This is a genomic window from Bacillus ndiopicus (assembly GCF_000612805.1).
Classification (GTDB): Bacteria; Bacillota; Bacilli; order Bacillales_A; family Planococcaceae; genus Metasolibacillus; species Metasolibacillus ndiopicus.
In genome coordinates, this window is record NZ_HG964404.1 from 499,448 (window position 1) to 557,118 (window position 57,671).

Annotated in this window: 55 protein-coding genes (2 of these 55 running past the window's edge); 8 read left to right on the top strand and 47 right to left on the bottom strand. The window is 36.9% G+C overall.

Translation table 11 applies throughout. The features are described 5' to 3' along the window. The 12 genes from TY13_RS07300 to TY13_RS07360 all read right to left on the bottom strand — a co-directional run. A protein-coding gene (locus TY13_RS07300) for a YndJ family protein (protein ID WP_042473657.1) crosses the window boundary here: on the bottom strand, positions 1-260 show its 5' portion. Its footprint begins 1,309 nt before the window's first position; 260 of the gene's 1,569 nt are visible here — the first part of the coding sequence; its start codon is at positions 258-260; its stop codon lies beyond the left edge, outside the window. Beyond that, on the bottom strand, positions 232-837 hold the full coding sequence (locus tag TY13_RS07305) for a DUF4166 domain-containing protein (RefSeq protein ID WP_042473659.1): 606 nt from the start codon (positions 835-837) through the stop codon (positions 232-234). The genes TY13_RS07300 and TY13_RS07305 overlap by 29 nt, the downstream gene beginning before the upstream one ends. After that, complete coding sequence (locus TY13_RS07310; protein WP_042473661.1) at positions 834-1,742, bottom strand: DoxX-like family protein; 909 nt, start codon at positions 1,740-1,742, stop codon at positions 834-836. Before TY13_RS07310 ends, TY13_RS07305 begins: the two co-directional genes overlap by 4 nt. Before the next feature lie 14 nt (positions 1,743-1,756). After that, the gene (locus TY13_RS07315) at positions 1,757-2,893 is read right to left on the bottom strand and encodes an NAD(P)/FAD-dependent oxidoreductase (protein WP_042473664.1); all 1,137 of its coding nucleotides are present in this window, start codon (positions 2,891-2,893) and stop codon (positions 1,757-1,759) included. A 100-nt stretch (positions 2,894-2,993) separates the two neighbouring features. Beyond that, complete coding sequence (locus TY13_RS07320) at positions 2,994-5,465, bottom strand: ABC transporter permease (protein ID WP_042473666.1); 2,472 nt, start codon at positions 5,463-5,465, stop codon at positions 2,994-2,996. Then, the gene (locus TY13_RS07325; RefSeq protein WP_042474260.1) at positions 5,465-6,190 is read right to left on the bottom strand and encodes an ABC transporter ATP-binding protein; all 726 of its coding nucleotides are present in this window, start codon (positions 6,188-6,190) and stop codon (positions 5,465-5,467) included. Before TY13_RS07325 ends, TY13_RS07320 begins: the two co-directional genes overlap by 1 nt. A 52-nt stretch (positions 6,191-6,242) precedes the next feature. Beyond that, positions 6,243-6,809 carry a sigma-70 family RNA polymerase sigma factor gene (locus tag TY13_RS07330; RefSeq protein WP_052344257.1) on the bottom strand — a complete coding sequence of 189 codons (567 nt, stop codon included), beginning with the start codon at positions 6,807-6,809 and terminating at the stop codon, positions 6,243-6,245. Between the two features lie 114 nt (positions 6,810-6,923). Next, a complete protein-coding gene (locus tag TY13_RS20400) occupies positions 6,924-8,372 on the bottom strand; it encodes a copper amine oxidase N-terminal domain-containing protein (protein WP_052344258.1) in 1,449 nt (482 codons plus the stop codon). 209 nt (positions 8,373-8,581) lie between these two features. Continuing rightward, on the bottom strand, positions 8,582-10,012 hold the full coding sequence (locus TY13_RS07340) for a copper amine oxidase N-terminal domain-containing protein (RefSeq protein ID WP_230199396.1): 1,431 nt from the start codon (positions 10,010-10,012) through the stop codon (positions 8,582-8,584). 74 nt (positions 10,013-10,086) lie between these two features. Next, complete coding sequence (locus TY13_RS07350) at positions 10,087-10,896, bottom strand: MBL fold metallo-hydrolase (protein WP_042473668.1); 810 nt, start codon at positions 10,894-10,896, stop codon at positions 10,087-10,089. 89 nt (positions 10,897-10,985) lie between these two features. After that, entirely contained in the window at positions 10,986-11,792 is an 807-nt protein-coding gene (locus TY13_RS07355) for a sulfurtransferase (RefSeq protein WP_042473670.1), read from the bottom strand. Positions 11,793-11,863: 71 nt separating this feature from the next. After that, positions 11,864-15,472 carry a dynamin family protein gene (locus TY13_RS07360; RefSeq protein ID WP_042473673.1) on the bottom strand — a complete coding sequence of 1,203 codons (3,609 nt, stop codon included), beginning with the start codon at positions 15,470-15,472 and terminating at the stop codon, positions 11,864-11,866. 353 nt (positions 15,473-15,825) lie between these two features. Between TY13_RS07360 and TY13_RS07365 the strand changes: the two genes are divergently transcribed. The 4 genes from TY13_RS07365 to TY13_RS07375 all read left to right on the top strand — a co-directional run bounded on the left by TY13_RS07365 (position 15,826) and on the right by TY13_RS07375 (position 19,447). Next, a complete protein-coding gene (locus TY13_RS07365) occupies positions 15,826-16,284 on the top strand; it encodes a chemotaxis protein CheX (protein ID WP_042473675.1) in 459 nt (152 codons plus the stop codon). Between the two features lie 861 nt (positions 16,285-17,145). Then, positions 17,146-17,271, top strand: coding sequence for a hypothetical protein (locus tag TY13_RS21125; protein ID WP_268258007.1), 126 nt, complete (start codon positions 17,146-17,148; stop codon positions 17,269-17,271). A gap of 30 nt (positions 17,272-17,301) precedes the next feature. Continuing rightward, on the top strand, positions 17,302-17,802 hold the full coding sequence (locus tag TY13_RS07370) for a cytochrome c oxidase subunit II (RefSeq protein ID WP_042473678.1): 501 nt from the start codon (positions 17,302-17,304) through the stop codon (positions 17,800-17,802). Then, complete coding sequence (locus tag TY13_RS07375) at positions 17,780-19,447, top strand: b(o/a)3-type cytochrome-c oxidase subunit 1 (protein ID WP_042473681.1); 1,668 nt, start codon at positions 17,780-17,782, stop codon at positions 19,445-19,447. The genes TY13_RS07370 and TY13_RS07375 overlap by 23 nt, the downstream gene beginning before the upstream one ends. Before the next feature lie 692 nt (positions 19,448-20,139). On the opposite strand, the gene TY13_RS07380 is transcribed toward TY13_RS07375, so the two are convergent. Further along, positions 20,140-20,697: a TetR/AcrR family transcriptional regulator gene (locus TY13_RS07380; RefSeq protein ID WP_042473686.1), complete on the bottom strand. Its 558-nt coding sequence runs from the start codon at positions 20,695-20,697 to the stop codon at positions 20,140-20,142. A 210-nt stretch (positions 20,698-20,907) separates the two neighbouring features. On the opposite strand from TY13_RS07380, the gene qac reads away from it, so the two are divergent. Then, on the top strand, positions 20,908-22,458 hold the full coding sequence (gene qac / locus TY13_RS07385) for a QacA/B family quaternary ammonium compound efflux MFS transporter (RefSeq protein WP_042473688.1): 1,551 nt from the start codon (positions 20,908-20,910) through the stop codon (positions 22,456-22,458). Positions 22,459-23,210: 752 nt separating this feature from the next. Here qac and TY13_RS07390 read toward each other — a convergent pair. From TY13_RS07390 to TY13_RS07405, 4 genes are read right to left on the bottom strand one after another with little or no spacing between them, the layout of a single operon-like run. Further along, on the bottom strand, positions 23,211-24,710 hold the full coding sequence (locus TY13_RS07390; RefSeq protein ID WP_042473691.1) for a carboxypeptidase M32: 1,500 nt from the start codon (positions 24,708-24,710) through the stop codon (positions 23,211-23,213). Between the two features lie 55 nt (positions 24,711-24,765). After that, complete coding sequence (locus TY13_RS07395; protein ID WP_154661555.1) at positions 24,766-25,713, bottom strand: hypothetical protein; 948 nt, start codon at positions 25,711-25,713, stop codon at positions 24,766-24,768. Then, entirely contained in the window at positions 25,697-26,203 is a 507-nt protein-coding gene (locus TY13_RS07400) for an RNA polymerase sigma factor (protein ID WP_052344259.1), read from the bottom strand. Before TY13_RS07400 ends, TY13_RS07395 begins: the two co-directional genes overlap by 17 nt. Positions 26,204-26,248: 45 nt before the next feature. After that, a complete protein-coding gene (locus tag TY13_RS07405; protein WP_042473699.1) occupies positions 26,249-26,809 on the bottom strand; it encodes a TetR/AcrR family transcriptional regulator in 561 nt (186 codons plus the stop codon). A gap of 175 nt (positions 26,810-26,984) precedes the next feature. Between TY13_RS07405 and TY13_RS07410 the strand changes: the two genes are divergently transcribed. Then, positions 26,985-27,743: an SDR family oxidoreductase gene (locus TY13_RS07410; RefSeq protein WP_042473700.1), complete on the top strand. Its 759-nt coding sequence runs from the start codon at positions 26,985-26,987 to the stop codon at positions 27,741-27,743. 72 nt (positions 27,744-27,815) lie between these two features. Here the strand turns inward: TY13_RS07410 and TY13_RS07415 are convergent, their stop codons facing one another. The 3 genes from TY13_RS07415 to TY13_RS07425 all read right to left on the bottom strand — a co-directional run bounded on the left by TY13_RS07415 (position 27,816) and on the right by TY13_RS07425 (position 30,265). After that, positions 27,816-28,223 carry an Asp23/Gls24 family envelope stress response protein gene (locus TY13_RS07415; RefSeq protein WP_042473703.1) on the bottom strand — a complete coding sequence of 136 codons (408 nt, stop codon included), beginning with the start codon at positions 28,221-28,223 and terminating at the stop codon, positions 27,816-27,818. Positions 28,224-28,546: 323 nt separating this feature from the next. Beyond that, a complete protein-coding gene (locus TY13_RS07420) occupies positions 28,547-29,236 on the bottom strand; it encodes an SH3 domain-containing protein (RefSeq protein WP_042473706.1) in 690 nt (229 codons plus the stop codon). 420 nt (positions 29,237-29,656) lie between these two features. Next, positions 29,657-30,265 (bottom strand): hypothetical protein, encoded by a 609-nt coding sequence (locus TY13_RS07425; RefSeq protein WP_042473708.1) that lies wholly within the window; start codon positions 30,263-30,265, stop codon positions 29,657-29,659. A 286-nt stretch (positions 30,266-30,551) separates the two neighbouring features. Between TY13_RS07425 and TY13_RS07430 the strand changes: the two genes are divergently transcribed. Then, complete coding sequence (locus TY13_RS07430) at positions 30,552-31,007, top strand: hypothetical protein (protein ID WP_042473710.1); 456 nt, start codon at positions 30,552-30,554, stop codon at positions 31,005-31,007. Positions 31,008-31,798: 791 nt separating this feature from the next. On the opposite strand, the gene TY13_RS20630 is transcribed toward TY13_RS07430, so the two are convergent. From TY13_RS20630 to TY13_RS07500, 15 genes are all read right to left on the bottom strand, one after another. Next, entirely contained in the window at positions 31,799-32,107 is a 309-nt protein-coding gene (locus tag TY13_RS20630) for a hypothetical protein (RefSeq protein ID WP_195891675.1), read from the bottom strand. 652 nt (positions 32,108-32,759) lie between these two features. After that, a complete protein-coding gene (locus TY13_RS07440; protein ID WP_042473716.1) occupies positions 32,760-34,268 on the bottom strand; it encodes an SH3 domain-containing protein in 1,509 nt (502 codons plus the stop codon). 525 nt (positions 34,269-34,793) lie between these two features. After that, positions 34,794-36,155, bottom strand: a complete 1,362-nt coding sequence (accC, locus tag TY13_RS07445; protein ID WP_042473717.1) for an acetyl-CoA carboxylase biotin carboxylase subunit — start codon at positions 36,153-36,155, stop codon at positions 34,794-34,796. A gap of 14 nt (positions 36,156-36,169) precedes the next feature. Then, positions 36,170-36,670: an acetyl-CoA carboxylase biotin carboxyl carrier protein gene (gene accB, locus TY13_RS07450; RefSeq protein WP_042473719.1), complete on the bottom strand. Its 501-nt coding sequence runs from the start codon at positions 36,668-36,670 to the stop codon at positions 36,170-36,172. Positions 36,671-36,957: 287 nt separating this feature from the next. Next, positions 36,958-37,494, bottom strand: a complete 537-nt coding sequence (locus TY13_RS07455; RefSeq protein WP_042473721.1) for a SpoIIIAH-like family protein — start codon at positions 37,492-37,494, stop codon at positions 36,958-36,960. Further along, positions 37,491-37,859, bottom strand: a complete 369-nt coding sequence (locus tag TY13_RS07460; RefSeq protein ID WP_154661557.1) for a hypothetical protein — start codon at positions 37,857-37,859, stop codon at positions 37,491-37,493. Before TY13_RS07460 ends, TY13_RS07455 begins: the two co-directional genes overlap by 4 nt. A gap of 83 nt (positions 37,860-37,942) precedes the next feature. Then, complete coding sequence (locus TY13_RS20635) at positions 37,943-38,080, bottom strand: hypothetical protein (RefSeq protein WP_154661558.1); 138 nt, start codon at positions 38,078-38,080, stop codon at positions 37,943-37,945. Continuing rightward, entirely contained in the window at positions 38,077-38,988 is a 912-nt protein-coding gene (locus tag TY13_RS07465; RefSeq protein ID WP_042473726.1) for a stage III sporulation protein AE, read from the bottom strand. The genes TY13_RS20635 and TY13_RS07465 overlap by 4 nt, the downstream gene beginning before the upstream one ends. 3 nt (positions 38,989-38,991) lie before the next feature. Beyond that, on the bottom strand, positions 38,992-39,366 hold the full coding sequence (locus tag TY13_RS07470; RefSeq protein WP_042473729.1) for a hypothetical protein: 375 nt from the start codon (positions 39,364-39,366) through the stop codon (positions 38,992-38,994). A gap of 2 nt (positions 39,367-39,368) precedes the next feature. After that, positions 39,369-39,578, bottom strand: a complete 210-nt coding sequence (locus TY13_RS07475; RefSeq protein ID WP_042473732.1) for a stage III sporulation protein AC — start codon at positions 39,576-39,578, stop codon at positions 39,369-39,371. A 130-nt stretch (positions 39,579-39,708) separates the two neighbouring features. Beyond that, positions 39,709-40,719 carry an NAD(P)H-dependent flavin oxidoreductase gene (locus tag TY13_RS07480; RefSeq protein ID WP_042473734.1) on the bottom strand — a complete coding sequence of 337 codons (1,011 nt, stop codon included), beginning with the start codon at positions 40,717-40,719 and terminating at the stop codon, positions 39,709-39,711. Between the two features lie 108 nt (positions 40,720-40,827). Beyond that, positions 40,828-41,385, bottom strand: a complete 558-nt coding sequence (gene efp / locus TY13_RS07485; RefSeq protein ID WP_042473736.1) for an elongation factor P — start codon at positions 41,383-41,385, stop codon at positions 40,828-40,830. Between the two features lie 18 nt (positions 41,386-41,403). Continuing rightward, positions 41,404-42,462 carry a M24 family metallopeptidase gene (locus TY13_RS07490; protein WP_042473738.1) on the bottom strand — a complete coding sequence of 353 codons (1,059 nt, stop codon included), beginning with the start codon at positions 42,460-42,462 and terminating at the stop codon, positions 41,404-41,406. A 17-nt stretch (positions 42,463-42,479) separates the two neighbouring features. Then, entirely contained in the window at positions 42,480-42,908 is a 429-nt protein-coding gene (gene aroQ, locus TY13_RS07495; protein ID WP_042473741.1) for a type II 3-dehydroquinate dehydratase, read from the bottom strand. 32 nt (positions 42,909-42,940) lie between these two features. Beyond that, complete coding sequence (locus tag TY13_RS07500; RefSeq protein ID WP_042473743.1) at positions 42,941-43,390, bottom strand: hypothetical protein; 450 nt, start codon at positions 43,388-43,390, stop codon at positions 42,941-42,943. A 173-nt stretch (positions 43,391-43,563) separates the two neighbouring features. On the opposite strand from TY13_RS07500, the gene TY13_RS07505 reads away from it, so the two are divergent. Continuing rightward, entirely contained in the window at positions 43,564-44,448 is an 885-nt protein-coding gene (locus TY13_RS07505; protein WP_195891679.1) for a DUF1385 domain-containing protein, read from the top strand. Between the two features lie 44 nt (positions 44,449-44,492). On the opposite strand, the gene TY13_RS07510 is transcribed toward TY13_RS07505, so the two are convergent. The 12 genes from TY13_RS07510 to TY13_RS07570 form a co-directional block, all read right to left on the bottom strand. Further along, positions 44,493-45,383 (bottom strand): DMT family transporter, encoded by an 891-nt coding sequence (locus TY13_RS07510; RefSeq protein ID WP_042473747.1) that lies wholly within the window; start codon positions 45,381-45,383, stop codon positions 44,493-44,495. Positions 45,384-45,790: 407 nt separating this feature from the next. Then, positions 45,791-46,162, bottom strand: a complete 372-nt coding sequence (locus tag TY13_RS07515) for a DUF4181 domain-containing protein (RefSeq protein ID WP_042473749.1) — start codon at positions 46,160-46,162, stop codon at positions 45,791-45,793. A gap of 21 nt (positions 46,163-46,183) precedes the next feature. Next, entirely contained in the window at positions 46,184-46,963 is a 780-nt protein-coding gene (locus TY13_RS07520; RefSeq protein WP_081796950.1) for a lipoate--protein ligase family protein, read from the bottom strand. A gap of 244 nt (positions 46,964-47,207) precedes the next feature. Then, positions 47,208-48,077 (bottom strand): metal ABC transporter permease, encoded by an 870-nt coding sequence (locus TY13_RS07525; protein ID WP_042473754.1) that lies wholly within the window; start codon positions 48,075-48,077, stop codon positions 47,208-47,210. Beyond that, on the bottom strand, positions 48,077-48,949 hold the full coding sequence (locus TY13_RS07530; RefSeq protein ID WP_230199398.1) for a metal ABC transporter permease: 873 nt from the start codon (positions 48,947-48,949) through the stop codon (positions 48,077-48,079). Before TY13_RS07530 ends, TY13_RS07525 begins: the two co-directional genes overlap by 1 nt. Further along, positions 48,946-49,686: a metal ABC transporter ATP-binding protein gene (locus tag TY13_RS07535; protein WP_042473758.1), complete on the bottom strand. Its 741-nt coding sequence runs from the start codon at positions 49,684-49,686 to the stop codon at positions 48,946-48,948. The genes TY13_RS07530 and TY13_RS07535 overlap by 4 nt, the downstream gene beginning before the upstream one ends. Before the next feature lie 9 nt (positions 49,687-49,695). Continuing rightward, positions 49,696-50,607: a metal ABC transporter solute-binding protein, Zn/Mn family gene (locus tag TY13_RS07540; RefSeq protein ID WP_042473760.1), complete on the bottom strand. Its 912-nt coding sequence runs from the start codon at positions 50,605-50,607 to the stop codon at positions 49,696-49,698. A 419-nt stretch (positions 50,608-51,026) separates the two neighbouring features. Beyond that, positions 51,027-52,130, bottom strand: a complete 1,104-nt coding sequence (locus tag TY13_RS07550; RefSeq protein ID WP_042473764.1) for a glycerol dehydrogenase — start codon at positions 52,128-52,130, stop codon at positions 51,027-51,029. 367 nt (positions 52,131-52,497) lie between these two features. After that, positions 52,498-53,547, bottom strand: coding sequence for a 2,3-butanediol dehydrogenase (locus TY13_RS07555; RefSeq protein ID WP_042473768.1), 1,050 nt, complete (start codon positions 53,545-53,547; stop codon positions 52,498-52,500). Between the two features lie 845 nt (positions 53,548-54,392). Further along, positions 54,393-55,037 (bottom strand): hypothetical protein, encoded by a 645-nt coding sequence (locus tag TY13_RS07560; protein ID WP_042473771.1) that lies wholly within the window; start codon positions 55,035-55,037, stop codon positions 54,393-54,395. Positions 55,038-55,107: 70 nt separating this feature from the next. Next, positions 55,108-55,614 (bottom strand): PadR family transcriptional regulator, encoded by a 507-nt coding sequence (locus TY13_RS07565; protein ID WP_042473774.1) that lies wholly within the window; start codon positions 55,612-55,614, stop codon positions 55,108-55,110. A gap of 6 nt (positions 55,615-55,620) precedes the next feature. Beyond that, positions 55,621-57,671, bottom strand: the 3' portion of a protein-coding gene (locus TY13_RS07570) for an ABC transporter permease (protein ID WP_042473776.1). Its footprint extends 415 nt past the window's final position; 2,051 of the gene's 2,466 nt are visible here — the last part of the coding sequence; the start codon falls outside the window, past its right edge; the stop codon is at positions 55,621-55,623.

Genomic DNA, 57,671 nt, shown 5'->3' on the forward strand with positions numbered 1-57,671 from the left:
AGTGTAGCAGTAACTATAATTATAACTTGATGTGTAGTGAAAGCTAGTATCGCTACACTAAGTAGACCTATACCTAAAATACCTTGCTCCACCTTCGTTAATCTGACAATGCATTGCACAATAATCGGGACAAATACTAATTGCGCAAGCGTTAAATAGAAGAAAAAATCCGCCATATCCGCTAACATTGCAACGATAACTAAAAGGAAAATTCCAAGTAATGATAATGGGTTAATCGACCTTCGTAAATTGCCCAGCATACATCATTAGCCTCCCCATTATCGGATTCATAATGGACACATGAATCGTGTACACTTGCAATGCATCATCATAGCCCTCTTCGACAATCACTCTTCCCTCCATCAATGCAGGCAGTGAAATCTCCAAACTTTTCATAACAAAGCGCTGTATCCCTGAACGAATAAGAAGACGGCCCTCATTGGTGACGGAAAAATGCAAATCAGAATAAAACAAGGCAGGTGATCCTAAATAATCTTTGACGATTTTACGTTCTGTATCAATGGTCATTAGCGCATCAAATCTACGCTTCTTATTCTCAAAATAAAAGGTTCGCTCCCACTGTACTTCATAGTCGCCGTTGTCCATTTGCCTACAATTATTGCGAATTTTAAATGGAATATTGCGTCCTGATTCAGGAAATAGAAAATTGAATTTTGTAGCCAGTTGATAAAAAGGCAGTAATAATTTTGAGCCAGCTTCAATCGTATGCATAACACCTGTCGCTTCAAAAGGCTCATTTAAAGGAAGTGAATAACGCTCTTGCAATTTAGGATGCAATCTGTCAAAATCTTCACCTAATAATGTTTGGTAAATCATCCTTCCCTCCTCCTTTTACAACTTTTTGCTGTCGGGCAATTTTGCTGGCATACATAGCCTACAATTGATAGTACAATTAATGCCAAGTTGAACGTTAGAACATTAAAGGGCCCAATAAATACTTCACTACTCGCAAAGCCCGCCCCGATTGTTAATAACGGAAACAGTACAATCTGAGCTAAATAGAGGCGGCTTTTATTAATTGGCAAAAGCCAAATAATACCGAATAACATTTCAATGACACCGATAATCCGCACAGCCGATTGTGCGCTCATCCCATCTACTCCACTTAATGCTGTAAAAAGCGCAACCTCCTCTGGATGTAGTCCAATCAGCTTTGGTATAAGTCCTTGATAAAACCAAATAAAGAAAAATGTAAAGGCAATAAGTATGGATAAAAAGAATCGGCGGTATTGCATTTTCGGTACTTCACCCGTTTTTAACCACCTTCTTAGCACATCAAAGCTAAGTGCAGTTGCCCAACCCATAACTGGTCGGAATACAAAATCAAGTGCTTGCCCTAATTTGCCATAGCGCACCTTATAATCATATTGAGTTAGAAAAGTTAGGGCCTCCCCATTCGGCACGTATTGCCAGAAGCCCTTCCCCTCCATAATTGGCGAAATCTTTTGCTCCGTTCCAAAATGTAATGAGGATGTTCTTGTGCCGTCCTTTTTATGATGTGTCCCTTTACTTTCACCCCAGCCCTCTACCGTTAAAAATGGAGCTACTTTCGTTTTATATGTAAAAAGCTGCGGCGCATCTTCTGATTCTTTCGGTCTATATTGTATATCGGAAAATCGCAAATCCCACTGTGCATGCAATGCTGGGTTTTGCGTATATTCCCATAGCCGCTCCATCGACGTATCCATTACAATTTCAACATAGATAGGCTTGTGCTTCATTTACTATCCTCCTATTAGTTAGCTTTATCACTTTCTTTAATAACGTTGGCTAAGCAATAATTTTCTACATCAATTTCAGTTTGTAGTCCTTGTGCAAGTGCCGCCAATTCCTTTCCTAAGTAAGGGCCTGCTGTTAGACCACTTGACCCTAATCCATTGGCAACAAGCACATTCGGCGTACTTGGTAATCTACCTATCACTGGCAAGGCATTCGGGACAACCGGACGAAAGCCTACTTTAATGGCACTCAGCATCTCATCCTGTAAGGTCGGTGCTAGCTGAAAGGCCTTTTCTAAAATTTCATAAGCTGCCCCTACAGTTGGGCGCGCATCGAAGCCTTTATCATCCTCATGTGTCGTACCAACCATCATACGTCCGGCTTCAAATGCTAGCATATACAAAGTGGAAGGTGCCATCACAACAGGCCAATGCTCTGTCTTTTTGTCCTTTAGCTGTAGCTCTAAAATTTGCGCCTTCTGTGGCTTTACTTGCATATCAATTTGCAGTGGCCGCAATGTTTCATTGCCCCATGCCCCTGTGGTAACAATTATTTCATTAGCATCAATGACCGTATCATTAACAGCTACACCAATTACTCTCCCATTCGCTACTTGTAAAGAAGCATCTCCCTCTATATATACCGCACCCAGTTTGATTGCTGCATTTTTCATCGCTTCCGTTAGCTTGCGCCCATCCACTCGTGCTCCACCACTGGCATACGCTGCATACATCGGCTCTGTTATATACGGAAACAATTGTTCAATTTCTTGTGCAGTTAATTTTTTCGTTTCACCAATTTCAGGTGCCTCAATTTTGCGTTTTTCTGCCAATTTTAAAATTTGCTCAATACGTTGTTCCTCTTGATGAATATGTAATGCCCCAACTTGCTCATAACCAACATCTGATTCACCTAACTCAGCTAATTTTTCAACAAGCTGCGGATAATACGCTGCACCATGCTGCGCTAAAAAATACCACGCTTTATTGCGGCGCTGTGACAACCACGGACTAATAATACCCGCTGCTACATTTGTCGCCTTACCAGCATCATTACGGTCAATAAATGTCACCTTCGCCTTGTTTTGAGCTAAATGAAAAGCAGTTGAGGCTCCTAAAATTCCAGCCCCTATTACTACATAATGCTTAGTCATGTGAACCATCCTTTCTTCTATAGCTATTATACCATTACGCAAGAAAGCTGTTTAGAAGGGTGTTCCTTACTAAACAGCTTTCATTCTTATAACGCTTTCTTTATTCCACTAGCTCCTGTGATAATACTTTCCGACTTATCCAAAAGCCTTGTACAGTAAATGTCAGCACAACGAGTAAAACAAATAACAGGCTCGCCTTGACTAACAATGAATAATTAAACACTACTCCGCCACTATCTACCAAGCCAAGCAATCTCGTAAATGTAACACCTAAAATGATGCCTACTGCAAGCCCATATAAAATAAAGGCAAGCACTTGCGATAAAATTAATTTGACCAAGCCATTCGGTGACAGCCCAATAAGACGTTGAATAGCATAATCCATACGCTTATGATGAATCATATGCATTAACACTTGAATAACACCTAGGCATGTACCAACAAAAATCACAATTAATACACCAATAAATAAGCTCCAGCGCTGATAATACATATCCTCATTTTCTTGCACAAAAGAATCATAATCCAATGTAACAAGCGCCGGCCAACGTTCATATAAAAAACTGATTTCTTGTAATGTTTGCGGAGTATTGTCTGTTTCAATCATAATATCTTTCACAATCATTTCAGGATCATGTGCAACCACTTCAGATGACCAATCAAAATAAACCTCTATTCCCCTTCCTTTTCCAGGAATAATTCCAACTATTTCGACTGGCTTTACATTTAATTTTTCGATGCTCTGGTAATCATCGCTCCAAATACCAACAGGCAGCCTATCCCCTATTTTTAGAGCTTTTTCCTTCGCGAATTCTTCCGTTACAACAGCCCTGTTACTTACATCATCCTCTACGATAGTTATCCCTTCTGATGTCATTAAAACTTGAAGGTTAGTAGCCTCGATAATACTCAAATACCAACTTTTATTATGGAAAAAATAGATGCTTGCAGTTACGCTACGTGCATAGGCATTCTGGACAGAAGACAATGCCTTGATTTCGTCAACAATTTGATAGCTAAAGGTCGGGTCTTGTAAATCATTTTTCACGACAACCGGTGCTTCAAACATAAAATTGAAATACTTCTCATTATTTGCTTGATTGCTCATAAATAAAGTCGTGCCAAAAATTAAAATCATCATCATCCCAATCATGCTTAAAATAATCGGCATGTTTTTACGAATTTGTGGCATAAGCTGCTGGCAAGCTAAATAAGCTTCTTTTCCAAATACCATTCTGATTGGCTGTAACGCTAATTTCAGTAACGAGCTAAATACATAAGGTACTAATAATAAAACAAGCATGGTCGAGAGTATCGTACCCATCAAAATAGCAGAAGCATGCTGTGCCTCACTGCTTTTATTTGCGTAAGCTCCCAAGAAGGAAAGCAATGCAAAAAAAGCGATAGCAACGATAATAAATAACTTCACTTTCGTCATGCGGAAGGATGTTTCTTCATTTTCTACTGCAATTTGCAATGGTAATAACTTCATGCTCCTCTTCATTTGCCATTGAATTGCAATAAAAATAATAGCAGAAAAAACGACCATGATAATAAATGCTAATAAAATAGGAAACTCTGTTTTTGCGGGTGGTAGATGCATTTTCTCAACAAGGGTTGGCAATGCAAATTTAATAATCGCTAAGCTAAATAAACTGCCACTGACAACACCTGCAGCTAATATCGTTAATAATTGCATTTGTACAATTTTTCCCACTTGCTTTTTCGATGCTCCAAGCGCTCGTAATACCATCAATTGCTCCTTTAGTTTCACGAGTACAAGCTGGAAGGCTGATATTAATAAAACAATCGTAATTAATAAAACGAAAAAGGAAAGCACAATGATAAATACCATTAATGCTTGAAAATTCGCTTTGACATAATCGTATTCATTAACAATATCGACACGCAGCTCCTCATCCAACTGAAATAATTGCGCCGTTACTTCTTTTACGGGTATCTTTTTATCAATATCAAGGAGTGCATACAGGCCCTCGCCTTCTACACGGGAGGTTGAAATCGCCTTTGCTGTCGCATGTGCAAGTATCACTAATTCCACATCGGATGCACCAGGTAATGGAGTTATAACTTCAACAATTGTATATGGTTGAAATTCAATTAACAGCGTATCGCCAACCTCTTTGTCAAATAGCTTCGCGATTTTTTGAGAAATGACAACCTCATCTGACCCAATATTTTGCTCGTAGTGATAGCGACTTTTCGCAAGTGCATCATTGTGTGCCCCAACCGTATAGACAAAAGTTCTCTTTCCCTCAACATTCGTGTGCGTCAAATGAATCGGCGATACCGTTGTAATTCCATCGATTGCTTTCATGCTTGCAATTTGTTCTGAACTTAGCCATTTTGATTGCTCTGGGTCATAGCCTACGTATATTTCTGCCTCGCCGAACAATGCATTTATATCTTCCTGTAGTTTTGTTTTTCCATTCCAAATATACATCGTCATTGTCATGATTAAGCAAATCGATAATGTAATAATCATCACACTCATAATGATTTGCTTAGAGGCTGCTCGATAAAGCTTTAATGCAATCGCTCGTAAATTAAACATTATCGCTCACCTCTGGAAATCAGCTTAAACTTCGCTAAAATCGCATCTAAATCTTGCTCAGTTTGTTCATTTTGATAGGAATCGACAATCGCTCCATCATGGAAAAATAGCACACGATTTGCAAACGTTGCAACGTATGGATCATGCGTTACAAGTAAAATTGTTTGCCCAGCGCGCTGAATATCGACTAATAATTTCAAAATATCGTCTGTTGTATTTACATCAAGCGCACCAGTTGGTTCATCCGCAAGTAAAATCGGTGGTTTGGCAATCATTGCTCTTGCAATTGCTACTCGCTGCTTTTGCCCACCTGATAACTCATTTGGTCGGTGCTTGCGCCAATCAAAAATGCCCAATTGCTGCATCATTTCATTTACACGAATTTTTATTTCCTTGCTTGGCACATCATTTAAAATCAAGGGCAGTGCTATATTATCCTCCACATTTAAATCCTTTAATAAATGGAATGACTGAAAAATAAAGCCGATATTCTCTTTGCGGAAATTGGATGCTTTCGGCTCCTTATAAATTTCATTGGCCTCTTGCCCGAATAAAAAAATCGTGCCGCTCGTTGGTTCATCAATTGCGCTAATCATATTTAATAATGTGCTTTTACCCGAGCCACTGGTCCCCATAATTGCGACCATCTCACCTTGATAAATCGTACAATGTATATTTTTTAACGCGTTTACTTCATGCGTTTTTTGCTTAAAAACCTTGGACATATCGTCAATACGCAATACCTCTGTTAGCTTTGTTTGAGGTACTGGAATTTTATCAATTATTTTTTTCAACGGATTTAACCCACTCATCTATGTACGCCCCTTTTAATTGTTGTCGCAGTCGCTGTAGCCCTCTACGAATATTTGTTTTTACCGTACCTTCAGGACAAGCTAATATTTCAGCAATCTCCCGAACTGTATAATCTTGATAAAAACGCAAGAGCAACACTGTTTTATATTTTTCCTCAAGGCTAGCTAACGCCTGCCAAAGATCAAATTCCTCTTCCAGCCTTTCATGCGGTGTGGCTTCCAGTAAATCAAATGTTTGTGGCTCTGTTAATTCGGTATGTTGGTATTTCGTTATGTATGTTTTGCTGCAATTAATTACGATTCTCGTCATCCAAGTTGTAAAATACTGTGGCTCCTTCAGCTTCGGTAGCCCTTCATAAGCACGAATGATAGCCTGTTGAAAGATATCAACAGCATCATTTTCATTTTGCACATATACATATGCCATGCGATAAAGTTGTTTTTGTAGCGGCTTTATTAAATCGTAAAAGGCTTGTTCATCCCCATTTTGCGCTTTTTCTACTAAGCTATTTTGTAAATTAGTAATGCTCAACGCCTCCTTCCACCTATTAGACTCTCAAATTATGTATTTCGATTCAAATTTTTCGTATTAAAAAAGACATTTTACAGTATTAATAACTGTAAAATGCCATTTCTTTTGGTAAGCTTATTGCGCGTTACGTAAAATGTAGATTAAATCTTGTTGTACGTATGTTTTGTCTTTCTCTAATAATGCTGGTGCCTCATCAAATGTTTTCTTTACACCGTTATCTGTATACTCTTTTTGACCACGTGTAATCTCATATGAAAGGTCGCCTTTTGTAATGATTGCACCTTTACCATTTGATTTTACTGTGAAGCCAAAGTACTCTGCTAAATCACGTAGTGGCACCATATTTACGCCATTTACTTCATAGCTATCTTGTGCGATTAATCCTGGTAGCACATCTAAAATTTGAATAGCTGGTTCTGGCGCAACTACCGGTGCTCCTTCACCTAATACAATTATTTTTGATGGATATGTTTGGGAAGGAATGCTTGCTGTTGCGATTGTATAAAATACAAGCGATTGCTTGTCAACGATAGCATCCTTCGTTAATTTCTCACCAAGTAAGTTTGTGATCTCTGTCTTATCTGTAATGTTTAATTTTAAAGTAATCTCGTGATTTAAGAAGTCTGCATCATATGTGCCTACTTCCGCGATTCCTGCACCCTCCGTTTGTACAATAATCGCTTCTGGCGTATATTGTGGTGGGTAAATGTAGATAACAGGCTTATTCATATTAACAAAAGCTTCAAACTTCATACCTTTTTTCAATTCTATTTTTTTACCTGTATTATCAAGTATTACTGTCTCTTTATCTACTGTTAAGCTGAATGGCTGTTCTTTATCTTCAATTACTAGTAATTGCGTGCCGTTTTCACGTGCTACAATATCAGTAATTTCGCCCGCGAATTTTTCAAAGTTCGGCACTTCCTCTGCTGGCACAACTTCTTCAGCATCTGTCGCTTTATTTTCTAACACGATTACGCTAAATGGATTTGTTTGTGCTGGAATGCTGAATGTTGCTGGTCCATAAAAGACAAGTGCTTCTTTACCAACGATATCTTCTTTCTTTAATTGCTCACCAGCTAAGTTTGTAATTTGTGATTCCTCTGATAAATTAAGCTTTAATGTATTTTCTTTGTTGACGAAATCTTTATCGAATGTCCCAACTTCTGCAATGCCCATATCGCTTGTTTCCACTACTACTACATCTGGATTGTATTGTGGTGGGTAGATCATTAACATCGGTTTATTTTTGCTAACGAATGCAGTAAATTGTAAGCCTTCTTTTAGCTCTGCTTTTTTGCCTGTATTATCTAAAACAAGTGTACCTTCTTCAAGCGCCAATGAGAATGTTTCGTCACCTTGCTCGATTGTTGTGAATAAAGTGCCGTTGTCACGCTTTTCAATTTTTCCTAATTTACCTGTTAGCTTTGTGAAGTTTGTTGCCACTTCCTCTTTTACTTCCTTTGAAGTTGGCTCTGCTTTATCTTGTGCGAATGCTAACGGTGCTGCGATTGCACTCGTTGCTAAAGTTGCTGTTAATGCCATTGTCATTGCTTTTTTCATAAAATATCTCTCCTTTAAAATCGTTTCACAGTATTAGTCGTGCCATATTCAAAAAGGTTACAAAAAAAATAAAAATTATTATGTTAAAAAAATAAAAGGTATTCTACAATTGCTTGTAGAATACCTTTCCCTTTCATATTGGTTGGTAGCCTGCAAATGAAAGGTTTATAGCATTAAGTAGCGATTTCTCTACGTAATGTGTAAATTATTTACTCACCACGTAAGCTATAAATAAACTCTTGTGGCACATAAGTTTTATTATTTTCCAATAATGTTGGTGCTACTTCAAAATTTTTAATTGCACGGTTGTGAGAATATTCTTTTTGATCACGTGTAATTTCGTATGAAAGATTATCCTTTGTTAAAATTGCGCCTTTACCAGTTGATTTCACTGTAAAGCCTAAGCTCTCAGCTAAAACTCGTAACGGTACCATTTTTACACCATCGATTTCATAATGATCGCCTTCTATCACTTCCGTTAAAATATCTGTAACTTCAATAGTAGGTGTTGTTTCTTCCTTATTTCCTAGTACGATTACTTTTGATGGTGTTGTTTGTGCTGGAATGCTCCTTGTTGAAATTGTATAAAATACTACGGCAACGTTTTCGGCGATATCCTCTTTTGTTAACTTCCCACCAGATGTGTTTGTAATAACCGTATCTTCAGCAATGTTTAACTTTAAAGTGTTTTCTTTATTGACGAAGTTTTTATCAAAAGTACTTACATTTACAAAGCCGATTTCTTCCGTTTCAACAATGATTGCTTCTGGCGCATATTGTGGTGGATAAATTAAAATAGCTGGCTTTTTGCTATCTACAAATGCTGTAAATTTCATGCCTTTTTTCAATTCAACTTTTTTACCTGTATTGTCTAATATAACTGTGTCTTGATTGATAGCTAAATTGAATGGATTTTCTTTATCCCCGTTTGTTACTAATTGCGTACCATTCTCACGTGTCACGATATCGCTAATTTCACCTGTTCGTTCAATAAAATCAGTTGTTACTTCTTCTATCTCTTTTTCAATTTTAGCCGTTTCTAAAACAACTACATGAAATGGACTTGTTTGTGCTGGAATGCTGAATGTTGCTGGTCCATAAAAGACAAGCGCTTCCTTGCCAACGATATCCACTTTCTTTAATTGCTCACCAGCTAAGTTTGTAATTTGTGATTCCTCTGATAAATTAAGCTTTAATGTGTTTTCTTTGTTAACGAAATCTTTATCGAATGTCCCAACTTCTACAATGCCCATATCGCTTGTTTCCACTACTACTACATCTGGATTGTATTGTGGTGGGTAAATTGCTAGCATTGGCTTATTTTTGCTGACGAATGCAGTAAATTGTAAGCCTTCTTTTAGTTCTGCTTTTTTGCCTGTATTATCTAAAACAAGTGTACCTTCTTCCAACACTAATGAGAATGTTTCGTCACCTTGCTCGATTGTTGTGAATAAAGTACCGTTTTCACGCTTTTCGATTTTTCCTAATTTACCTGTTAGCTTTGTGAAGTTTGTTGCCACTTCCTCTTTCACTTCCTTTGAAGTTGGCTCTGCTTTATCTTGTGCGAATGCTAACGGTGCTGTGATTGCACTCGTTGCTAAAGTTGCTGTTAATGCCATTGTCATTGCTTTTTTCATCATTTATTACTCTCCTTTGAGAACGTTTCACAGTATTAGTCGTAGCACATTCAAAAAGGTTACAAAAAAACTTCATTTTATTTTGCATCTTTTAAAATAGACGTTACGATATGTTGTGAATCCCACTCACCGCGCGAAAAACGAGTGATTGGATATTTTTTCGAAAACAGCGTTTGATTAATTTCCGCAGGTGTTAGACCTTGCTTATGAAGAGTAAGTGTTTTCTCTTGTAATGTTAGTAAATAATCTTCCTTTGCCTGCAACGCTTTTCGACCATTTTTCAATAAGCCACCATGACAACAAAAAACATCCGCAAAATCATATGTTAAAACTTTTTGCAATGACTGAATGATTGTTGGAATGCTTTCATTTCTTAAAATAAGTCTCGTTTTGGTCATCACATATAAATCGCCTGTAAATAATTGACCTGTTTCTTTATTCAGTAGTGCTACATGGTCAATCGCATGCCCCGGTGTTTGAATAATATCCCAATCGGCTGTTTTCGATGAAAAAGTGCTGGCAAGTGGCTGTGCATCAAAGGCTTTACGCGCACCCCAAAACACTTTACGATAAAATGGATATGCTGCTTTTTCTGCACATTCCTTTAATAGTGTTTTTTCAATATAAATAGGTATACCCTGCTGTTGCAAAAAGGCCGCATTGCCCGAATGGTCTTCATGATGATGCGTTAATACGACTTGCTCAATGGGCTGCGCTTGTAAAAATGGCTGAAATTGCTTACGCAAAGAATGCGCACCTGTATCAATACATAGACCATCCACGACATAGCTATAAACATTTAGCTGAACGCCTTGAAAAGCGACTGTACCATTACCATAAATGACGCCATTTAATTCTCCTTGCTCGAAGTGTTTTTTTAATAGCATTTTATCTCCCCTTTGCAATGAACCGCCATTCATTTAATTTGTGAAAAGAAGCTGCTCAGAACATTTTCATTTCTGAACAGCTTGATTGACTATTGATTGTCCCCTGTTTCTACATCATACGCAGTAATCCAATCACTATAGCTTCCTACATACAAGCGCAATTGCTCATAGCCTGCCTCTGTAAGTACCGCAAATAGTGGTGATGCCGTTACACCAGAGCCACAATAGACAACCGTTTCCTCATCCTTTGATACTTTAGCTAATAGTTCCTCTGTTGGTGCAAGTGAAGCCCCTTTCTTCACCTGCTCCCAATCAAAGTTTTTCGCCGTCGGAATATGACCTGCAATTGGATCGAGTGGCTCATGCTCCCCGCGGTAACGATTTGCTGCACGCGCATCAAGCAATATAGCTTGTTCTTTTCCATCTACAATATTTTTAACATTTTCACGGCTAGCATACATTTGCTCCTGCCATTGTAATTCGAGAGCTGTCTCCGCAAATTCCTCCTGCGCTGTCGTCACTTCAAATTTTTCTGCCAATGCAGCAAAACCGCCATTCACAATGTAGACATGTGGAAAACCAGCAAGCTTTAACATATACCAAGCACGGGCTGCAAAGGGCATCCCACCTTGATCGTAAACATAAATTACATCCTCATACTGCAAGCCGCTACGCTCAAATAACGATTGTAGCTGCTCCTTTGTCGGCATAGGATGGCGCCCTTCCTTGCTCGACATATTCGATAAGTCACGATTTAAATCCCAATAAATTGCTCCTGCGATATGACCTTCTGTAAATAATTGCTGACCTTCATCAGCATTTGTTAGTGAAAAACGCGTATCAATAAAACGAGCATTTTCTTGTACTTCATCCACCGTTACAAACACCTTTGCCATAAACAATTCTCCCCTTTTCGCGTATTCGTATATCGAACTAAAATGCTGCCCCCAGTGCGCCAAAAACTTGCTTATTTAAGCGCTGCGTAAATCTCTTTCCATTCGCCTAATGCACTTTCTTCTTGTAATAAGCGGCGCTCTGTGGCAATTTGCTCTAGCGCCTGTGCACGCATATAGTCGGATAGCGCAGTTGCTTCATCCACTACATAGCCTGCTGCCCATTCTCGTAATCGTGCCTTTTCTGCATCTAAATATCCTTGTGCATCGGGCTTTGTTAGTTGCTCTAACGCATCCTTTAAATGCTCTTTTTCATTTTTCTCGAAAAATGCTTTAACATTTTTAAAATGCGATTTAACCGAAGCATATTTGCTATGCTCTGTAAATGGACCAGTAAACTCTAAAATTGTCGGCTTCGCTGGCTCATATGCAATAAATGCAAAACTATTGTTTATTTCCTTCAAGCTACGCGCTTCCTCTTTAAAACGTCCTGCAATGCGCTTTTCAACAAATTGCGCGAGACGGAAGTTCGTTACGCGCAACTCCTGTGCAAAATCGAAGCTTAATGCTTGTAGCACTTCTTTTAATGATGTTTCTAACGCTGTTGCTACAGGCATCGCCGCAAATTGCGATGGGTTATAGCTTTCACGGAAGAAATCTGGATAACGATAATATACACGCTGCATTACATAATATAATAGCTCATCTAGCTCTTGATTTGCATCTGATTGTAACATAGCTGTTTGCACATTCGCGTATGCATTTTCAATATGCTGCTCTAGCTGCGTAAGCTCCTCTAAGCGCTCATCCTTACGTAAAAGGTTTGCCTCCGTTTGCGCGATTAAATCATGTAAACGTGCATGTGCCTTCTCAACTTCCTCCTGTAATGCTTGAACCGCCAGTGCTTGCAGCTCATCATTTAAGAAATGATGGAACGCCTCTTCAAATGGTGGCATTCCAGATGCCAAATCTTGTCCCTGCTCTTTTTCACGCAATGCTTGTAAGCTTGATACACCGTATAAGCGTGGGAAGCGGATGCCGAAGCGCTGTAATTCACTACGCACATAATTTTTTACATCCTCTTCTTCCTCTTTAGTGTTGGCTAAATCAATCGCATTGACAACGAAGAACATTTTATCAAGCTCAAATGCATCCTTAACACGACCAAGCTGAATTAAAAACTCACGATCAGCTTTCGCGAAGGCATGATTATAATACGTAATAAATAAAATCGCATCAGCATTGCGAATATATTCGAATGCTACGCCTGTATGACGCGCGTTAATTGAGTCTGCCCCTGGTGTATCAACAAGTGTTACACCCATTCTCGTTATAGGTGAATCATAGTAGAAATCAATATTATCAACGAAGCATGATTTATTTTCCTGTGCAACAAATTGCTCAAATTGCTCACGGTTAACACGTAGCACTTGACCAAGCTGGTCTTTAAACCCATTATAGCCTTCCGCATATGCGCGAATAAATGACTTATGAATATTTAAACGCTCATCCACCAGCTTCACTGCTAAGCCTTCCTCAGCACGCGAATAAGCCTCCTCTAAAGACGAAACAGTTAAGCCAATCGCAGCATATGAGCCTTGAATATCCTCAAGTAGCTGCTCCGCTGTTTTTAATTGTACATCCGCTGTTTCATGTGGATGCTCTGCAGTTACTGGACGAATTTTATTAATTGCCGCTGTTGTTGGATTCGGTGATACAGGTAATACCCTTGAACCCATTAATGCATTTGAGAAACTCGATTTTCCCGCACTAAATGCACCGAAAAGTGCAATGGTGAAATCTTTCTTTTGCAAACGCTCCACTTTTTTCTTTAAGAAGCTTGCAACTTCCGCAAAGCCTTGTACATTGCCGATAGCATTTGCTGTTTTTAGCGCATTATTAATAACTTCTTCTGTTTGATAGTTCGCGCCTGTTACTTGCTGCTGTTCGAACTGCTCCTCGATTTGCTGCTGTTCGTTTTTAGCTAGCATTTCCTCACTAAATGGGCGAATTTCCGCAAGTGCTCGCTCAAAATCTGCTTGCCATTTTGTCGTTTGTGTTTTCGCTAATGCACGAGTTTCATTTTTCGCCTGCTTCATTTCTTTATCGCTATATATTTTGCGCTCATCGAATTGCTGAATTTGAAGAATCGCATCTACTTTTGGCTGAAGTGCGGCTGTTTTTAATTTTACTGGCGTACTCGCTTCTGTTGCGACTTGTGATAATAGCGGCTTTTGCTCCTCTAACCATGTATCTGTTGCACGTACGAAAAATCGTTTTGTCGCTTCTGCTACGCGGTTGGCAAAATTCAGTAATGCATCCCCTGTTACTAATGCACCAGATTGCACCTGCTCTTCAATAAGTGAGAATGGCAAGGCAAAGCTGTGTTGATCAATAGCCGTTGCACGTTCCTCATTTAAAGCCCCAACATTTTTTAGCGCTTCCTTCATTAATGCCTTCAAATGACCAATAATTTGCGACTGCACAATCGTTTGAAATGCATTATTTGCATCCTCAATGCGACGTTCACGCTCTTCAGCCGTCTTTTTCTTCGCACTAAATAAGCCGCCTACTTTAAAGTTTTCCTGCTTACTTTCTAAATAGCTGCGTAGCTTTTCTCGGAAATCTGCTGGCATAATAGCTGCATTCGCTAACAAATCTTTACGCTTTTCATCAAAGGTTTGCTGCCATTCCTCAAACGAGAATAATGTCGTTTGGCGCGTTAAATATTCGTATTGCTCTAATATATCTGCACGTGCCTCCCAGTCTTCTGCTGGTAACACTTCTGCAAACCCCTCAAAGCTTTCCTCTTTTTGCTGTGCTAAAAATGCATCATGCTCATGATGTAGCTTTTGCAGCGTGTTTTTTGCTGTTAATACAAGCTGCTCCTGCCAATCATTCATCGAATCCATCACAATTTTTTTCACTTTTGCAAAGTCATTATGCGGATGCTCTTTATCTTTTAAAGAAGTAAAGAAAATATCCTTTGGCTCTACACCCCACGCCGCAAATGATTGATGCACCGATTTTCGGAAATCCTCAAAAGATAATTCTGACTCGCGGTGCTTATCGATTTGATTCACGATTAAATAAACATTTGGATTATATTTCATTAATTGCTTTGTAAATTGAAAATTCAACTCTGATTGTACATGATTGTAATCCATTGTATAAAATACAATATCCGCGATATGTAACGCCGACTCTGTGCTCATCGCATGTGCATCATCTGTCGAATCTACCCCTGGTGTGTCCATCACCGTTACACCGAATGGTAAATTAGAGCCACTATGACCAATTTCAATTTGCGATACAAGCTCACCGTTTTTGCTCAGCTCTTTTACTGTTTTAAAATCATAGCCTGCCTCAAATTTGACTGGCTTATCGTGATGCATATAAACAATCGCATAATCCTCTTCTGCTTTATGCACCTTAACAATATTGGCGCTTGTCGGGATTGGGCTTGCTGCTAAAATATCTTCACCTGATAAAGCATTAATCATGCTTGATTTTCCCGCAGAGAAATGTCCAGCAAAACCGATTACATATTCTTTCTGTAATATTTTTCGTGCAAATAAATTCAGCTTTTCTACACGCTCTGTATCTTCATTATTTTTATAAATTATGTATTGAATTGCGGATTGCTGAAGCAGCTCCTGCAATTGTTTTTCAAAAACTTCCATTATACAGTAATACCCCTTTATTAATAGTTTCACTCTATATAGTACCACGCTTTGTTCGTAAATTTCGCTATATAATTGAAAAAAACTATTTTACACGTAAGCGTAAAATAGTTCATATCGATTTAATTGTATTTTTCAACACGTATGAGCCTATTGCTGTGTAAACAGCAACTACGATGCCAACCACCGCAAAAATCATACGAGACACCTCACTTAATAGGATATTTGAGAATCATTATCATCTCTATTATACTAATATTTTCTGTTTATCGTCAATCTGCAACGGAATTCTATATTTTTTGACACTTTTATGGTACTATTGAAGAAAATAGAGTAAAAGGATGTGGTATATTATGAGCACTTCGAAGCATGTACAAACGATTTTAAATGGGACAATCCACTCATTAAAAACCATTTTGCCAATGGACATAGATGTTAAAACACCATCCCTCACTACAGAACCATACATACAACAAGAAATGGGTGTGCTTATTGGCTTAGTTGGAGACTTAAAAGGGCGCGTTATTATCGACAGCACACCAGAAACATTCGGAGCAATCGGAGCTGCTATGTTTGGTATGCCACTAGAAGGTGCAATGCTTGAATCATTTACAGGTGAGCTTGGCAATATGATTGCTGGCAACCTTTGTACACATGCAGGCACTGAAAATTTAGAGTTAGATATCACACCCCCTACAGTAATGGTTGGACATACGAAGCTTTACGGATTTCAACACGCATTCAGCCTTCCAGCCACACTTACTGGCGTCGGTGAAATTACAATTTTATTAACAATTGATGATGAAGAATAAAGTGAACCTTCAATCAGTGGGGGTTTTCCGCATCCCCCACTGATTGGTAGTTTCACCAATCGGGTTTTTACAGGCTGTTTAATCCCCCACTTAAACATCTTGACTTAATAAAGTTGGGGTCTGGTGCTCCTGCGGTTACTCGTCGCAAAAAACATCTGCTTCTGCGGTTACTCGTCGCAAAAGTACAGCCTGTTAATACGGGATAATTATTTATAATAGAAATAGCTGTTGGAAATCAGGTTTGCCCCTGCTTTTCCAGCAGCCTTTTTTATTGAAAGGTTTAAGTAAATAGGTTTTTAAAAACTTGAAAACATTGATTTTGAAGCCTAGTACAAAATTTCAAGAATAGGTTCTATTAAAGCTTATAGTTTACTCAATTGTATACCATTACATGTAAGCAGGTAGTTAGCCAGAAATGCTAATTTAAAGTACATCTACACGCTCACTTAAACCTAATGACCAAGGTAAAAGCATAAATAATACTTCACTAGCAACCCTTAATGTAGCAATAACCCGAAGTAAATTGTTTACTGTTACTATAAAGGTTAACAGGGGAGAAGTTTTACCTTTGTGGCAAGCCAAATAACGCATAAATTGCGGTGCGATTAATGTCCATTAACCCACCACAACTAAAGTTAAGCCTCGTTAGAAAATCCTATGTGCTTTTATCCAAATAAATTTCCATAGCACCTCTTTACAACGAAATCCCCTACTTCATTTAATGAAAAAACAGCTCATTTCATACTTCACATTTTTTTCACAAAATTTAGCAACAAGTGTGATTTTTATCACATCGTTCATTATCAGTTTCTTTTATGATGAAAACAAGTACGAAATATACATCTAATAATAGGAGGGACAATGATGGCGAAAAAGAAAAAGGCGGAAGAAAACTTAAAAGGCACACTTCTTATGACCTTTACCCTAGGCGGAATTATTATTTTATTATGGGCCTATTGCTTCAGCCTATTTATGGATCGTTTTTAAGGACACTAAACGTTTAAGGAGTTGGAAAAAATGCACCTACATAAGTATGAAAAATGGTGGCTTGTGTTTGGTACTGGTACTTTAATAGCTTTCCTAATTATTTTAGGTATCGGTGCTTTCCATAGCGGCTCACATCCCAATAATTCTAGAAAAACTATCGATTATGAGAGAGTCGAAGATTTTGAGCCGTTTAACAATCCTGGTGTCCATAAAGTAGAGGGCAAGGATTGGGATTATGAAGTCGTATTAATTGCTTCTGCATTTAATTATAATCCCGCTGAAATTGAATTACCATTAAATGCGAAAGTAAAGTTTATCGCAACTACGAAAGATGTTATTCATGGCTTCCAAGCAACAGGGACAAATATTAATATGATGCTTGAGCCAGGTTATATTTCCGAATATACAACTGTCGTGAATAAAACTGGAGAATACTTAATCGTATGTAATGAATATTGCGGTACAGGTCATGCGTACATGTATTCTAAATTAAAGGTGGTGGACCCAAATGCAGCAAACGATAGTGAATAAAATTATGAAGGTTGATCCTCGCGATGGAAAGCTAGCAATGGCTAATATTTATGTTGCCTTTATCGCATTGCTTGTTGGCGGTTTAGCAGGTTTATTACAGGTGTTAGTCCGTTCAGGTCAATTTACATTACCTTGGGGCATTGGTTATTATCAAGTTTTAACAGTTCATGGTATCTTACTCGGTCTTATATTAACAACATATTTTATTATGGGCTTCCAAGTTGCTGCGATTAGTCGCACTGTTGGTCCTCTTACAAATACACAACGTAAAATCGGTTGGATTGGCTTTTGGTGCATGACAATCGGAACAGTTGCAGCGGCAACAATGGTGTTATTAAATGAAGCAACAGTACTCTATACATTCTATGCACCACTAAAAGCACACTGGATTTTCTATTTAGGTTTAACATTAGTTGTAGTAGGCTCATGGTTATTAATCGTACCACAATTTATGCGCTATATCGCATGGCGCAAAGAGCATAAAGGTGAAACTTCTCCCCTACTAGCGTTCATGGTTACAGTAAATAATCTTTTATGGTTTGTTGCAACATTAGGTGTTGCTACTGAAGTTTTATTCATCCTTTTACCTTGGTCACTTGGTTTAGTTGAACGTGTAGATGTACTATTAACACGTACTTTATTCTGGTATTTCGGGCATGCTTTAGTATACTTCTGGTTACTACCAGCTTACATGGCATGGTATACAATTGTACCAAAGATTCTTGGTGCAAAAATTTTCTCTGATGCATTAGCTCGTCTATCGTTCATGTTATTCTTAATTTTCTCTGTTCCTGTAGGTATTCACCATCAGTTAACAGAGCCAGGTATCAGTGGATTGTGGAAATTTATCCAAGTTGTTTTAACATTCTTTGTAATCGTACCATCATTAATAACAGCATTTTCAATGTTTGCGACTTTCGAATTACGAGGTCGTCAATTAGGTAGCAAGGGGCTTCTAGGCTGGTTTAAAGCGTTACCTTGGAAAGATAGCCGCTTTTTATTACCTTTCATGGGGATGGTAGCATTCATTCCTGGTGGAGCTGGCGGTATTGTCAACGCATCCTACCAAATGAACCAACTTGTTCATAATACAATTTGGATTACAGGTCACTTCCACTTAACTGTGGCAACAACTGTTGCATTAACATTCTTTGGTGTTGCATTCTGGTTAATTCCACATTTAACAGGTCGTGTATTAACACCAAAGCTAAATTTCTTAGGTGTCATCACAGGTATTCTATGGGCTACAGGTATGTTCATTATGTCAAGTGCAATGCATATCGTTGGTTTACTTAGCGGTGCACCTCGACGTTCTGAATACTCTGAGTATGGTGGTGCAACGCAAGCAATCGAATGGATTCCATACCAAATTGCACAGGCTGTAGGTGGAACAATCCTATTTATCGCGATTCTTCTTATTACGTATGTAGTCATTCAATTAGCATTTTTCGCTCCAAAAGGCGAGCAAGATTTCCCATTAGCGGAATTATCACCTGGTGCTGAAAAAACACCTGCTATACTTGAAAACTTCAAAGTATGGGGCGTAATCCTAGTAGCGCTTATTATTTTTGCTTACACGATTCCAATCTTTGATATTATACAAAATGCACCTCCTGGCTCAAAGGGCTTTAATAATTTATGGTAATGTAAGAGCTGTAGGGAAAGTAGGCTAAATGCCTAGGTTTCCCTACAGCTTTTTTTGTTTGGATTTAGGTATTTCGTGAGTATTATTTAACCTATTAATTGATAATATTTTGCGACTTTTTTAAGGAACGCTCGGATTTCTAAACGTCCAGTATCTGTTAGTAACTACATTTCTAACTTCTCATTTTCTGTCACTAGTTGTTGCATCCAACTTTTAACTCTTTTAAAAATTGCCGCCAAATAACCGCTTTGCCTGAGCATTTTATCAAGAGTAAACTACTAAAAATCCATTAACATTAATACTTTTACTTTAAGAACATATATTTAACGCATTAAATCAAACGGAAAAATACAATGTAATTGTTGTATGCCAATTGATTACAGTTAATAAGAATGTACCACTAATAAAAACCTAACTCCTCTTTATATTTTATCGAGGATTTAGGATTTTGATATTCACCAAGCTCTATTAGCTTGTTTAGCTTTACAAAATAATACAGTACCTAATTATCCAGCTTCATTAGCACGTTCACGACAGTTCAAGCTAATCTATTTCAATAAAATATTTTGACCAAAAGTAATGAAAAGTCAAAAAATGATTCTTACGTAAACCCTCTCTGCCAAAAAGAACGCCACATTAGAGAGAAATGCTGACTATCCCTTTATAATAAAGATAAAACTAGATACATTGTTTTATTCTACGCCTTTTAAAAATATTTGAGAAAAACGCTCCATAAGCTCCATTCTCTTTTTGATATCTATTTTATTAGTAAAGGTAATAATTCCATTAATCGTTGTCGCAGCAATTTGACTAACAGATTCCACATCTTCAATATCCCATTCTTTTTCTCTATTTCCCGCGCTGAATATCTCATAGTAAGTATTTAAATATCGTTGCTCAAGCTCGTTTATTTTTTCTTCAATATGTTTTGATTCGTATTCTCCAGTGTAAAATTCTATTATTGCCGTTTGCAACGGATAATAGAACTCCGTTTTTAAGGATAATTCGTTATATAGATAAAACTTTTCCCTATTGCTCTGACATTTTTTCTCTTCCTCGCGCCATTGTGCATACCATTCTGCATCTTCAATATTTAGAATTTCCAAAAAGAGATTTTCTTTTGTTTTAAAATGATAATATAAATTCCCTTTACTGCTGCCAGAATATTTCACAATATCCCCAGTTGTAGTAGCATTATATCCATTTTTAATAAATAGTTCTTTTGCTGCCTTTAATATCTTTTCTCTCAACTTTTTCACTCCTACTATGAAGAAATTATCATTCATTATAACATATACAATTAAGAATTCATTTTATGGCTTATCATCCTTCCAATTTTCCATTTATCCCAAAAAAACTTCGTAAGATTCACTTGAAAAGATAAATATTATAAGTTACACTCTTTTATAGACCGACCAGTCGGTCTATAATATAAATGTATCTAAGGAGGAAAAATTAAGATGGCTTCATTTTTTTCGAAAACGTCAAATATGATGACAACAAAGCAGCGATGGACTGCTTTGATTGTTCTTGCAGCTAGTTTATTCGTTGTGACGATGGATATGACCATTCTAATTATGGCTTTACCTGATCTTGTAAGAGAATTAAAGCCTACCGCTACTCAACAGTTATGGATTGTTGATATATATTCACTCATTTTAGCTGGTTTTATTATTCCTATGAGTACTCTAGCTGATAGATGGGGGCGTAAAAAGGCTTTACTAACTGGATTTACTCTATTCGGCTTAGTATCTTTACTAATATTCTTTGCCGAAAGTGCATCCTTTGTAATCGCTATTCGATTTCTTCTCGGAATTGCTGGCGCTCTAATCATGCCAACGACACTTTCAATGATTCGTGTAATCTTTGAAAATCCTAAAGAAAGAGCAACAGCACTGGCTGTATGGTCGATTGTTTCTTCATTGGGTGCTGTATTTGGCCCAATTATTGGAGGAGCTTTACTTGAACAGTTTTCATGGCATTCAGCCTTTTTAATTAATGTTCCATTCGCTATACTGGCTGTCGTTGCTGGTCTATTCTTATTACCTGAATCACGGGTATCAAAGTCACAAGCTCACAGCTGGGATATACCGTCTACTTTTTTATCAGTCGCAGGTATGATTGCATTTATTTGGAGTATTAAAGAATTTTCAAAGGAAGGGCTTTCTGAATTAACACCGTGGATTGTTATTGTAGTTGCCTTCGTTATGCTCATATTGTTTGTAAGACGTAATTTATCAAGCTCTGAGCCGATGCTTGATGTAAGGCTATTTAATAGTCGATCTTTCTCGGCTGGTACGATTGCGGCATTCATGACCATGTTTGCAATGGCTTCTGTCCTCTTATTAGTCGCCCAATGGTTACAGGTAGTTGAAGGACTTTCACCATTTAAAGCAGGATTCTATCTGTTACCAATGGCATTAGGAGCAATGGTTTTCGCCCCAATAGCTCCAGGATTAGCCGCACGTCTAGGTGCAAAAATTGTACTACCAATTGGAATTGGGATTGCAGCTATTGGCATGTTCGTTATGTATTTCTTCGGAAATCCGTTAACATATCCAACTTTAGCTGTAGCATTAATATTAGTCGGAGCTGGTACTGCTTCGTTAGCTGTTGCTTCTGCTCTCATAATGTTGGAAACGCCAACATCAAAAGCAGGAAACGCTGCTGCAATTGAAGAATCCATGTATGATCTTGGCAACGTGTTTGGTGTAGCTGTTCTTGGGAGTCTTGCATCATTGCTTTATCGCTCCTATTTAGATATTACGGCATTTTCATCCGATGGAATTGTTGGTGAATTAGCTCATATAGCTAACGAATCCGTTGTAGGTGCTGTTGAGGTAGCTAATATAACGGGCTTTACTCAGCTTGCTACAGAAGCTGTAGCTGCGTTTAACGACTCTTTTGTAGCAACAGCCCTAATAGGTGGAATTATAATGATGATCGTAGCAGTAATTGTCTTCATTTTAATTCCTAAATCGCTGGATATTACGAAGCAAGGACATCAGTAACAAACAGCTATATGTAACTAATGGGTTTAAATAATTCGCTCTGTTAAGCTTAAATATTGGAAATAATTCCAAAATAGAACCTCCATAAAAATGGAAGTTCTATTTTTTTATTTACTTATTCAACTAAAACATCCGTTAATTCAAAAAAGAATAGTCAACAAATCGTTCCTCTTCCTATATTCCAAAGAGAGTAACAACTTTTTTGAATCAACTAAACCTTTTGAGTATACGAATACATTTCGTAAATCTCTTTTAAACACTCTTTCAATTTCATTGGCTTTCTACCTAAAATCAATTCAAAGTGATCTGTTAACATTGTATATCGGCCTTCTCACATATCTGTCACAAAACCTGTAATTGAAGCTACTAAATAATTACTTTTAATTGGAGTGTAAATTCAATTTGCATATTTGGACTAAGCATAATTTTGAAAAGATCGATATTTGCTTCGATATTGTTGAAAATGGATTAGATTGTTTTGTTCGTCGAATATGCCAATTTCGTGGATGGTGAAGCCCTCAGCAGAAGTTGGAATGATTTCATTTCCGATGGTTTCGTCAACTGTAATGTATGTTACAAAAAAACCACAGCACCAAACATGGCACTGTGATTCATTCTTATCCCGCATTAACGGACAGTAGTTTTTCTGCGCCGAGTAACCACGCAAAACGCCCATCTTATAACTGTCCGTAAAAGCTCGATTGGTGAAAGATAACAATCCGCGGAAAAACCCCACGGATTGAAGTTTCACTTTAAAGCTGATACAGCTTCGTATATTTTTCTTTTAAGTAGTCCGCTAAATATTTTGCATTTAGCCCTTCGCCTGTTGCTTCATTTAATAGCTCAAATGGCTTTTTTAGCGCGCCGTATTGGTGTACTTTGTCAGTTAACCACTCACGAATTGGTAAAAGCTCGCCTTTGCCACATAGCTCATCGAAGTTTGGAATATCCTTGTCCATCGCGTGCTTCCACTGTGCTGCATACATATAGCCTAACGCATATGATGGGAAGTAACCGAAGCTACCGCCACTCCAGTGCGTATCTTGTAGCACACCTTGTGCATCATTTGCCGGGCGAACGCCTAAATATTCCTCATATTTATCGTTCCACACCTGTGGTAAATCTTCCACTTGTAAGTCACCATTGAATAGCTCACGCTCAATTTCATAGCGAATCATAATGTGTAGAGGGTATGTTAATTCATCTGCTTCAATACGAATTAGTGAAGGCTCTACAAAATTGATTGCTGCTAAGAAATCATCAACTGCTACATCGCCAAATTGTGCAGGTGAATTTTTTTGTAGCACTTCAAAATGGCGCTTCCAGAAATCTACATTACGTCCTACAAAGTTTTCATAGAATAGCGATTGCGATTCATGGATACCCATTGATGCACCTGTTGCAAGTGGTAAGCCCATTAATTTTGGATCGATATTTTGTTCATATAACGCGTGACCACATTCATGAATTGTACCGAACACAGCAGAGCGGAAATCATTTTCGTCATATTTTGTTGTCACACGAATATCTCCACTATTTAAACCAATCATAAATGGATGTACCGTTTCATCTAAACGACCGGCCTCAAAATCATAGCCTAGCTTCTCTAATAATTCTAAAGATGCCGCACGTTGCCCCTCTTTCGGGAAATGCTTAAATAGCATTGATGTATCTGGTTTATTTGGTGACGCTTGGATTGCCTTCACTAAAGGTACAATTGTTTCGCGTAATTCACCAAACACTTTATCTAAAATGTCTGTAGTCATTTCTGGCTCGTATTTATCAAGCAGCGTGTTATACGCAGAGCCATTTTTAATGCCCCAATAGCCGATAAATTTCTTTTGATATTCAACGATTCCTTTTAAATGTGGTAAAAATAATGAAAAATCAGACTTTGCTTTCGCTTCTTCCCATGCATTTTCTGCCTTTGATTGTAAAATGACATATTCTTTATACTCGGCAGCAGGAATTTTTTTCGATTCATCATATCCTTTTTTCACTTCTTCAAATAGACGTTTCGTCACAAAATCAAGCTCATTTTGCTTCGCTTCAAGTGCCGCTAGCATTTCGCCTAGCGCGTCAGCAGTTTGCAAAGCGAACAGCTCTGCCGATAATGTACCGACAACCTCTGCGCGTTGCTCTAACCCCTTTTTTGGTGCCCCTGTGCGCATATCCCAATAAATCACAGATAACGCCTCACCATAGTTTTGCATTTTCTTCACATAATCTACAAATTGTTGTTCGACTGTCATTTGTAAGCCTCCCTTTCCACTCTATTATATTATTTCGAGATTTGGAATGAAAGTGTTAAGTAAATATTGAAATAAGCAAAGCTAATGTTAATAAACATGCGGTAAACGTCCATAACCAATTTGCTTGCTTGATACCTTGCCTTACTTCCAAGTATTCCTTCAACGTGATCACTAATATCATTGGTAACACAATCATACCTATGTGTACTGTGCCAAGATATTCATTTACAAAGAAACCAGGCATAACAAGAAAGAATGACCATACATACCTAAATAGTATAGGTAGTTCTTTCTTCTTGCCATCTTCATCGCGATAATAGCTATTGCGACTAATAAACACCATATCAATAATTAAAAAAATAAAAAACGCAATCCATATATATGTTTTCCAACCATAGAATATAGTTTGACGCCCTATATTATCTAATAAATTTTGCAGCTGTTTACCATCACCATTTTTCTCTATATCTTTTAATACATATTTTTTCTTTCCATAAACATCATAAATGTTATAGCCAGCTAAGTGAGGTGCTATTTTTAAATAGCGCTGCTGTCCATTTTCAAATGTTAATAATAACTGATACATTCTCATGTAGCCTAACAACTCACCATCATCCCAAGGCTCCTCCTTTAGGCTTGGGTCTGTAATAAAGCGTTGCAAAGTTGCCAAGAGTTGTGGGTCTTGTGTTGTTTTTTTTTCAATATACATGATGGAATTTAAATTCAAATTTCGATTTGCTTTATTCGTCTGAAGTACTGTTATTTCTGCTAGCTCATCCGTTAACTGTGCTTGTTTTAGTACTTGCTCTGCAGGTTTCACATCGATAAAATAAAACAATAGCAATATACAAGCAATTGAAGCGATAGCTAACTGCCGAGTCAACAATTGTAATCGTGTTGTGCGCTTATGTCGCGCCATAATATATTCCTTTTGTTGTAGCGCTCGTTCTTTGTCCTGCTCTACGCGCGTTATTTGCTGTAAACGATCATCTAATTTCATCATGCTCACCCCCAAGCAGTTTTTGCAATGCCTTCATTCCACGCTCTGTGTTATTACGCACTTTAGCCTCTGTACAACTTAAAATTTCTGCTGTTTCCTTAATCGAATAGCCCTCAATTTTTCGTAGGACGATGCACTCTCTATAAGTCAGTTTCAATTGACCAAGCGCAGCGTATAACTCAGCATCTGCCGCTTGCTTCAATAACCACTGTTCAGGTATGTATGTTGCTTCCATTCCTTCATGACGTGCGAAAAATGGAATAAATTGAATTAAACGCTTACGCCTGTAAAAATCGTAAACTGTATTGCGTGCAATTGTAGTTAGCCATGTTTTCATATTTGCATCACCACGAAAGGCAGCACCATTGTGCAATGCTTTGACAAACGTATCTTGCGTTAAATCTTCTGCCGTTTCCTTATGTCCTACTAAAAAATAAATAAACTGAAATATTTCTTCGCTATACGTATCATAATGTTCATCAAAACGAAGCATATGCATCCCCCCTTCCTACTTATATAGACGGATGATGGAAACATTTTACTCACTTTTGGTGCGTAAAATTTGCACGAGGATTTCACTTAGTTCCTCTGCAGTTTCTTGAAAATCTCGCTCTGCCCATTGCAAAGCTAAACCGATAATGGCATTCGCCTGATAGGCCACTAAATAACCTTGCACCCTTTCATCATAGCTGGAGACATTCGTATTTTGCTGTAAATTTACTGTAATCTGCTCTAGCAGCATATAATAATAGGCTAACGGGACATTTTTTGAAAAAACAATTCGATAAAAGCTTTCGTATTTTTTAATATGATGAAAAATACGTACTGTTTTTGGATCAAGCTCTTTAATTTTTAATGGTGATTTTGTGCGAAGCGGCTCTAAATAAGCCTCGCGTAAATCGGCAATAATTTGCTCGAAAAAATCGGCAAACAGCGCATCTACACTTGCATAATGTAAATAAAAAGTACCTCGATTTATTTGTGCTCTTTGACAAAGCACAGATATTTTGATTTTTTCAAGTGGCATTTCCTTTAATAATGCGATTAATGATTCGTGAAGTCGTTCCTTCGTTTTTATAATTCGTAAATCTACTGACATTTCCAGCACCCCTATTCAACAGTTTTTCATAAAGTGTTGCTTAATGAACATCGTACATGTTATTGCATATTGAAAGCGTTACCACATATAGATTATAATTTTTATTAAACAGATGTTCAATAAGTGACATTTTTCACACTAGTTTGTCCACACACATTATTAGGAGGAATTAGACATGAAATTACAGGATAAAGTAGCTATCGTTACAGGAGCAGCATCAGGCATGGGCTTAGCCATTGCCGAAAGCTATGCGAAGGAAGGCGCGAAAGTAGTAGTTTCCGATTTAAATTTGGCAGGTGCCGAAGAGGTTGTAGCCAAAATTAAGGCAGTTGGTGGCGAAGCATTTGCAATTAACACAGATGTAACCTCAGAAGAGGATTTACAACGCTTATTTGATAAAACATTAGAAGCTTATGGTAAGCTTGATATTTTAGTAAACAACGCGGGCATTATGGATGGCATGGAGCCTGTAGGAGAAATAGAAAATGAGCGCTGGGCAAAAGTGTTTGCTGTCAATACGACATCTGTCATGCAGGCGATGCGATTGGCAACAGATATTTTCTTAAAGCAAGGTCACGGGGTAATCGTGAATAATATTTCAGCAGGCGGCTTATATGGCGCACGTGCTGGAGCAGCCTATACAGCCTCTAAACACGCGGTCGTTGGTTTAACAAAAAATACAGCATTTATGTATGCTGATCAAAATATTCGCTGTAACGGCATTGCACCAGGCGGTGTTGCAACAAATATTGCTTCTTCTATGACAAGCATTAGCCAAACAGGTATGCAACGCCAGCAGCTTGGTATGGCGATTAATCCGCGCATTGGTCAACCTACAGAAATCGCAGCATTAGCTGTATTTTTAGGGTCAAATGACGCAAGCTTTATCAACGGTCAAGTCATCGCAGCAGATGGTGGCTGGACAGCTTATTAAAACATAGAAAAGGGCTGCTGAGAAAGGTGAAGCTTCCTCAGTAGCCCTTTAAATATTCGCTAAATCGAATAATTAAGCCTTATTTACACTGACATTGTCAAATTGGATTGCTGTAATATGAACATTCACTTCGCTCGTTTCAATTGCAGTCATATTAAAAATCGCTTGGCGAATGGATGCTTGAATATCCTTAGCCACTTTAGGAACCGTGAAGCCATACTTTACTGAGCAAAATACATCAATGACAATACGGCCATCTTCCGACATTGCCGATTTAATACCTTTTGAATGTACTTTTTTACCGAATTTTTCTACAACACCCGATGCAAAATTCCCACGCGTCGCAGCTACACCTTCTACCTCAGTTGCAGCAATACCTGCAATTACCTCAATTACCTCAGGTGCTACTTCGATTTGCCCTAGCTCCTCTTTGCCCGTTGGCGTTGGTTGTACAAATGATGTTGGTTGTTTTTCAGCCATGTTCAGCCATCCTCTCTTTCTCTCGCATTGCTACTTAACTATAGCCATCTACCACTTTTTATATTATACTACATTCCCTGTGGAAAATGCTTAGCAATTGCGCAGAATTTTTGCGGGATGACAATTCGTCAATTATTTGGGTGCTATACGCCTATTTGAGCGATCCTCAACTCACCACGCCAATGCTCACCAAGTCCTTCTCTAGCTGACAAAAATCAGCTGTAAGCTAAATAAATTTTCTCACAGCCTATATCTTATTTTCCTGTCCACAACACATCTTCTGTAAGCCTTCTAATTCTAAAATGCCCTAATGGATAGCGTTATTATTTAGAGTATACTAGTACTACTTCTGTATATAATTTTTCGTCATTGACATTTAAAAAAATCTCATGTGAACCTTTTTCCCAAGTTCCAAGCAATGATCTGAATTTTCTTATAAATGAATTTGAAGCTTCCCCTTCAACATTTTCTGTTTTTACATATAAAGTATAATACATATCTTCCATCTCTGACCATGTATTATAGCTATCTTTATCGGGAAGAAAATCAATAAAAACCATATCTAAGCTATAATTTACAAAGTGATACGTTATCTTTGCTGAATATCCATAATGATTACCTAAATAAGTTAAAAAAATGTCCTCACCGTTTCTTGATTTATTAATCAAAGTAGCGCTTTCAGATTTTTGAACTTGTTCTATAGTCATAGAAAAATCAATTGTACGTTCACTTAACTTAGTTACCAAAAAAGAATCTTTTGTATAGCCTTTATATTTTCCTTGTTTAATATGCGACCAACCATTTTTATCTGTCGAATAGACAAAAACCTTCGAACCGCTTTTTAGCATGGTTACTTTAGCACCTTTTGAATTTGGTTCTGCTCTAAGTATTAAATCCCCACTATTAGCACTTACATATTTATAATGCCCGCCACTATAAGCTTTTACTTGCGAAACCTCTCCAACCAAAAGAACTAATAAACATAAAGCAACAATAAATCTTAAAGCTTTCATTTTCAATACGCCCCCCTTAAACTTCCTTTGTTCTGATTGATACTTTTTACAACTAGTATTGTAATACTAGGTCTCATACAAAATAATTTGTTGTGTTTGTATAGTTAATAAGTATATGCGAATATTATATATTTACATAAAGAGTAATTCAATGCCATTTTTGTTCTACTTATTTTCAAAGTAAATGAATATGTACTATTCTATTTGTTTAAGCATAATGTCACGCATACTCATTAATCATTATTATCAAAGGCTACTTGAAAAATTGGTCTTTCTCCATTTTTTTAAATATCTTTTATCTTACGTACCCATTTACTACGCTACTTTTTGTTACGGAATATTTTTCACCATAGTATGCGAGAATAATTCGAGATAATGTAAACAATCCCCAAAAAGACAATAGTATTACATATTTTGAATTTACTTTAAAAGTTTCCTTACTCTCTTTTGTTGAGGGGCAGATAAATCTTCCATCCTGCTTTCCAGCACTTCTACAAATTGACGTTGATTGCTTTCATGAATACAGATTTCCATTCGTTCCGCGTGTTGTCCAACTTCTTTTGAGCGGCACTCTTGTAAATGTTGAATTAAAATAGGAAAGATGCGCTCTTCATATTCTAAATCTTGCTTGCAAAGTTTGGCCAATACAGAAACGCCATTATCAACAGTAATCACACTTCCATGCTGAAAGGCAAATACGATTTTGTCTACTTGCTTAAAAATATTTTGTGGCTCAAGCTCCACAATTTGTGCTAAAGCGGTCATGCTACCCCATACAAGGCGATTATTCTTTGAATCTAACAGCTCAAGAAATTGTTTATAGTAAGGTGCAATCAAATCAGGCCGTCTCTCTCCAATTTCATAAAGTACTTTAATGCAATCGTTTGCTATTCGTTTATCTTTAGAATTCAATCCATCTACAATTTCATTGATTCCATTGTGATTTTCAGTCTTTACTAATTCCTCTGCCAATTCAATATTTGGCAATTCATCATTTCTATTTTGATTAGTGGCTAATTGATTAAGCATCGATCCCCTCCTGTTGATAATTATTTAGTATTATTTTGAAGTGTTTAATTTTGCATGTCCCCTAGCTTTTTTCCTCTCTTTATCATTATAAGAATTTTATATCTTTTGTGTAAGCTTCATAATAAGTGTTTTTCTTTAAAAAGATGTGGTGAACAACCAAAAGAGACATCATAAAAAATTTTTTATGGAAAGAAATTCTAAATATTTCAAACAGACAAATGAACAATATATGTTAAAATAGATAATTGTTACATAAAAATGAATTGAATATATGAGGGAGATATTTATGCATGAATTTTTTTTGATAAAAAAGACCGAAACACAAGATGACGATTTTTTTGATAAATTTTGGAGCAAAATAGACAATCACAAGGATATAATTGTTGATTACATTACAATTGAAATCAAAGTATTTGATTATATTTTTGATTCACTTACATGGATTCCGTGTATGAACCCCGCTTTTCCAGGAAACCCCAAGCAAGTAGGGATTAATCATATTGGGCTAACACTATTTGATGAAAATTCAGCTTCTTCACTTATTTCTATTTTTACTGCTTGGATAGATTTATTTAAGAATGGTCCAAGTGTAATCAAAAGACTTATTTATTTTCATGAGTACTCCGACGAGGATTTATTGACTTTTGATAGAGATGACACTATAGAAAACTTTAAAAAATTCATTGATATAGCTAAACAATTGTCTGATGGCAAGTACTACTTGTATCATTGGGGTATATGAAAATTACTTTGATTTGTCTGAGAGCTTTCTGATTAATGTAACAATAATAAAAAAAGTACACGAAATATCCCTGTCCTCTGCTCATTTTTAGACATAAAAAACCTCTTAACTAAACGCTTTAGTTGAGAGGTAAAAAAACTTCGGATATTCCCGCTTATTTTTATTTCCCCGTCCCCAACACATCATTCTCTTCCAAGAACTTCGCTGATTTAAACACTTCGTTATTCATCAATGCTTGGTCGAATGGGATTGTTGTTCCATAAAAGAATCGTAACAAAAAAAATCATTACCCAAACCAACTTCCCCAAATATTTCTGAATTTGTCATGTTTGCTTCCTCTTTCCGTTTATAAACATTACACCTACTAAACAAAGCAATATTACGTTTCAAATGGGAACATTAACCAATTTATAACATTAAACCTATGTACATTTTTGAAAGGGGAAATAGAAGTGTTGAAAAAAACTATCACTTCAGGAATTGTATTTTGTTTAATCTTGTTAGTTGGATGTAATACAAACGAAGTATTAGAGAGCGAGCAGTGTATCGACAAACAGGTGTAGACGATTTATAAGATACTCGTAAAAATAATTCAGGACGTCCGTACGAAAAAGAGTTAAGTTTGGAGGAAAAGATTGCTCGCGCCGCCAAAGGTGAGGTGAGAGAGTAGCCATAATCCAACATAACTTAGACCATTACGAATTCCTTAACATTGTAAAAATAGGTGATTCCGTCAGAAAAAAACCTTAATGTTGTAAATCCACATTTTTCTGAGTGGACCTAAGAATAAGCTACTCACCTGTATGTGAATCCATAAGCTTTCCTGTCATTAAATCGTAAATTTTATAATCCATTGCCCACATACGGTCTTTGGTCACCGTAACCTCACAGTAATAAGGAATTGATTTGCCATAAGCATCGAGTTCAGGAATCTCATTGAAAGTAAATTGTTCGTCTGTATTAAGCATATTGAAAGTCGAATCAGCAGAACGACCAGATGTAGATATTTCTATCGTGCATTTACCATTAACAACATCGAAGTCTTTCGTTATTACATATTTTAAACTTGGAACAGTCATCCATAAAATTAGGAGTCCCATTAGAAAACCGCTCAGCATTTTAATAGTCGACCAAAACTTAATTTCTCTCATTCTATACATAAGAATAAAAAAAATCGCACTGCCTATAACTAATAACGCACCTAAACTAAATAAAAAATAATAAATAAAAACAATAACCCCCCTCCCCATAATAAGTAATTACCATATTTACGTTAATTCAATTATAAAAGTTTCAAAAGTCATCCTTTTAACATTCCCAAACCGTCGTTTGGTAACTATCCTTTTCTTAGCGTTGTAAACAGCTTAAATCTGACGTGACCACGTAATAGATAAAATCATTTTTATATCCATCTGAATCAACAAAGTAATTGCTACTGCTTCATAAATCATTTGTAATTATATTAACATATTTCCCAATTATTAGTATTAACCCTTTTTAAAATATATAGTTTAACAAAAAACTCGACCCACAGCTAATCGATCGAGTTTTTAGTTCCCAACTTTTTTGTCTTTAAACATCACTCTGAAAAGGATAGATGTAAGCAGGTAATCCCCTTGTTCATCTATCCTTTCCTTTTACTCCTATATAATGTGCGACATTGTTTTGAATTATTTAGTTATAGAGCTGTATAAACATTTACTTGACTTTTAATAAAATTTTATAGTTACCTTTTCACTTGTATGTTGCAATTTAGTTTTTGAATATTTGTTCGTAACGGTGGAAGAATGCCACTGTGTGCGCTCTTGTTAGAGAATCATTTGGTTTAAACTCTTCATTTGTTTTAGTAGTTGTTAAACCATTATCACGAAGGAATTTAATAGCTTCTGACTGAGATACAGTTTTACCATAATGCATTGAAGCTAAGATACGAGCGAAGTTACCCCGTGTGATATCCTTACCTGCAATGGTTTGTTTGGATGCTGTGTTTGCACCTAGAACCGGTAGAGAGTATTTTGTAGCCAGTTGGTAGTTTACGTCTCCATACCATGAAGTATTTGCTTTCGTTGAAGCTAGTTCTGATGGTTTGAAGTAACGTAATAGGATAGATAACATTTGGTTTTCCGTTAAGTTAGTGTGCGGTTTAAGTAAGTTTTCGTACTTACCTGTTGATGGGTTTTTCACGTTTGGGTATCCACTGATGATACCGATGTTGACTGCCCACTTAAAATCCTCGGCCCAGTATTGGTTTGCATTGTAATCAGCAAACTTTGATACATCAACGTTTCCCGTTGTTGGAGGTGTTACTGGAGGTGTTGGTGTTGAAGCCAAGTAGTTTAGATAACTTGATGCTACATACCCCTCTGTCCCGTCATTTCTTTTCACAGGATACCAAACAAAATGGTTTTTCTTCGTTGATACTTCTTCATATTCAAAAGGACCCGTAATGGTAACAATTTCTCCTTTACGTAAAGTACCCATAGAAGGACTATCCGTAGTAGGTCTTGTCCTAAATGTTACATTAGTTGTTGCACTAACTTTTTGATTTGTTTCAAAAAAATACTTTGATTTTGTTAATGGTAAATCAAATTCATAGTTCAGCGCTGAAAATTTAATATTTCCCTTGCTGTTAGAGTCATATTGAAAATGTTCGCGTGAAAAAGGTAGCTCTTTTAAGTCTATTAATTCCAATTTATTAATAATTCCGAGAATTCTTTCTTGATAGGCATTGGTATTTCTTTCACCAGTTGCTCGAACAATTGGACTATTTAATGGCTTAGTACCGTTATAAGCCATGATAGCAAAGTACCAATGTTCCAGTACATCTCTTTCCCCACCGTTGATGCTAGGTAAATCCTTTCGCTTAAACATACCATCTAGAGTCTCTACACCAGCTTGAATATTATAGACAATATCGCTTTTTAGTCTATCTTGATTGTAGCCGACTTGATTTGTAATTTGCATAATCCCAATTCCATTATCAGCTGTCACAATCGCTTCACCATTCGTATCAAAATGACGCCAATTTCCACTTTCACCTTCCGCTATTGCCTTCACAATTTCAGGAGGAACATCATAAATCAGTGCTGTTTCGGTTAATAAACAGTTCATTGTGGAATAATCAGGGTTTACTTTCGATGCCGAATCATACTCACATGTATTTGCAATATTATTAGCTAATACATTTTTATCTATGTTTATAGATAGAGAGAGGGAACCAATGGCAATAACACTAATCAATGGTTTCAATATCTTTTTCATATGTGATTATTACACTTCCTTTCATATTTTTTAAAGTTAAAAGATTCAGATATATGTTATCATAAACCCAATATTTGAGATAGGGGTAATAGTAAATTTACCTTTTAATTAACAGTATTGAGTGATAAATGATAGAACTAACATATACTGTTTAATTTTAATTCGGTGAAAAGGTTGTAGATAGTGATTGTTGGATTTTTTCTTTTTTGTGAAATAGGTAAGCTTCCTAAAGTCCATTGAAACAAGCACCAGCCAAATCCACCACTGGCGTTTCTATCGACGTTCATTTGCTTCAAAATCAATAATTGTACTTTTTAGCACTATATAATAATAGTAATAGGATTAGATAGTCCATCTAAGCTACTATCTTAGGATTCATTTTTTCAGCTTAATGGGATTCATATGCTCCAAATCAAATATTCCTATCCTCTGCTCATTTTTAGACATAAAAAACCTCTTAACTAAATGCTTTAGTTAAGAGGTAAAAAATTTCGGATATTCAGATTTGTGTTATTCCCTAAAAGCTTACTTCGCCTTCTCCGCCACACCTAACACATCATTCTCTTCCAAGAACTTCGTATTGAATTTCGCTGATTTGAATACATCGTTGTTCATCAACGCTTGGTGGAATGGGATTGTTGTGTGAACGCCTTCTACCATAAATTCGCTTAATGCGCGGTTCATTTTTGCGATTGCTTCCTCGCGTGTATCAGCATGGACGATTAGTTTAGCCACCATTGAATCATAGTATGGTGGAATTGTATAGCCTGGGTATACGGCTGAATCTACGCGTACACCGTAGCCGCCTGGTGCTAAGTAGTCTGTTACTTTACCAGCAGATGGCATAAAGTTTTTGTATGCGTTTTCAGCATTGATACGGCATTCGATGGCCCAGCCATTGATTTTGATGTCCTCTTGTTTGAATGGTAATTTCTCGCCAGAGGCAATTTTTAATTGCTGTTGTACAAGGTCAACACCTGTAATCATTTCTGTTACTGGGTGTTCTACTTGAATACGTGTATTCATTTCCATGAAGTAGAATTTATCTTCTTGGTAGTCGTAAATAAATTCGATTGTTCCCGCACCTTCATAGTTACATGCTTTTGCTGCTTTTACAGCCGCTTCGCCCATTTCAGCACGACGCTCCTCCGATAAAGCTGGAGATGGTGCTTCCTCTACAAGCTTTTGCATGCGGCGCTGTACTGTGCAGTCACGTTCGCCTAAATGCACAACATTGCCGTGACCATCTGCTAATACTTGAATTTCACAGTGGCGGAAGTATTCAATAAATTTCTCCAAATAAACGCCTGGGTTACCGAATGCAGCCGCTGCCTCTTTTTGCGTGATATCGATTCCTTTTACAAGCTCTTCCTCTGTACGTGCGACGCGAATCCCTTTACCGCCACCGCCAGCAGTTGCTTTAATAATTACAGGGTAGCCGATTTTAGCAGCCCATTCTTTACCTGTTTCAATATCAGGAACGATGCCTGTTCCAGGTACAAGTGGTACATCTGCTTGCTCCATCGTAGAACGAGCTACGTCTTTAATCCCCATAATTTTAATTGAGTCAGAGGATGGACCAATAAATTTAATGCCTGCATTTTCACATGCTTCTGCAAAATCAGCATTTTCTGCTACGAAGCCGTAGCCAGGGTGAATGCCATCTGCACCCGTTTTTTGTGCAACGCCAAGTAATGCTGGGAAGCTTAAATAAGAATCCTTTGATAGGCGCGGCCCGATGCAATATGCCTCGTCCGCTAGCTTCACGTGTAACGCCTCAGCATCCGCCTCAGAATAAACAGCAACTGTCTCAATCCCTAACTCTTTACATGCACGAATGATACGCACAGCGATTTCGCCGCGGTTTGCAATTAATACTTTTTTCATGAAAAGCACCCCTCTTATTCAGCTTTCACTAAGAATAATGGTTGACCATATTCAACTAGTTGACCATCTTTTACAAGTATTTCAACAATCTCGCCTTTCACTTCTGCTTCGATTTCGTTGAATAATTTCATCGCTTCAACGATACATACGATTGTTTCTTCGCCAACTTTATCGCCAACTTTTACGTATGCTGGAGAATCTGGGTTTGGCGCTTGATAGAACGTACCTACCATTGGCGAAGTAATTTTGTGTAAATCTGTATTTTCGTTTACAGGAGCCTTCTCAACAGGTGCTGATGCTGCTGGAGTTGCAACTGGCGTTGGTGCAGCCTCAACTACTGGTGCTATAGGTGCTGGCGCTGGTGCAACTACTTCTTTTTTAGGAACTACAACTTCTGTAACATTGCCTTTTTTCTTCAGCTTTACTTTTGCACCGTTTTCCTCATATACAAACTCGTCGATTGATGAAGCATCTACTAATTTAATAATTTCACGAATTTCTTGAATTTTGAACATTATATACTCTCCCTTATTGCTTAATATTATAACTACGATAACTATTTTATAATTTATCAAAGCATTTTGAAATAGTTATTTGTAATTTTCCAAGAATCTAGCTTAACATAGCACATCTTGCTCTAAATTACTATTTTTTCTGACAATTACTTTTTCACTATAATAGTTGTAGGACCTCTAAGGACTAATATGTTCAAAATCAATTTATCTAAAAAAATGCGAGACTTTTATTAAGGTTACTTTTCTAAAAAAGCACCTTAACAAAGCCCCACATAATCATTATTAATTCAATAATAATTTGATTGTACGTTTACTGTTACTTGAACGCCTTCACCTTGCTCAGACATTACCACATAGATAATTTCATTGGCTTCTTCTTTGGACATTTCATCCGACATAACAGTAACCGCTACTTTTTCATCCTCTACGCGAACGAAGGCATCCGAGTAGCCTAATGATTTAATTAGCATTTCAAGCATTGCCTCAGATGAATCACGCTTTATTAATGCATTCATTTCATTATATGCCTCATTTTTTTCTTCTGCAGAATATTGGTCTGATGCTATTTTTTGCGTATATTGCTCTCTTAATTGACTGCGTTCATGATCCACTTCCATGCGCATTTGCTCAAACATATAACTCTCAGATTGCACCGCTTTCGTCTCTTCTTGTAAGCCAGTTAGTGTCGTTTCTTGCATTGTACTATCCGAGAAAATCGCCATTAAGTTTAAATTTCTATCATTTTCAAATACATAATAAACAGAAATAACTGCCGCTAAGCTAAAAAGTGTTAAAAACCAAACTGTTCTACGCTTTACCTTCATTGTCCATCTCCTTTGTTTCGCATCGGTACAATCATTATACGGTGTACAGGTATTTGCATTACTCGACTAACAACTTGCAATAACTCTCGCTGCACATTCGGCTCCACTGCGCCTTCACTAACAATTAATATGCCTGTTACTCGACCTTCCTTTGCGCGAAAATAATCGCTTAATAATGCCTCACTTTGTTGTTCATAATGAACATAGACTTTTACTTGTCCTACTCCATCTATTTCCTGTAGCGTTTGCTCTAGCAAACTTTCATCTTGTATGTTTGTCGTAGGCGCTTTTTGATTCGTAAATAGAAAAATAGCTACTAAAATAATCGGAACAACGATAAGTGGTAGATTTAATCGCTTCTCCACATACTTGAACCTACCCCCTTTTTTATCAACCATTTCACAGCTCCCTAGGGGAAAATTACCACATTATATGAGATACTTTTCTTTTATATGCGCAAGAAATCTGCAATAAAAGCGTAAAAGCATAGGAAAAGAGCTAAGCGAACATAGACAATAAATCTTGGCTCATCTGCAATTAACAATAAACATTGTCCAACTACAACGAGCGCTATAATAGTCATCACAAATTTTTCCCCACCCCTAACTGCATAATGACAAATAATAATAGCCAAATGAAAATAAATGTTATTGCAAGCAATATGGCAATAGCGCATAAAACGAACAATGTATTTCCGATATCATCAATAAACCCGCTGACATTAGAGCTCGTAAATGGCTCGGTAATTGCCGCTAGCAATTTACAGCTAAAAGCATATAAAAGCAGTGTGCCTGCTGGATAAAAGGAGGCAATGGAAAAAGCACTAATCATTGTAAAGCCAGTGATTGTTGTCGCTGTTCCTTGAAATTTTTGAAACATTGAAAAGCCTTGTACAACAATAGAGCCTACTAATGGAATGGCTTGCTCGACTACCTTTTTTAACGGTGTTGTGACGGAGGAATCTACTGTAAAAAAGGCTACACCAGAAATTGTTAATATTAGTGAAAGTGCTAAAGAAGCGGCTGCTATTAGGCTCATCGATGTCATGCGTAGCAAATCTGCTAGCTTTTTAAAGGAAATACCTTGTACAAAACGACTGCAAAAATCAAACAGCAATGCAGAGAGTAACGCAGGTATCATCACTTTATTTGTAATATGCATAAGCATTTGCAAGACAAACAAGACGAGCGGGCTCCAAGCGACAAAAGCTAATATGGATTGAAGGACAATCATTGCAGATGTTAATACGGGAATAAGTGCTAAAAAAAAGGCTGATAAAATTTCGGCAAACTCACGCATCACTCGAAAAGCTTCAACGACCAGCTCTCCTAATGTAAGAACTAATAAAATAATAAATAGAGGCTCTAGCCAATTTTTAGCTGTGGGTACAAATGCCTCGATAATTAAAAAAATTAATGTATATAACGAGACTGCTGCAATGAGCAATACAATATTGGCAATTGGCTCACTAAACACATTGATAAGCGTGTCCATTTACTACACCCTTTTGAGTAAATTTGACAATGCTTGTATCGCTGGCTCTAGTTCAGTCATCCAATATGTGACTAGTGCGATACGAACAGCGATACGCATCACCTCCCCTAATGCTTCATATTCATGGTCCACTAATAGTGTAAACATAAACTCGCTTAATAAAAAAACAATTGCCGTGAAGAGTAAGGATAATGCATAGGGAACATGCTGAATAATTGTGACAAGATGACGGGCCCACGGTATGATAGATTGTACAAAAACAAATTGCAGAAAAATAAACGTAAAAATAATGGTAAACAAAGGGTGCAAAGAAGGAATTGCTTGTTTAATTAATTGCAGAAGCAAGAGTAAAATTACAACAGCAAATATCGTTGTCATCGTCACCCCGAAGAAGTAAGCCATTGAAAGAAAATAAGTATTTCATTAAAAAACAAGCGCAAAAAACGAATTAGCTCTGCTGTCATATACAAATAAGCAATAAAAAATAGAAAAAATGAAAACTCCTTTTTCCCAGTTTGCTCAAAGAATATATGCAGCAATGCAATAACAAGTCCTACCCCTGCAACGCGAAGTACATCTTGAAGCTCCAAAGCCTAGCCTCCTTACGTACCGCATTATATGTAGCCCAGATTTGTTATAGAACTATCTTGTAACGTAATCTCGCTTGCTTTAGCATAATAAAAAAGATGACAGAAAAAATTTCTGCCATCCTGTTATTAATTATAAATCTTGCAAAAGCTCTTCCACAATTTGCTCAACAGTCGCTTCCTTCGCTAAATGACCATTTTCCCCCATCCATAAGGATAAAAACTCAGGGCGTCCTTGTGCTGTGCTTTCCTTGCGAATCGCTAAAGTTAAATGATGTTGTAAAGGATATGGAGCAACAACAGCGTCCTTTAAGCGTTCTGTGAAGTCATTTTTCAAGCCACGCGCATATTTCCCTGTGAATGCTTTCGTTAGCGTTGTCGTACCATTTTCAGATTGTAAAACGGCTTGCTTATATAAAGGGGATATTTCAGTTTCAGCTGCTACTAAAAATGCTGTCCCAACTTGTACCGCCTCGGCACCTTGTGTCAAAGCATTTTTCACTTGAGCAGCCGTTGCAATCCCACCTGCTACAATCACAGGAATTGTCACTTGACCGATTACTTGCGTTAATAATTCCTCCGTACTTATTAATTGTAAAGGCTCAGTAAAAGTACCACGATGCCCACCAGCCTCGCTGCCTTGTAGCACTACTGCATCAAGTCCAGCAGCCTCAACTGCTTGCGCCTCTTGCAGTGTTGTTGCAGTGCCAATTGTATAAATACCCGCTTCCTTTAAACGTTTAATATCATCCACTGCAGGAATACCGAATGTAAATGAGCAGATTGCTACTTGCTCATCAATAACAGCTTGCAGTTGATCTGAATAAACATCAGTTGATATGACCGTTTGTACAGGTGGGATGTTTAGTTCATCATAAATTGGCTGCAATGCTACACGTGCCTCCTGCAATACTTTCACATCTATTGTTAAATCGGCTTGCACAAATAAATTAACAGCGAAAGGCTTGTCAGTTCCTTTTTTTACTGCCTGAATAAATGCTCTTGTATCATCACCATTTAAGTACCCTGCTCCAATTGAGCCTAAAATCCCCGCTTCACAGCTCGCAATAACAAGCTGCGGTGTTGTTACACCTGCCATCGGTGCTTGAATCATTGGTTTTGTAATTTGAAATTGTTGTAGCATTCTTCATCACTCCTTCCATAATATTGTAGTACTTTTACGCTATCGTTACTATAGAAAAAAGCCAGTTTATAAGCATATTGCTTACAAACCAGCTTTCAAGTTTACTCATTACGCACGTGAAACGTAAGAGCCCTCTGATGTGTTGATAATTAATTTGTCGCCTTGGTTTACGAAGAATGGTACGTTTACCATTAAACCTGTCTCCATTTTAGCTGGCTTAGAACCACCTGAAGCAGTATCACCTTTAATACCAGGCTCAGTTTCAGCAACTTCTAAAACAACTGTGTTTGGTAATTCAATACCTAGCATCTCACCTTGGTATGATTGAATGTGAACTTCCATGTTTTCTAATAAGTAGAATAATTCATCTTCAATTTGTGCTGCTGCTAAAGTTGTTTGGTCGTATGATTCCATGTCCATAAATACATGCTCATCACCTTGAGCATATAAATATTGCATTTTACGATTGTCAATCATCGCTTTTTCTACTTTTTCACCCGCACGGAACGTTTTTTCGTTAACGTTACCATTACGTAGGTTACGTAGTTTTGAACGCACAAATGCTGCACCCTTACCTGGTTTTACGTGTTGGAAATCAAGAACACGGTATAATTGGCCATCAACGATAATTGTTAGACCTGTGCGAAAATCGTTTACTGAAATCATCTTTATTTTTCCTCCAAATTATAAAATAATTAAATCCTTCGTAGAATGAGTTAATTTTTCATTACCTGTTGCCGTAATTAGTATATCATCCTCAATGCGTACGCCGCCAATTCCCGGTAAGTATACACCTGGCTCAATTGTAACAGCCATTCCAGGCTCTAACACTGTTTCTGAACGGAATGATAGCCCTGGACCTTCATGCACTTCTAAACCAATTCCGTGCCCTGTTGAATGTCCAAATGCTTCACCGTAGCCTTTTGATGTTAAATAATCGCGTGCTACTGCATCTGCCTCGATACCTGTCATACCTGGACCTACTTTTTCTAAAGCAAGTAGCTGTGATTCTAATACAACATTATACATTTCTACAAGCTTGTCAGACGGCTGTCCTACTGCAATTGTACGTGTAATATCAGAAATATAGCCATTATATAGTGCACCGAAGTCAAGTGTGACAAAATCGCCCTTTTCGATTACTTTATTAGTCGCAACACCGTGTGGCAACGCTGAGCGCACACCACTCGCTACGATAATATCAAATGACGAGCTTGTCGCACCTTGCTTACGCATGAAAAACTCAAGCTCATTCGACACATCAAGCTCTGTTTTACCAGGCTCAATATAGCCTAAAATATGTGTAAATGCCTGATCTGCAATTTCACATGCAGCCTTAATAATATTAATCTCTTGCTCTGTCTTAATCAAGCGAATTTTTTCAATTAACCCAGCAGTCGGTACAAATTCAGCTTTAATTGCACTTTTGTATTGAGCATATGCACTGTATGTTAGCGCTTCTTTTTCAAACCCAACCGTTTGAACTCCCATTAATGCAGCCTGCTTCGCTACCTCATCAACAATTAAACCACTATGCTGAACAATGCGAAAATCCTTAACTTGCTCTGCAGCTTGTTCAGTATAACGGAAATCCGTAATAAATACCGCATCATTTTTTGATACGATTGCTACACCTGCAGTACCTGTAAAGCCTGTCATATAACGGCGATTGTAATCATTTGTAATTAATAATGCTTCGATTTTCTCATCGATTAATGCTTGACGTAATTTTGCTAATTTCATGTTGTAATTCCCCTTTTTTATTGTTGTAAAAATTTGCGCACAGCTAAATCATAGCCAATTGTTCCGAGACCGCAAATTTGCCCGACACATTCCGCTGCTAGCATCGAATGATGACGGAATGACTCGCGCTTATGAATGTTTGAAATATGTACTTCAATGACAGGGACTGTAACAGATGCAATTGCATCGCGTAAAGCAACACTTGTATGTGTGTAGGCTCCTGGATTGAAAACAATGCCTGCCATTTCACTATCTTCAGCTTCATGAATCCAATCAATCAATTGTCCTTCATGGTTAGATTGACGGAAATCAATTTCGCTTTGAAATCCTGCCGCAAGTACTTGCAATCTTACTTCAATATCCGCCAGCGTTTCTGTTCCATAAATCTCTGGCTCGCGCTTTCCAAGGCGATTTAAATTTGGACCATTTAATACGAGCAATTTCACTATATATCACCCCTTTAATTGACGACATAATTTTATTTTATCATAGTGTTTTTATACATCAACTTTTTTCGATAAGCGAATTTTCTATTATAATAATGAAATTTCGCTGTTTCAATAACAAAACGGCATGTCATTACAGTAGTAACTATAAATGGAATTGATAATTTTTTGAAAGATGCCTTTTCTGCAGGTAAATCATAAATAATCCATTCTGTTAAAAATGCAATTGCAAGCCCCACAACTAAAGAGGTGAAAAATGCTGGTACACGCCAAGTATACTGAAGTAAAATATATAATAATAAAAATAAAATAAATAATACTAGACCTAACCAAAGCCACGCAGTAAATGGTGCCATGTCAAGCTCCCACTTTTTAACGAAACCAATAGGATGCCAAGAAATCAACGAAAAATAATGCAAAATCTTTAACGCACATGAAAAGCCAATTGCACTGACAAGACACGTTATAATAGCTAAAAGCATAGAAATCCCTCCCTTTTCTGTATTTTTACCAAATTCCACATGCCGTATGCATTTTCGTAGTCGTTTATGAAAAAATTTAGTACAATAACTTTAGAAACTATTTAAGAGAGTGGTGTACATACGTGAGCAAGGAAGTACCCGTATATGGTGGACAGGCGCTATTAGAAGGCGTTATGTTCGCTGGAAAAGAGCATATGATTACTGCGATACGTCGCAATGATCATTCGATTGATTATTTTCATGTAGAAAAAAAGAAAAAACCTTTGTATCAAAAATTAAAGAAGATTCCTTTCGTACGAGGTGTCGTTGCATTGATTGAATCCGCTGGCTTTGGCTCTCGCCATTTACAGTTTGCTAGCGAGCGCTATGATGTAACGCCTGGAGAGGAAGAAGAAAATGGCGAGGAACCATCAAAGCTACAAATGATTTTAGGCGTAGCAGTTGTCGGAGTGCTGTCTTTCTTATTCGGAAAATTTGTATTTACCCTTGTACCTGTTTTTTTAGCTAATTTATTTTCAGGCTTGATTCCAAACAAAACAGGGCAAATCTTTTTAGAAACAGGCTTTAAGCTGATATTGTTATTAGGCTATTTACAAATTATCGCGATGACACCTATTATTAAGCGAGTATTCCAATACCACGGCGCAGAACATAAAGTGATTAATTGTCATGAGGCAGGCTTAGAGCTAACAGTAGAAAATGTACAAAAACAATCACGTTTACACTACCGATGTGGCTCAAGCTTTATTTTATTTACGGTAATCGTCGGTATGTTTGTCTACTTTTTCGTTCCAACAGACCCACTATGGCTACGTATTGTCAACCGTATTTTATTAATTCCTGTCGTACTAGGTATTTCCTTTGAGGTCCTACAGGCAACAAATGCTTTACGCAACGTACCAGTATTACGCTTTTTAGGCTATCCAGGTCTTTGGCTACAGCTTTTAACAACAAAAGAGCCAAAGGACGACCAAGTGGAAGTAGCTATCGCTTCATTTAAAAAATTACATGAAGTGGAGCAAAATCCAGAAATAGCTGCAACTTTACACCATGATTAAATGAAAAAGGCTACAGAAAGGTTGAATTTTCTGTAGCCTTTTTCTTATGTAGATCGCCCTAGCTTTTTCGCCATTCTGTTCTTGAAATATGCCGGCTTTAACTCAGCAATTAAAATCGCTATCATGATTAACAAAGCGCCCATCGTCATTTTAAATGTCAATATTTCGTGTAAAAATAGGATGGAAAACAATGTTCCAAATAAAGCTTCTGTTGATAAAATAATGGCTGCCTTTGTTGCGGTCGTGTATTTATGCGCCACATTTTGAAAGACATAGGCAAGCGTCGTTGAGAAAACAGCTAAATAAATAACGGAGTAAATCCCCTCTTTGGCGATAGTTGTTGGAATATCTCCTTGTATAATAACAACAATCGTACCAATCAATGCCGCTGTCACAAATTGCACAATCGTTAATATAAGTGCATCCTCTTTTTGCACAAAATAATTCGTATAAAAAATATCAAATGCAAAGCCTACTGCACATACTAACGTTAATATATCCCCAATATTCATTTTTAAGGAACCTTGTAATGATAATAAGCCAATCCCTACTAAGGCGAGAACAGACCCAAACATTTCATAGCCATCAATTTTTCTTTTATATAAGACAAATGCAATTAAAGGCACAATCACAACATTAACAGCCGTTAAAAAGGCATTTTTCGATGCGGTTGTATATTCTAATCCCACTGTTTGAAATGCAAAGGCAACATATAAAATTGTCCCTAACACAGCACCTTTCCAAACAACTGACCAGCGCAGCCCTTTCAATCTATAACCAAATAACACCATCAAAATAATCGCTGCTAATATAAAGCGCCCCGCCATTACTTGATAAGCGGTTAAATATTTTAATGCAATTGCTGTTACTACAAAGCCACTGCCCCAAACGATTGCCGTTGTGAGCATCATGGCATCTCCCATATACTTTTTCACTTCTTTTCCCCCTCACTGTTCCATAATAGCAGAAAAAGGGACAACCACCGTACTTTTTCTTAGAAATTAAGTAAATTTTTCGATAATTCATCCGTTTTTGAACCCTAGTAAGCTATGATTTTCGTTGACTTATCTGCGAATTTCACAAGTTAATTGCGACTTTTTTTTTTTATTTGCGATTTGCTCTATTTAGACGCACTTGCTTTGTTTTATTGACACTTTTCTTTGATTTATCTGCGCTTTTCTTTGACTTATCTGCGCTTTCCCCGAGTTATCTGCGTTTCTCCCAATTTATCTACAGTTTCTCTGAGAGTTATCGATATTCCCCAATCCCTACAGCCAATTTGCTAGCTTGTGAAAAAATGAGCTATCAAGAAAATATACTTTTCTGATAGCCCTCATCAAAACTATTTAATTACTACACCATAAACGAAAACGCCTATAAATGCTAGCATAATCGCGAATGCTTGGACAAATGAAATAATATGGTGCCTTAAATAAGCATCATATTTCTTCTCTAACACGCCACGCACAAGCAAAATGACTACAAAGCCTGCTGGCACAAAGGCTACAGACGAAAGCTCTAATTTGGGTGTATATAGTAGGATAGATAGAACGACAGTTACAATAACAGCTAGTTCAAATGGGAGCTGCCATTTTGTTTTATATTGATAAAACATCGTTCCCTCTACACGAATATACCCTACTTTTCTCTTTAAAATTGGTATAAACAGCCATTGATAAAGTATAACGACTATAAAAATAGTTAAATACTCCATACGCACACTCTTTCTACAACATTATTTTTTAAAATTCCACTCGTCGTTTGCGTATTTTTTCGCCTCTAGCTCTTTCACGTAAGCTAGCTGTTCCTCCGTTAATGTGTATGGCACCAGCTCAATTTCTAATGATTTTTCAAAGCCTGCTTTAAATGCCTCAACACATTGCGGGATTGTAAATGGCGTATCGACAAAGCGATTCATCGCTACCGCTTTTTCAGGTAGCTTTTCACGCATTTTTTGCTTCGCTTCCTCAGAGGAAAATTTAAATACTGATAATAATTTTTCCGCATCTAAATCAAGCAATATCGCACCATGCTGCAAAATCACACCTTTTTGACGTGTTTGTGCGCTTCCTGCAACCTTTTTTCCCTCTACTACTAACTCATACCAACTTGGTGCATCGAAGCATACAGCGCTTTTAGGCTTCTTTAAATCCGCTTGCTTTTCCTCTGTATCTGGTACACTAAAGTAAGCATTCAATCCTAAATTTTGAAAGCCCAATAAAATGCCTTCACTTAACACACGATAAGCCTCTGTAACCGTTTTCGGCATATTTGGATATTCCTCTGTCACAATAATTGAATACGTTAGCTCTTGATCATGAAGTACTGCACGTCCGCCAGTTGGTCGGCGTACAAAACCTAAATTTTGACGTTTTACGGCCTCTAAATCAATATCACGTGCTGCTTGCTGGAAATAGCCAATCGACAACGTCGCTGGATTCCATTCATAAAAGCGAATAACGGGCGGAATACTTCCTTCGCTATGCCAATCAAGTAATGCCTCATCCAATGCCATATTAAACGATGGTGAACAAGGTCCTGAATTAATAAAATACCACTTTTCCACTACTGTCATCTCCTTGACGAAACTTACCTCTTCTAAATTATCATACATAGTGAGTGGATAGTAAATAATTTGTTTGAAATAGAAAAGGAAGCTGCCTAGAAAATTTCTAGACTACTTCCTTTTATGTCAATCATTTAGCTGTAGATTTTAGCCAGCGTTTAACAAGAAGAATTTATCGAACAGCTTCCTATTTCTAAAAAGAGCCCCTGCTGGCAACTGCTCTTTTATTTAAATGCTGCTGCAATTTATCAATTAGGAATATCACTAGAAAAATCACCCCAACAGCTGCAGCCATCATTCCTGCAATTGAAGTATCTAGCCATTTTGCCACGTAATAGCCAAGAATGGCGGAGGCAACACCAAAGCACATGCTCCATAAAAACATTTCCTTAACCGATTTGCTAATTAAGTAAGCGGTTGCTGCTGGACCAATCGGCATTGCCACAACTAAAATTGCCCCAACACTATCAAAGGCTGCAACCGTAGTTAACGAAATGGTTGTAATAAAAACATAATGCAATAAAATCACTGGTAAACCGATGGTCGTCGCATATACATAATCGAATGTTGAAAGCTTCATTTCCTTATAAAATAGAAACAAAAATGCAACATTAATAACTAAAACAAGTAGCAGCATCCAAACTGCTTTTGGCATTGTAATGGATAAAAATGTCCATTTATCCCAAGGAACAAAGGAAATTTCCCCCATCAAAACATGCTCTACATCTAGGTGAATATTGCCTGCAAATAGCGTAATGAGTAAAACACCTAAGGCAAATAAAGATGTAAATGTCACACCAATCGCCGCATCCTCTTGAATACCTGAAGATTGCAGTAACTGTACTAAATATGCTGTCAAAATTCCTGCCATCGCTGCACCAACTAACATCCACAAGCCGTTCAATGATTGTGTAATAATAAAAGCCATCACAATCCCAAATAATACCGTATGACTAATTGCATCTGCAATCATTGACATTTTACGAAGAATCAAAAAAACTCCTGCAATACCACACGTAATACCGACTAAAACACCTGTTAAAATAACCCAAAATTCAATCATCATACTTCACCTTGCTGAAATTTGTTTTTTCTTATATATTTGCTTAACTGTCCAGACTTTGGGCTAAATAGATAGGAAACAAAAAAGATGCTTGAGGCACATAAAACGATTATTGGTCCTGTGGATAACCCTACTCGTAGTGAACTAATAAATGTACCTGCAACACCTGCTAAGCCTCCAGTAATAGCACTAAACAAAAGCATCGTATTTAGCCTTTTCGTCCATAATTTAGCACTCGCGGCTGGGATAATAAGCAGTGCTGATATTAAAATAACTCCTACTGCTTGAATACCCGTCACAATCGTCATAACAATAAGCGCCGTTAAACAAGCCTTTAATGCTCCTACTGGTAAACCGATACCCTTTGCATAGACAGGATCAAATATAATAAGCTTCCATTCCTTATACATCAAAAGACTTACTGCGATAATAATGATTGCACTCATTAAAAGCCAAGTTAAATCTGATTTTGTCATTGTCGCCGCTTTACCAAAAATAAAATCATTTAAGCCACTTTGATTGCCTAACGGACTGCGATTGACAATTGTTAGTAGCACTATGCCTACTCCGAAAAATACAGCTAACACTAGCCCAATCGCCGCATCTGCCTTGAGCTTCGAATACGTCACAATCCACTGAATGCAATATATAGAAAGAGCAGAGGTAAGAGCAGCACCAATCATTAAAACAGGTAGCTCTTTTTGACCTGTCAATAAAAAGGCTAACGCTATACCCGGTAATGTCGCGTGTGCCGCAGCATCACCAACTAAGCTTTGCTTCTGTAAGAAGGAAAACGTTCCTGTAATCCCAGCGGCTATACCTAGAAGCATTGTTCCAGTTAACACCCATAGTAGATTTCCTGATAACATCATATCTCTCCTGACAACGTTTCCATCATTAATAATTTACCACCGTATGTTTGCTGCAGCTTCTCTTTTGTAAATATTTCATTTGTCTTCCCCGCAGCTAAAATTGTTTTATTTAATAAAATGGTGTAATCAAAATACTCTGTTACGGTCTGCAAATCATGATGAACCACAAAAATACTTTTTCCTTGCGCCTTTAAATTTTTTAAAATATCAATGATTGTTTTTTCCGTTGCTGCATCTACTCCTGCAAATGGCTCATCTAAAAAATAAACTTCTGCATTTTGCGCTAATGCTCTTGCTAAGAACACACGCTGCTGCTGCCCTCCTGAAAGCTGACCGATTGAGCGCTCTGTAAAATCCTGCATTCCAACACTCGTTAAAGCCTGCATGGCAATCGCTCTATCTTTCTTAGTTGGACGTTTAAACAGGCCTCTATGTCCATAGCGCCCCATTAACACTACATCAAGGGCTGTTGTTGGAAAATCCCAATCAACAGCGTTGCGCTGTGGCACATATCCAACAACTAAGCTTTTTGGTGAAAAAGCCTTTCCTAAAATCTCAATCTTCCCAATTTTATTTGGCAACTGGTTCAATATCGCTTTTAAAAAAGTCGATTTACCAGCCCCATTTGGCCCGATAATCGCCGATAAATGCCCAGTTGGTACTGATACATTAGCGTTTTCAAGCACCATTTTTTTATCATAAGCAACTGATAAATTCTCAACAATTAAAGCTTCCATCTATTCCACCTACTTCAGTGAATCGACAATTGTGTCGACATTATATTTATACATACCTAAATATGTGCCTTCTTCCGTTCCTTCAGCACCCATTGCATCTGAGAACAATTCGCCACCAATCGCTACATCATGACCTTTTTCCTTTGCTCCCTCAATAACTGCCTTCATTGCCTTATCTGATACACTTGACTCCACAAAAATGGCTTTAATATTATTTTCCACTAAATAATCCACCATATTTTGTACATCCTTTACGCCATACTCAGAATCTGTACTTAATCCTTGCAAGCCTCGTACATCAAACCCTAAGCTTCTACCAAAATAGTTAAAGGCATCGTGTGCTGTAACTAGAATACGTTGCGGCGCTGAAATGTCCTCTATACGACTAGTTGCATATTCCTTTAATTCATCCAATTGCGCTAAATAAGCTTCTTCATTTACCTTGAAATCCTCTTTATGTGCTGGATACTCCTCAACTAATGTTGCAGTAATTGCAGCAACAACTTCTCTCCATAAATCAATATCAAACCAAATATGTGGATCTGGCAATGCTGTATCGTTTTCATCAGCTAATAATGCATTTTTATCTAATTGCGTACCTACTGCTAAAACAGTTTTTTCATCAGCCATTTGATCAAAAATATCTTGCATCTGCCCTTCTAAGTGTAGACCATTATAAAAAATAACTTCCGCCCCATTTAGTTTTGTTAAATCACTTTGCGTCGCTTTGTATAAATGAGGATCTACACCCGGTCCCATTAATGTTGTTACTTGCAAATGGCCCCCACCAATAATTTTGATAGCATCTCCAATTTGTCCCGTTGTTGCTACAACGTTCCCCTCTTTTGCCCCTCCTTCTCCCTCATTACTACATGCGGCTAAAAATAAAATTAGCCCTAAAACTGCCAAAAAACGTTTCATTGCCTTTTAAACTCCTTTTCTATTTTTGAAATTTTTCCGAAGCATATAGTGCCAGCAAATCTGTATAACCAAAAAGACATCTTGAATGTTATCAATTTAGTGATAAACAATAAGATAAACAAAAAATACATTACAAAATCGTTAAATCCTTTTTCATAACAGACACTATCTTTCCTTAACACTAATATGTTTCCTTAAGGAAAAATATATGCTATAACGAAAGAAAATGCAAGCTAAAATATTAAATATTTATTGTGTTAAGCATTTTTTGAAACAATTCGATATAGGACCTTCTCAATATCTACAAGGAAAATACACTGTACAAACTTCCGCTAAATCTAGATACAAAGGTCAAACAAAATAAAAAGCAACCACATCTCTGCGGCTGCTTGTGCATATATAATGCTTTAAAAGAAATACTAATTTTGATAATGTTCTGCTAATGCATTTGCAGCAATTATCGCTTGATACACATCATCAGGAGTAACTGGATGTGGCATATTTTTCATGGTATCACCTTCAGCACATGCAGTTTCAGCAACTTTTCTCCATTCTTCTTCTCGAAACTCATCCAGACCAAGATCACTTAAAGTTAATGGTAAACCAATCTCTTTGATAAATTGAATTACATCTTCAATTTCCTCTTTTGGTGCACTTTCTAAGACAAGCTGTGTTAAAACACCAAATACTACTTTTTCACCATGTTGTGCACCATGAAGTGATGGAACAGCAGTCATTCCATTATGAATAGCATGTGCAGCAGCTAAGCCGCCAGCTTCAGCACCTACACCACTTAAATAAATAGTCGCTTCAATTATATTTTCAACTGCTGGTGTGGATATACCCTGATCAACTGCGATTTTTGCTTGAAGACCATATTCTATAATGGTGTCATAGCACATTTTAGCAATTCCTAGCCCTGATAAAGTTGGTTTTAAATTCACCAAATTATCACCATTTTTATGATAACATGCACGTGCTTCAAAATAAGTTGCGAGTGCATCTCCAATCCCAGCTACAAAAAATCGTGTCGGTGCAGCAGATAATATTTTAGTATCCGCCAATACAATATCCGGGTTTGATGGTAAAAACAAATAACGATCAAATGAACCATCAGAATTGTAAATAACCGAAAGTGCTGTACATGGTGCATCGGTGGAGGCTATTGTTGGGAAAATTACTACTGGTAAATGCTCATAATAAGCAGTTGCTTTAGCTGTATCTAATGTTTTTCCCCCACCAATGCCAACAATTACGTTTGCTCCCGATTGTTTGACCATTTCACGATGTTTATCAATTTCCCCCTGCGTAATTTCGTAATTAAATTTTACAAATTCACTTTTATATCCTGCACTTTCAAAGGATTTCCCCGCTTCTTCCTTGGCACGTTCAAGAATAAACTCATCGCATATTATATAGGCATGGTCACCATAGATCTTTGTATAATCTGGTAATGTTTCTAGTAAATTTTGACCCACTATAAATTTTTTAGGTGATGTAATGGATTTTGGTGTTTTAAACATTATAAGTCCCCTTTACATTTAGATTCTTTCATAGTTATTTCCTTTAAACACAAAAAGTATTTATCAAAAAGTTAAACAACTTATATATAATGAGGGAATATTACAAAAATAAGGAGTATTATCTTATTATAAAGCAATAATCATTAACAAAAGAAAGGCTGTCTAAAAGTCTAAATCTCCTTTGATACAATAAAAAATTCAGCTTTATATAATTAAAAAAAACGTTACAAAACCGAATGTTTTCATCCTTTTGAAGAATTCTTACATTTTGAACATTTCAATCAAATAGCAAAAGTTGCCCGAAAAGCAGGCTGATATACCGCTTTTCGGACAACTTCTTTTTTTACGTTTTATATAAATAAATGAATTACATTTCTCCACTTAATTTAACTAAAATTTTAGCTTGAGATTTGTCATTTGTTAATGCTTCAAATCCTTTTTCTACGATATCATCTAGTTCAATTTGAGAAGTAATGATACCTTGTGGTTTTAATTGTCCAGTACCCATTAAATCAACTGTTTGTTGGAATGAAGTTGGTGTATAAGCAATTGTCGAAGTAACTTTAACACCTGTGTTCGTTAATTGCATTGGATTCCATTCAATCGAATGAGCAAAAATTGATACGATAACAACAGTACCACGAGCACGAGTCACATCAATAGATGACTTAAATGTTGGTGCAACACCTGCTACTTCAAATGTAACGTCTACCCCATCTGGAACATGTTGTTTCACCGCTTCAACTGGATTGATTTTTCCAGAGTTAAATACTTCTGTAGCGCCAAGTTCTTTCGCTTTTTCAAGACGTGTTTCAGATAGGTCAAATACGAAAATTTTACTCGCTCCAGCCGCTTTAGCTGCAATTGTTGTTAATAAACCAATAGGACCAGCACCAAAAATAGCAACTGTATCACCAAATTGCATACCGCTTTCTTTTATTGCTTGTACAGCCACCGCAGTTGGTTCTACTAAGGCACCATCTTGTAAAGTTAATGTATCCGGCAATTTGTAAATATTATGCTCTGGCGCGTTTGCATATTTAGTAAAACCGCCATCGCCATGTAATCCAATAAAACTAAAGCCATCATAGCTATCAATGTCTTCTGGTTTGTTACCGTGTGTAATTGTAGGATTGACAACTACTCGATCGCCTACTTTGTATTTTGTAACTGCTGGTCCAACTTTCTCAACAACTCCTGCAAATTCATGCCCCATAGTAATTGGTGCTACCTCACCTGTTAATTCATCTGGTGCATCCACTGGAACAAATACAGGTCCTTCTTGATATTCATGCAAATCCGAACCACAAATACCAGCCCAAGCTACACGAACTGTTACTTCATTGTCTTTTAGTGGTTTTAACTCTCTTTCTTCTACTCGAATATCTTTTTGACCATACCATACTGCTGCTTTCATTTCTTCTGCCTCCCAAAATCAACATTACTTCGAATTCTTTTATTTTGAATTCGAGATAAATATAACTCTTCATTTAAATTTCGTCAAACTTTAAGGCCTATGGGCAAGAAATATAGCAAGGCATTGTTTTATAATCTACTTCAACGCCGCAGTATTCAATGCTGAATAAAGTGACCAATTTGTTATGGATTAATTACCCCCTCCCGATTTCTTTCGAGTTTGTGAGAGAAATCTCTTCAAAATCTGTGACAATCGCAGAGACGTTGTTGCCACAAGGGTATAGCCTGAGTCAGCGAGCATTTGTACACCTACTGAATTATAGAATACAAAATATAACATTCATCTGACTGCTTACGGTATAGTAAACATTTACTCCTGTAGATACTATTCGCAGCAATTGCTGCATCAAGATAATAAAGTTATTGAATTTTGATTAAGAAAAGCTAAGAGCCTTACTACATTCTACGTAGCAAGGCTCTTTAAAGTTGTTACAAATTACATCCATCTGTTTATATAATACTTAAAAAATGAATAATAAAGGTGTTTACTTCTTATTGAACTAACGCATCTGTTCGTTTAAGTGTAACTCTTCACAATCACTTGATATTATATAGGTGAATAGAAAGATAAATTAAAATTTAGTTTAGTAGTTGTAAAAATAGGTTATTTATATTATACTTTTATAATTTTTGAGAGCGTAAAATATTGCGATGATTTATACCGACTTGAACGTAAGTTTAAGCACATGTCTCCAGAGAAACGTCGAAAACAATCGTTGAAAAGTTTCTGGATTGGGTTGAAATAACTTGTATATGCCATAATTATGCGAATTTTGAGGTTCAAACTTACTTATTCCCTTTTTTAGGGAACAATGTATAAGACCATGAATAAATAAAGTCAGCAATAAATACAATTCCCCAAATTACACCTATTGCAAACGCAGCATCATTTGGATAAGGTGATCCTTTAGCATTTTCATTTCCTAACCACGAAAAATCACTTAAGTACATCTTTATTTCTGCAAAACTTTCTGTACCAATTACCCACAGAATAGCTTGAACTGTAATGAACAAAACTGAATGAATATAGGATGATACACGATATTTCTTTGCAATATATTTAGGATTATTATTTTTTTCAATAATCTCATAATCTTTATCAGTCAATAATTCAACGCCACGTAACTTTCCAATTTTTTTACGCATCCAACGATCCAATTTAATAAAATCGAGTATACCAAATGTAAAAGCATAAATGATAAAGATGATAATAACGATTTGAAAAGTTGATATTTCTCCTGTTTGACGATAGACATACAGTCCGAGTAACCCTTCAATTATCAACAAAAACAGAAATAAAAAAATAAACATTAGGCTAAATCGAGGTTTTTTTAAAAAATAGCGAAATATACCGAATAAGATCAGAGATCCCAATGACAATACCTCTATAGAGATAAACAATTCCCAATTATAATCAAGGATAACATCCAAAACATTTTCACTCCCCTTCAAAAGATTGAATAACGGCAAAGGTTTTAAAAGAGAAAACCTTTACCTAGAATTATAGTCTATTTCGATTTTCAATTTGATTTATCCAGTTTAAATCTGCTTCTAAATGCAAGAGGGTACCAGTGATTAATAAATACCTATTCTCGTCACCTTGAAGAAGAAATTCCGTTTTAAATTTAGTCAATTCCATGACATCTTTCATTATCATCGCTTTTTGTTGATCAAGCATTTTCTTTTCTTGTTCGAAATCAATCTTACGAGCACAGCTCCATTTAAAATGAAAGTCTTCTTTAGTAGAATGATATGGTACAGGTTCCAGTAACCAATTTTCCAACTCTTTTTTACCTTCCATAGTGATTTCATAAAGTTTTCTTTCTTGGTCATCCATTCCTATAGATAAGACAAGTTGATCACGTATTAGACGGTCTAGAGTCGTATAAATTTGACCAGGATTAATTTTTCCTTTAGCTCCCAGATGGGATTCTAGCTCTAGTTTTAATTCATACCCATGATTTTTTTGTAGAAATAGCAGAGTTAATATTCCGTACTTAACCGACATAATTGTTTAACCTTCTTTGAGTGATGATATAATATTTATTTTACTAGCTGTAGTACTAGAAATCCAGGAAGCAAGGAGACTTAGAGAAACACCAGCAATCAGCGCCAGAATAATATTCCCTAAAGGTAATTGAAAAGATATAACCCCTCCCAATAGTTCGGATTGGCTAGTTGTATAAAGTAAAACTACACCCGAAATTATACCACCAATAACCCCCGACAGTCCTATAAGTAAACCTTCTCCAATGATCATCTTTTTAACTTGCTGTTTCGTAAAACCAAGCGCTCGCATTGTCCCTATCTCAGTGGTGCGTTCCAACGTATTCATTAATAAAGTGTTTGCTGTACCGATACTAGCTAGTCCAATGATTAAAACTAACATGATTAAAATCAACTCATTCATACCGATTAATGCCGAAGTAGTTGATTTAATTTCATCTTCTACTGTTTCTACTTTTGAGAGATGAGTGCTGAAATCCAACCATAACTCATTACGTAATTGTTCACCAGTATATCCGTCCTTTAAAGTTAATAATACGTCGAAATTATTCGCCCAACCAAATTTATTATTTAAATGATTCTCATCCATAAATGCAACATAGCCTGAGTAATTCGATGTTTTCACTACATCAAGGACTTCAAGTTGTTGTTTACCAGAGGGTGTATTAATGTAAATATATTCTCCTATATTTCCCCCCCATTCATCAAAAGCTCTTTCGCCGAGGATAACAGATGGTTCCTTTGCAAGTTCATAATATAAATTGTCTTTATTAGAACTTTCAAATAAGGTGGGGCCTTCTTCATCTACAGCAAAAATGGAAAACTGTCTCTTCTCCCCATTAGTGTTTACCCATGTAATTGGCGTAGCTTCCGTTAAAGAATCAACATTTACAACAGCATCATACGATAGTAATTTTTCTATATCCTGATTAGACCAAGGTGATTCTGATGAAACTCTCAGGTCTCCTCCATACGTATTCCTGATTTCATTTTCATAACCTTCAGGTGCGGATTCAATAACAGCACTTAGTAATAATATCACTGCAATCCCCACAGCAAGAATAGCAGCAGTATTAGCATTTCGATTTAATTGTTTTGTAAGGGTTTGCGTTGCCAGACTACCAGAGTAGCCGAAGATTAATTTTAAAATAGGTTTAAATATCCTGCTTACACCAAGTAACAATAATGGAAACAACAAAATGATGCTTACTAAAATCGCTAAATAAGAGATGGGATGATTGATAAATACAAAAGCAAGCAAGCCAACACCTAGAACTGCCCTAACTATGTACAGGCTTCTCGATGATTGGGTTTGATTTGCCATTTTTAATGTCAATAACACAGAGGTTTTCCCCGCATTGTAAATAGGAAATAATGAAGATACAACAGGAAATAAAATTCCAACTACTACAGCTATTAATGCAGGTATTTTCCAATTTAATGTGTAAACCATGTCAAATTCAAATACGCTTAGTAAAGTTTGCATAAACATATCCCCAAGCCAAATTCCCATAGGCACCCCAACAGCTGTACCTATTAGCCCCAACAATAGTACTTCAATTAGAATAAGTCTGGAAACAGAACTTTGTAGATATCCGAAACTTTTCATGATTGCAAATTCCTTTTTTCGTTCCATAACACTTGTATAAATCATATTAAAAACAATGAATCCGCTAATAAACATAGATAACCCAGCAATTAAGTAAAAGAACGTATATAGTCCTCCTATATCATTACTTTGCCGATCATCCGCGACAACTGGTTGTACATATACATTTGAATTACGAAATTCTTCCTGAAGAGATTGAAAAAGTTTCTCTCCTTCTTCAGTTGTTTGAAATCTTACATAGGAAAGTTTGTCCTCCATACCAGTCCATTCTTGTAGCAATTCAAGTGGAGCCATGATTCGGAAGCTGGTTGATTCAGCACGCTCCCAGTTACTTGGACTTGCAAGCAACTGCGTATATTCAACAATGGCGGAAACCTTAGCTTCTCCCAAATCGGTAAACCTAATTGTATCCCCTACTTTTTTATTTAACAGATTTGCAACAGCTTTTG

What these genes read in the sequence shown, in the direction of transcription:
- TY13_RS07320 (WP_042473666.1), bottom strand. Translation starts at nt 5,465, where the DNA reads ATGTTTAATTTACGAGCGATTGCATTAAAGCTTTATCGAGCAGCCTCT.
- TY13_RS07480 (WP_042473734.1), bottom strand. Translation starts at nt 40,719, where the DNA reads ATGCTACAACAATTTCAAATTACAAAACCAATGATTCAAGCACCGATG.
- TY13_RS07355 (WP_042473670.1), bottom strand. Translation starts at nt 11,792, where the DNA reads ATGGCAAAGGTGTTTGTAACGGTGGATGAAGTACAAGAAAATGCTCGT.
- TY13_RS07410 (WP_042473700.1), top strand. Translation starts at nt 26,985, where the DNA reads ATGAAATTACAGGATAAAGTAGCTATCGTTACAGGAGCAGCATCAGGC.
- TY13_RS07420 (WP_042473706.1), bottom strand. Translation starts at nt 29,236, where the DNA reads ATGAAAGCTTTAAGATTTATTGTTGCTTTATGTTTATTAGTTCTTTTG.
- TY13_RS07555 (WP_042473768.1), bottom strand. Translation starts at nt 53,547, where the DNA reads ATGAAAGCAGCAGTATGGTATGGTCAAAAAGATATTCGAGTAGAAGAA.
- TY13_RS21125 (WP_268258007.1), top strand. Translation starts at nt 17,146, where the DNA reads ATGATGGCGAAAAAGAAAAAGGCGGAAGAAAACTTAAAAGGCACACTT.
- TY13_RS07370 (WP_042473678.1), top strand. Translation starts at nt 17,302, where the DNA reads ATGCACCTACATAAGTATGAAAAATGGTGGCTTGTGTTTGGTACTGGT.
- qac (WP_042473688.1), top strand. Translation starts at nt 20,908, where the DNA reads ATGGCTTCATTTTTTTCGAAAACGTCAAATATGATGACAACAAAGCAG.
- TY13_RS20400 (WP_052344258.1), bottom strand. Translation starts at nt 8,372, where the DNA reads ATGAAAAAAGCAATGACAATGGCATTAACAGCAACTTTAGCAACGAGT.
- TY13_RS07360 (WP_042473673.1), bottom strand. Translation starts at nt 15,472, where the DNA reads ATGGAAGTTTTTGAAAAACAATTGCAGGAGCTGCTTCAGCAATCCGCA.
- TY13_RS07310 (WP_042473661.1), bottom strand. Translation starts at nt 1,742, where the DNA reads ATGAAGCACAAGCCTATCTATGTTGAAATTGTAATGGATACGTCGATG.
- TY13_RS07540 (WP_042473760.1), bottom strand. Translation starts at nt 50,607, where the DNA reads ATGAAACGTTTTTTGGCAGTTTTAGGGCTAATTTTATTTTTAGCCGCA.
- TY13_RS07505 (WP_195891679.1), top strand. Translation starts at nt 43,564, where the DNA reads ATGTTCGCTGGAAAAGAGCATATGATTACTGCGATACGTCGCAATGAT.
- TY13_RS07390 (WP_042473691.1), bottom strand. Translation starts at nt 24,710, where the DNA reads ATGACAGTCGAACAACAATTTGTAGATTATGTGAAGAAAATGCAAAAC.
- TY13_RS07565 (WP_042473774.1), bottom strand. Translation starts at nt 55,614, where the DNA reads ATGTCGGTTAAGTACGGAATATTAACTCTGCTATTTCTACAAAAAAAT.
- TY13_RS07440 (WP_042473716.1), bottom strand. Translation starts at nt 34,268, where the DNA reads ATGAAAAAGATATTGAAACCATTGATTAGTGTTATTGCCATTGGTTCC.
- efp (WP_042473736.1), bottom strand. Translation starts at nt 41,385, where the DNA reads ATGATTTCAGTAAACGATTTTCGCACAGGTCTAACAATTATCGTTGAT.
- TY13_RS07350 (WP_042473668.1), bottom strand. Translation starts at nt 10,896, where the DNA reads ATGCTATTAAAAAAACACTTCGAGCAAGGAGAATTAAATGGCGTCATT.
- TY13_RS20630 (WP_195891675.1), bottom strand. Translation starts at nt 32,107, where the DNA reads ATGGGACTCCTAATTTTATGGATGACTGTTCCAAGTTTAAAATATGTA.
- accB (WP_042473719.1), bottom strand. Translation starts at nt 36,670, where the DNA reads ATGTTCAAAATTCAAGAAATTCGTGAAATTATTAAATTAGTAGATGCT.
- TY13_RS07365 (WP_042473675.1), top strand. Translation starts at nt 15,826, where the DNA reads ATGAGCACTTCGAAGCATGTACAAACGATTTTAAATGGGACAATCCAC.
- TY13_RS07340 (WP_230199396.1), bottom strand. Translation starts at nt 10,012, where the DNA reads ATGATGAAAAAAGCAATGACAATGGCATTAACAGCAACTTTAGCAACG.
- TY13_RS07375 (WP_042473681.1), top strand. Translation starts at nt 17,780, where the DNA reads ATGCAGCAAACGATAGTGAATAAAATTATGAAGGTTGATCCTCGCGAT.
- TY13_RS07400 (WP_052344259.1), bottom strand. Translation starts at nt 26,203, where the DNA reads ATGCTTCGTTTTGATGAACATTATGATACGTATAGCGAAGAAATATTT.
- TY13_RS07525 (WP_042473754.1), bottom strand. Translation starts at nt 48,077, where the DNA reads ATGATTGAATTTTGGGTTATTTTAACAGGTGTTTTAGTCGGTATTACG.
- TY13_RS07530 (WP_230199398.1), bottom strand. Translation starts at nt 48,949, where the DNA reads ATGATGTTATCAGGAAATCTACTATGGGTGTTAACTGGAACAATGCTT.
- TY13_RS07455 (WP_042473721.1), bottom strand. Translation starts at nt 37,494, where the DNA reads ATGAAGGTAAAGCGTAGAACAGTTTGGTTTTTAACACTTTTTAGCTTA.
- TY13_RS07550 (WP_042473764.1), bottom strand. Translation starts at nt 52,130, where the DNA reads ATGTTTAAAACACCAAAATCCATTACATCACCTAAAAAATTTATAGTG.
- TY13_RS07520 (WP_081796950.1), bottom strand. Translation starts at nt 46,963, where the DNA reads ATGGCATTGGATGAGGCATTACTTGATTGGCATAGCGAAGGAAGTATT.
- TY13_RS07535 (WP_042473758.1), bottom strand. Translation starts at nt 49,686, where the DNA reads ATGGAAGCTTTAATTGTTGAGAATTTATCAGTTGCTTATGATAAAAAA.
- TY13_RS07305 (WP_042473659.1), bottom strand. Translation starts at nt 837, where the DNA reads ATGATTTACCAAACATTATTAGGTGAAGATTTTGACAGATTGCATCCT.
- TY13_RS07315 (WP_042473664.1), bottom strand. Translation starts at nt 2,893, where the DNA reads ATGACTAAGCATTATGTAGTAATAGGGGCTGGAATTTTAGGAGCCTCA.
- TY13_RS07430 (WP_042473710.1), top strand. Translation starts at nt 30,552, where the DNA reads ATGCATGAATTTTTTTTGATAAAAAAGACCGAAACACAAGATGACGAT.
- TY13_RS07325 (WP_042474260.1), bottom strand. Translation starts at nt 6,190, where the DNA reads ATGTCCAAGGTTTTTAAGCAAAAAACGCATGAAGTAAACGCGTTAAAA.
- TY13_RS07465 (WP_042473726.1), bottom strand. Translation starts at nt 38,988, where the DNA reads ATGGACACGCTTATCAATGTGTTTAGTGAGCCAATTGCCAATATTGTA.
- TY13_RS07415 (WP_042473703.1), bottom strand. Translation starts at nt 28,223, where the DNA reads ATGGCTGAAAAACAACCAACATCATTTGTACAACCAACGCCAACGGGC.
- TY13_RS07490 (WP_042473738.1), bottom strand. Translation starts at nt 42,462, where the DNA reads ATGAAATTAGCAAAATTACGTCAAGCATTAATCGATGAGAAAATCGAA.
- TY13_RS07515 (WP_042473749.1), bottom strand. Translation starts at nt 46,162, where the DNA reads ATGGAGTATTTAACTATTTTTATAGTCGTTATACTTTATCAATGGCTG.
- TY13_RS07395 (WP_154661555.1), bottom strand. Translation starts at nt 25,713, where the DNA reads ATGATGAAATTAGATGATCGTTTACAGCAAATAACGCGCGTAGAGCAG.
- TY13_RS07500 (WP_042473743.1), bottom strand. Translation starts at nt 43,390, where the DNA reads ATGCTTTTAGCTATTATAACGTGTCTTGTCAGTGCAATTGGCTTTTCA.
- TY13_RS07470 (WP_042473729.1), bottom strand. Translation starts at nt 39,366, where the DNA reads ATGACAACGATATTTGCTGTTGTAATTTTACTCTTGCTTCTGCAATTA.
- TY13_RS07425 (WP_042473708.1), bottom strand. Translation starts at nt 30,265, where the DNA reads ATGCTTAATCAATTAGCCACTAATCAAAATAGAAATGATGAATTGCCA.
- TY13_RS07405 (WP_042473699.1), bottom strand. Translation starts at nt 26,809, where the DNA reads ATGTCAGTAGATTTACGAATTATAAAAACGAAGGAACGACTTCACGAA.
- accC (WP_042473717.1), bottom strand. Translation starts at nt 36,155, where the DNA reads ATGAAAAAAGTATTAATTGCAAACCGCGGCGAAATCGCTGTGCGTATC.